A 57,671-nucleotide genomic window follows, 5' to 3' on the forward strand; every position below is an offset into this window, starting at 1 on the left:
TAAATTTAACAAAAAAAATGCCGGTAGCGTGGCAAGCCAGCTACAAAAAGGGCTGCCTATTGGCGGCGTGAAGAACGATAACGATGCACTGCAGCACTAATCACGACTAGCACCTCATCGTTTTGACTTTTTGCAGCCGTCGCTTTTTTACCGTTCCCACTGCTAGGCACCGCCGCCGGAGTCGGCTGAAAGCGGCCAATCAGCTTTGACATTAGCGTAACGCTAATTACCAAAACAGTAAGAAAAACAAAAACAAAGCCCATACCAAGCCCCATTAGGGTCAGTCCCTCGTGGAGTAGCTCTGTATCTTGCATACCGCATTCTCCTTATTTCAAATGCTTATCGGTACCTCAAAAGCCTCTAAAGGCACTTGGCGCAGTGAGGTCTATGCACTAACCTGCCACATCCAGAATAGATTGCAATGGCGCCATAGTGGAAGTCATGGTTGTTAATTTACTACAAAACGGCGAAATAGGCCTTGCGCCTATGGAGGGCGTTATCGACGCTCTCACCCGCGACTTACTCACCCGGCAAGCAGGTTTTGACTGGTCGGTAACCGAGTTTGTACGGGTAGTTGATGCACGCCTACCGCCACGTGTGTTTTACAGGCACTGCCCCGAACTTACCCAACGCCCCGTCGCCACCCCAAGTGGCGTACCGGTGCATCTTCAGTTACTCGGCTCCGACCCCACCGCTCTGGCGGAAAATGCGCGCCAAGCGCTTGCCCTTGGCGCGCTGAGCATCGACCTAAACTTTGGCTGCCCGGCAAAGCTGGTTAACCGCCACGATGGCGGTGCATCACTACTTCGCCGCCCAGAACGTGTCTACCAAGCGGTAAAGGCAGTTGCCGAGGCTCTGGAGGGTCAAATACCGGTGACGGCCAAGATTCGCCTTGGCTTCTCTGATCGACGCCTAGCCATCGCCTGCGCCCAAGCCACCCAAGCCGGCGGAGCAGCCCGACTAGTCGTGCATGGCCGAACACGGGATGAGGGCTACCGCCCACCTGCGCACTGGGAGTGGATCAGCAAAATTCGCCATCAGGTGTCTATTCCCGTAGTGGCCAATGGCGATATATGGACGCTTGAAGACTACTGGAAAGCGCGCACGCTCTCTGGCTGTCGCGATGTCATGCTGGGGCGTAGCGCGTTAGCAGACCCCTGGCTTGCACCGCGCATTCGCCACTGGCAGCGAACCGGCGAGCGACTTCCTGAAACCACCTGGGAAATGCGTGTCAGCGTACTTAAGCAATACGCCGCCATACAACGGCAGCAACTACCTGATCGCGTGGTGGTGTCGCTTGTGAAACAGTGGCTGGCTCAAATGCGCCAAGGCAATGCAGAAGCCGACCAGCACTTTCAGCGCTTAAAGCGCCTCACAGACCTCGATACGCTATTAACCAACTTGGTACCTAGCGACACCCCTCTTCCTGCCTGTGAAGCGACTTAGACAGTGCTTAGCCGTCGCTCATACAACCTTACTGCGCAGTGCTTAATCTCACCAGACCCAACTAAACGAATTGATCAAAAAAAAGCGCCCTACCGCAAATGCGGGGGCGCTTGACACGATCGCAAGATCAGCGTGCGAGCCACGCTGACCAGGCTAGAAAACAGAAAACCCGCTCTCTGTGAGAGCGGGTTTTTAAATTCTGGCGCGCCCGGGAGGATTCGAACCTCCGACCCCCTGATTCGTAGTCAGGTACTCTATCCAGCTGAGCTACGGGCGCTTAACATTCATGCTTAACGTATCAAACAATGAATTTATTGTAACATCAGGTACTTACGCTTTCAACAACGTTTGTTTTCAACTGCCTGTTCTTTTAAAACTTTTATTTCAAAGAACTTAGCTTTGACAACACCCGCTTGTAAGATGGCGCGCCCGGGAGGATTCGAACCTCCGACCCCCTGATTCGTAGTCAGGTACTCTATCCAGCTGAGCTACGGGCGCTAATCTTCTTACACATGAAGGTAATACGATATTACGTTTTCAAGCGATACTGCTACTTGATATGCAGTTGGCGGAGAGAGAGGGATTCGAACCCTCGATAGGGCTATAAACCCTATACTCCCTTAGCAGGGGAGCGCCTTCAGCCACTCGGCCACCTCTCCTCAACGGCACGGCGCGAATATTACCGATTATGACGACTGCTGTCTAGTCCTCTACAGATTTTTTTTCGCACCGACCGGATGTTACCGCTTAAACGCCCTACGGGGGGCGTGACAATCACGGACATTTACTCAGCTTCGCTTTCACTATTACGTTCACGCTGAATGCGCTGATAGATCTCTTCGCGGTGAACCGCTACATCTTTGGGTGCATTCACACCGATGCGCACTTGGTTGCCTTTCACACCGAGTACAGTGACAGTAACTTCATCACCGATCATCAGTGTTTCGCCAACACGGCGGGTTAGGATGAGCATGGCTGATCTCCTTCTCAGACGTTTTAATACAACGGGATGTGTCCGCCAGAAGCGACGCCACCCTATTATGCTGCATGGCGTCGCTCGTCACCAATGGCTCTCTGGCTCCATGACACCTTAACCTCCCGTTGAAAGAAAGCTCACCACCACTCGGCAGCGAGTCACCCCTTCAGCGTAGAAGGTTTAAGGCATTATTGTTATTCAGATTCTATATCTGTCTTATCTAAGCCGAAAGCTTTGTGTAATGCATTAACCGCAAGCTCCATATGTTTTTCGTCAATCACCACGGAAATTTTAATTTCAGAGGTAGATACCATACGAATATTGACGTTTTCATCGGCCAATACGCGGAACATTTTAGAAGCAACGCCTGCATGCGAGCGCATGCCAACGCCTACTAGCGACACCTTGGCGATATTATCATCACCGCGCAGCTCGCCACCGCCTAAATCAGGAATAACGGTTTCTTCCAGAATCTTCTTAGTGGCTTTATAGTCACCCTTGGCAACCGTAAAGGTGAAGTCAGTGTAATCACCTGCTGGCGCCACGTTCTGGACGATCATATCTACTTCGATATTGGCGTCGGCAATTGGGCCAAGAATACGTGACGCCACGCCGGGCACATCAGGCGTGTTCAACAGGGTGAGTTTGGCTTCGTTTTTGGTAAAAGCGATACCGGAGATCAGCGGTTCTTCCATAGAGTCCTCGTCTTGGTCTGCGTCTGCAACAATCAGGGTGCCAGGGCCGTTTTCAAAGCTCGACAGCACCCGCAGCGGTACGTTGTACTTACCTGCAAACTCCACAGCACGGATTTGCAGCACTTTGGAGCCTAAGCTCGCCAGTTCAAGCATTTCTTCCACTGTTATGCTCTCAAGGCGTTGCGCCTTGGAACATACGCGGGGGTCGGTGGTATAAACACCGTCGACATCGGTGTAGATTTGGCACTCATCGGCGCCCAGCGCTGCGGCCAGTGCAACACCCGTGGTATCGGAACCACCACGTCCCAGCGTCGTGATATTGCCGTTCTCATCAACGCCCTGGAAGCCAGCCACCACCACCACTTTGCCTGAATCCAGGTCAGCTTTCAGATCGTCGGTTTCAATACGCTGAATGCGCGCTTTGGTGTAGGCGCTATCGGTGTGAATACCTACCTGGGCACCCGTGTGAGAAGTGGCAGAAACGCCAATTTGCTGGAGCGCCATGGCCAGCAACGAAATGGTGACCTGCTCACCGGTCGACAGCAGCATATCCATTTCGCGCGGTGCCGGCTCTTCATTGAGGGCCTGCGCCATTTCGGTCAAGCGATTGGTCTCGCCGCTCATCGCAGAGACGACGACCACGACTTGGTGGCCTTGATCACGAAAGCCTTTGACCTTTTCCGCCACGGCCTTGATACGGTCGACAGAGCCCACCGAAGTGCCGCCGAACTTCTGTACGTATAATGCCATATGCCGTTTTCCTATGGGTTCGGGAATGGAGGGTGAATGTTGTTATTGCTAATTTTCTTCACTAACAAAAAGGCCGGTAGCAGATAATGCCACCGGCCTTCGTTATTAGCGAAGCGTGTTTTCCAACCAAGCCGGAACGCTGTTCAACGCTCCTGGCAAGGCATCAGGCTGGCTACCACCTGCTTGCGCCATATCCGGGCGGCCACCACCTTTACCGCCCACCTGGGAAGCAACGTGGTTAACCAGCTCACCCGCTTTGACGCGGCTGGTCAAATCCTGGGTTACGCCAGCAATCAAGCTAACTTTACCCGCTGCGGCGTCTGCTGTACCGAGCATGACAACCCCTGAACCAAGCTTGTTTTTCAACTGATCCAGTACGCCGCGCAGGTCTTTGCCCGATACGCCTTCAAGCTGAGTCACCAGCAGCTTAACGCCGTTAACTTCTTGCACCTGGCTAAGCATGTCGCTGCCTGCAGCGCTAGCCAGCTTGGCTTTCAACTGCTCAAGCTCTTTCTCAAGCGCGCGGTTACGATCAACTAGCGACTCAACCCTGGCCTCTACTTGCTCAGGCTTGGTTTTCAGACGCTCGCCAAGACGCTGCACACGGGCTTCTTGCTCGCGGAAGTACGCCAGTGCATTTTCGCCGGTAATCGCTTCTATACGACGTACACCTGACGCGATACCCACTTCGCTAATCACATGACAGCAGCCAATATCACCACTGCGGGCCACATGGGTACCACCACACAGTTCGATAGAGAAGTCATCGGCGCCAATGGTCAGCACGCGCACGTTGTCAGCATATTTTGCTTCAAACAGCGCGGCTGCGCCTTTCTCCTTGGCATCAGCCAAACTCATTTGCTCAATTTTGGTCGGCGCGTTCGCCAGTATTTGCTCATTGACCAAGCGCTCTACTTCAGCCAATTGATCCGCCGTCATTGGCTCAAAATGGCTAAAGTCAAAGCGTAACCGTTCGGCATTGACCAGCGAGCCTTTCTGCTGAACGTGATCGCCCAGCACCAACCGTAGCGCTTTATGCAGCAGGTGGGTTGCCGAGTGGTTACGAATAGTGGCGCTGCGCAGGCTGGCATCCACTTCACCACGCACGTGGGCACCTACGTTAAGCGCGCCCTCCACCATGATCCCTTGGTGCAGATGGTGACCGCTCTGCTTCTGGGTATCCGTTACCTGGAAACGCCCACCGTCTACATACAGGTAGCCGGTGTCGCCTACCTGACCACCTGACTCGCCATAAAATGGCGTGCGATCAAGTACGACAGTGCCTTTTTGGCCCGCTTCCAAGGCAGCAAGCGCGCCGCCTTCCGTATCAACGATAGCGGTGACCGTTGCCTGGTCTTCTAGCTGTTCATAACCGGTAAAGCGAGTTTCACCTTCAAGCTCAATAGAGGCGCTATAGTCTGCGCCAAACTGGCTGGCAGCACGGGCGCGCTCACGCTGAGCCTCAAGCTCACGCTGGAAACCGGCTTCATCCAGCGATACTTCCCGCTCCCGGCAAACATCGGCAGTTAAATCAAAGGGGAAGCCGTAGGTGTCGTAGAGTTTGAACACGGTTTCACCGGGCAGCACATCGCCTTGAAGCTCCTCAAGCGCCGCGTTCAGCAGCCCCATACCGTGATCCAGCGTACGGGCAAACTGCTCCTCTTCTTTGAGCAGGACACGGGCTATCTGCCCACTGGCTTCATGTAGCTCAGGGTACGCCTCGCCCATTTCAGCATCTAGCGCGCTCACGAGCTTGTGGAAGAACGGTTCAGAGGCGCCTAACTTGTGCCCATGACGAATCGCCCGACGAATAATACGCCGCAGCACATAGCCGCGCCCTTCATTGGACGGCAACACGCCATCGGCAATCAAAAAGGCACAGGAGCGAATATGGTCGGCAATAACCCGCAGCGAAGGCGTCGCAGTGTCAAGGTGGCCGGTGGCATCAGCCGCTGCTTTTAACAGATTCTGGAACAGGTCGATTTCATAGTTGGAGTGCACACCCTGCATCACCGCGGCAACACGCTCCAAGCCCATACCGGTATCAATAGACGGCTTGGGCAGCGGATTTAGTGTGCCTGAGGCATCGCGGTCGAACTGCATGAACACCAAGTTCCATATCTCGATATAGCGGTCGCCGTCTTCTTCTGGACTTCCCGGCGGGCCGCCCCACACGTCAGGGCCGTGATCAAAGAAAATTTCCGAACTTGGGCCACAGGGGCCGGTATCGCCCATCTGCCAGAAGTTATCTTCATCCAGCTTAGAGAAGCGCTCTGGGTCAATGCCGATTTCATCTTTCCAGATACGCTCAGCTTCATCGTCACTAATGTGAACGGTTACCCAAAGTTTCTCTTTCGGCAGCCCCAGAGTTTCCGTTAGAAAAACCCAAGCAAAACGAATGGCGTCGCGCTTAAAGTAATCGCCAAAGCTAAAGTTACCCAGCATTTCAAAGAAGGTATGGTGGCGTGCGGTGTAGCCGACGTTATCTAAATCGTTATGCTTACCACCTGCGCGAACACAACGCTGGGAAGACGTGGCCCGCACATAAGGGCGCGGGTCACGACCCAGGAACACATCTTTAAACGGCACCATGCCTGCATTGGTGAATAGCAGCGTTGGGTCGTTGCCCGGCACTAGAGAGCTGGTAGGAACAATCGTATGCCCCTGCTCTTCAAAGAACGATAAAAAAGCCTGCCTGATTTCTGCGCTTTTCATAGGGTATCCGTGACAAGAAAGCGTGATGCCCCAGGGCGCTGTCGCCGCTACCCACTGGGGTCGCAAAAGGAGCATTATAACGCAGTTGTCAAACGACTAAAGCCGCAGTTAGTGGCAAAGTTCCAAACTGAGGGGGTATTTAGAGGGAAAAAGACTCAGATAAACAGCTGAGGGCATAGCGAATTTGCTCAAAATCGAACCCACGGGAAGCCAAAAAACGTTCGCGCTTGGCGCGCTCTTTAGGCGTCTCACCGGGAGATGTGTATCGCCTTGCTAAGGTTTCTCGGGCTAACTCAAACCAATCTACCGCTTCACGCTCTTCTACCGTCGCCAGTGCAGCGGCTAACGTTTCTTGATCAACACCCCGCTGCCGCAACTCACCTTTGATGCGGATAACGCCCTGCCCGCGTGCAATGCGCGAGCGAATAAAGCTTTCCGCAAACCGCGCATCTGACTGCAGCGATTGCTCGACCAAGGCATCCAGACAGCTCTGTATAGCCTCTGGCTCAAAGGCTTTTTGGCGCAACTTACGCGCTAGCTCGGCGCGCGAGTACTCCCGCCGAGCTAGCAGTTGAATGGCAACGTCGCGTGGAGAGGCATCACCGCCAGAAGCAAACATAGCGCTCCCCCACCCTTTTAAAGACGCGCATCACAAAGGACTTATAGCAAGTCGTCGTCGCTGTCAGCGGCAACGTCTGCCACAGGCGCCGTTTCTTCATTTTTAGGGTCAGGCTTGGCTAACAGCTGCTCACGAATCTGCGTTTCGATCTCCAGCATAATTTCCGGATGCTCTTCCAGATACAGGGCTGAGTTCGCTTTACCTTGGCCGATTTTCTTACCTTTATAGCTGTACCAAGCACCCGCTTTATCCACTAGGCTGCACTGCACACCCAGATCAATCACTTCACCGGCGTGGTAGATACCTTTGCCATAAAGAATCTGGAACTCAGCTTGGCGGAACGGCGGTGCCACTTTGTTTTTAACCACTTTTACGCGGGTTTCATTACCAGTAACTTCATCGCCAACCTTCACCGAGCCGGTGCGGCGGATATCCAAACGCACGCTAGCGTAGAACTTCAGTGCGTTGCCACCGGTGGTGGTTTCGGGGCTACCAAACATCACGCCAATTTTCATGCGGATCTGGTTAATAAAGATGACTAAGCAGTTAGCGTTTTTGATGTTACCGGTGATTTTACGCAGTGCCTGGGACATCAAGCGCGCCTGCAGGCCAACGTGGGAGTCGCCCATTTCACCTTCGATTTCAGCACGCGGCGTTAAGGCGGCAACAGAGTCGATGACAATGACGTCTACACCGCCTGAGCGCACCAGCATGTCGGTAATTTCTAACGCCTGCTCGCCGGTATCCGGCTGGGAAACCAGCAGGTCATCTAAATTTACACCCAGCTTTTCAGCGTAGCTTGGGTCAAGGGCGTGCTCGGCATCCACAAAGGCACAAACCTTGCCCTGCTTCTGCGCTTGGGCAATCACTGAAAGCGTCAGTGTGGTTTTACCTGATGACTCTGGGCCAAAGATTTCACACACCCGGCCGAACGGCAGCCCGCCAATACCGAGTGCGATATCCAGCCCCAGCGAACCGGTTGAAACCGACGGCATCACGACGCGAGGCGCATCGCCTAAGCGCATGACGGTTCCTTTGCCAAACTGACGGTCGATTTGGCTAAGCGCTGCATTGAGTGCTTTTGTGCGGTTGTCGTCCTGAGCCATTCAGAGATTCCTCATAACAAGCTGTATAATTAGCCAGTAGTATGCCAAAGATTAGCGGCTAAACAAATCCTCACCGCTATATTTAACGATTATTTCTTTTTGCTGCCTTTTGCCTGCTCGGTGAGACGCGCCACCAAACCCGCCAGCGCTTCGCGAACCGCCTGCTCTCTCACCGCCTGACGGTCACCAGGAAAGTGAAAACACTCGGCTTGCTGATGCTCAGCATCACCCCACGCCAGCCATACAGTACCCACAGGCTTTTCTTCGCTGCCGCCGTCAGGGCCTGCCACACCGCTCACCGCCACGGCTAAACCTGCGCCACTTTCCCGGCAAGCGCCTGCTGCCATTGCTTTTACTACCTGCTCACTTACTGCCCCAACGCTTTCCAGGGTAGCTGCTGGCACCTTCAATAGGCGGCTCTTCGCAGCGTTCGAATACGTCACATAGCCGGCGGTAAAGTAAGCCGAGCTGCCCGCTACCGACGTGATGGCGCTAGCGATTCCACCACCAGTACACGACTCCGCGGTGGTCACTTCCACACCAAGCTGCTGGCACAACCGCCCCATGCGCTGAGCAAGCAGCGATAAATCAAGATTTTTCAGGCTAGAAACGCTGGGTGCCATAGTGACTCCTTCATGTAAGACCTCAGTTCAGCGTAGAATACAGCGTTTATCTTGCCCAAAGAACTCACTCTAAGAACTCACGCTAAGAGCTAGCTCTAAGAACTTACTCATAGCGCTGACTTTAAGCAGTTGCTTATATAATTTACTCGCAGAACTTGCCCAACGAACATGCCGTAAGCCGTGATGACTTACGCCACGCTCAACCAGGACACCCATGTCACAGGCCAGCCCCTCTCATACGCCCATGATGGCGCAATACCTTAAGATTAAACGCGAACACCCCGAGGTACTGCTGTTTTACCGCATGGGGGATTTTTACGAACTCTTTTTCGACGACGCCAAGCGGGCCGCCGCGCTACTGGATATTACCCTTACACAACGCGGCCAATCAGGTGGCAAACCGATCCCAATGGCGGGGGTGCCTTACCACAGCGCGGAAGGCTATTTGGCACGCCTGGTCGCCGGCGGCGAATCAGTGGCGATTTGTGAACAGATTGGCGATCCCGCCACCAGCAAAGGGCCCGTTGATCGCCAGGTCGTGCGTATTGTGACCCCCGGCACGCTCCACGATGAAGCGCTGCTGGACGCACGTCGCGATAACGTACTGGTATCTGTTGCCCCTGGAAAAGAGGGCTTTGGCCTTGCTTGGCTTGAGCTCTCCAGCGGACGCTTCAACGTACTGGAAGTAGAGAGTGAAGCTGAGATGCTCGCCGAGCTTACTCGCCTCTCCCCCGCTGAACTGCTAGTACCAGAAAGCCTGACGCTGCCTGATGCCTGGTCACAAAAACGTAGCCTGCGCCGCCAAGGCGAGTGGCTGTTTGACCTGGATAGCGCCACCCGCAGCCTATGCGACCAGTTTGAAGTACAGGATTTACGCGGCTTTGGCTGCGCGCACTTAACAACTGCACTCATTGCCGCCGGGGTGCTAGTCGATTACGCTCGAGACACTCAGCGCTCACGCCTGCCCCACGTCACGGCGATTAGCGTGGAAAACCGCGACGATGCGGTGGTCATTGACGCCGCCAGCCGGCGCAATTTAGAAATCGACATTAATCTTGGCGGTAACAGCGACAACACCCTAGCCAGTGTTTTAGACACCTGTGCCACCGCGATGGGCTCTCGGCTACTAAAGCGCTGGCTGAATCGCCCGCTACGCCAGCGGGATATTGTTGAGGGTCGCCAAGCAGGCGTGGCATTGCTGTCCATTGACGCTGCCTACATGGCACTGCGGGACACCCTAAGCGACGTGGGTGATGTAGAGCGTATTCTTGGCCGTGTTGCTCTGTATAGCGCCCGCCCACGTGACTTAGCGCGCCTGCGTGATGCACTTGTTACGCTGCCTGAGCTTGAGCAGTTGCTGGCCGAAGTGGATACCGGCAGCGCCTTAGATAGCCTTAAACCGCATATTCGCCCCTACCCAGAAATGGCCGACACACTTACGCGCGCGCTGGTCGAAAACCCGCCCGTGGTGATCCGCGACGGGGGCGTGATTGCCAATGGCTTTGACGCTGAGTTGGATGAACATCGCGGCATGGCCGAAAATGCCGGCGAATACCTAGTTCAATTAGAGCTACGCGAACGCGAGCGTACGGGCCTTGCCAACTTAAAGGTGGGCTATAACCGCGTGCACGGCTATTTTATTGAACTGCCCCGCTCCCAGGCACAGCAGGCACCCGCCGACTATATTCGTCGCCAAACGCTAAAAAACGCCGAGCGCTTTATTATTCCAGAACTTAAAGAGTTTGAAGATAAAGCGCTTTCGGCTAAATCGCGGGCGCTGACCCGGGAAAAATGGCTCTACGAGCGGCTAATGGGCGAGCTTAATGCGCTACTCCACGCGCTACAAAGCACCTCTCGGGCACTGGCGGAGCTGGATGTATTGTGCGCCTTTGCCGAGCGCGCCGAAGCGCTCAACTGGGTGCGCCCGCAATTAGTCGAAGCCACTGGCATAAGCATTAGCGCAGGCCGCCACCCGGTCGTTGAGCAGGTGAGCGATAAGCCGTTTGTGCCCAACGATGTCACGCTATCGCCCGACCAGCACATGCTGATCATCACCGGCCCCAACATGGGCGGTAAATCGACCTATATGCGCCAAACCGCGCTAATTGCCCTGCTAGCTCACAGCGGCAGCTTCGTGCCCGCTGACGCCGCTGAAATTGGCCCTATCGACCGTATCTTTACCCGCATTGGCTCATCGGACGACTTAGCGGGGGGGCGCTCCACCTTTATGGTCGAGATGACCGAAACCGCCAACATTCTGCATAACGCAACGGAACACAGCTTAGTGCTTATGGACGAGATTGGCCGCGGGACCAGTACGTTTGACGGCCTCTCTCTTGCGTGGGCAAGCGCCGAGCACTTAGCGACTGCCCGTGCATTAACACTGTTTGCCACCCACTATTTTGAAATGACCTCCCTGCCTGAACAGGCAAACGGCGTGGCCAACATTCATTTAACCGCCACCGAGCACGGCGATAGCATCGTGTTTATGCACCGTATTGAGGCTGGCCCTGCAAGCCAAAGCTACGGCTTACAGGTCGCGCAGCTCGCTGGCGTGCCCACCCCTGTGATCTCCCGCGCACGGGAAAAACTGATTGCCTTGGAGCAACGTGACGTTGACCAACAGCAGCGCCGTGCTGTCTCGGCAGGTTCAGAACAAGGCGTGCCACTGCAGAACGACCTGTTTGCCAGCGCCCCTCACCCCGTTGTAGAGGCGCTTAAAAAAGCGGACGTAGATGATTTATCGCCTAGGGAGGCGTTGGCACTGCTGTATCAATGGCGCGAACTCCTGTGATCGTCTTAATAGAAGGTCATGTGGCGCTTGCCCACGGGTAAGGGCACCTCTAGAATGTCGCCCATACTTTTTAGCTTATAAAAAACAGCTGATTTATAACCATTCACGATTGACCATGACCGGAAGCGTTTCTGGTCCTGCAAGAGGGATAGCAAGATGACGTTTGTCGTTACCGAGAACTGCATCCAGTGCAAGTACACTGACTGCGTGGAAGTCTGCCCGGTCGATTGCTTCTACGAAGGCCCTAACTTCTTGGTTATTCACCCAGATGAGTGTATCGATTGCGCCCTGTGTGAGCCGGAGTGCCCCGCTGAAGCGATCTTCTCCGAGGATGAGCTGCCCGATAACCAAACGCAGTTCATCGAAATCAATGCAGAACTGGCCGAGGTGTGGCCAAACATTGCCGAGAAGAAAGACCCACTACCCGACGCAGAAGAGTGGGATGGTAAAACAGGTAAGCTTGAGAAACTGGAGCGCTAAACTGCAACATCGCTTAACGCTCTATAAAAACCAGCGTTCGCGCTGGTTTTTTTATGCACCTTTTTGTACTTCGGTAGCACACGCGCAAAAAAAGGCGGCCCGTAGGCCGCCCGCTCCAAGCACTTCCTCTGACCACTCCCTGTGTCAACTTCCTTAGGTGACGTCCTTGCCGGGGCTCATGTCACTATGTCACCCGGCGCACCTACCTGCATCCCGTTGCATCCTGCCTGAAGCATCCTTGCCTCCCCTAGTCCTGAACATATTGTGGCAGATAATTTGGGCATCACAAGCAGGCCAAAATCGCAAAAGGCGAGCCTAGCCGGCTCGCCTTATTTTTTAAAAAACTTTTAAATCAATCAGTTAAATTAAGATTAGTGGAAAATTTCATTTTAACCTACCCATACCAAGCGAATGTCGTCGGCATTTGTAAGAGATCTCTTACAAAATCTTGAGACATCTCTTACAAGCCCGCGCAACGTTTCGCCTTTACTGGCTTTTAATAGCCTTCAACCCCGGGTAAGTCACCTCGCCCAGTTCAGCTTCAATCACCAGCAAACGGTTGTACTTGGCTACTCGGTCAGAGCGGCACAGCGAGCCAGTTTTAATCTGCCCTGCACAGGTGCCCACGGCCAAATCAGCAATGGTAGTATCTTCCGTTTCACCGCTGCGATGGGAGATAACCGCAGTAAATCCAGCGTCCTGGGCCATCTTGATGGCATCTAGGGTTTCAGACAGCGAGCCAATCTGGTTGAACTTAATCAGAATGGAGTTACCAATCTGCTCATCGATACCGCGCTTGAGAATTTTGGTATTGGTAACGAACAAATCGTCACCCACCAGCTGCACTTTATCACCCAGCTTATCGGTCAGCGCTTTCCAGCCCGCCCAGTCAGATTCATCCATACCGTCTTCGATAGACACAATCGGATAATCGGCGCATAGCCCAGCTAGGTAGTCAGCAAAGCCTTCAGCGTCATAGATTTTGCCTTCGCCGGAGAGGTTGTACTGGCCATCTCTGTAGAACTCAGAGGAGGCGCAGTCGAGTGCCAGTGTTACATCTTTACCAAGGGAGTAACCGGCGTCGGCAACAGCCTGCTTAATTACGGCCAGCGCATCAGCGTTAGATGCCAAGTTAGGGGCAAAGCCGCCCTCATCACCCACCGAGGTAGACAGACCTTTCGCCGACAGTACTTTTTTCAGCGCGTGAAAAATCTCTGCGCCCATACGAAGGCCTTCACGGAAGTTGGCTGCACCCACCGGCTGCACCATGAACTCTTGGATATCAACGTTGTTATCCGCGTGTTCACCACCGTTGAGAATATTCATCATCGGCACCGGCATGCTGTACTGGCCCGGCTGACCGTATAGCTCAGCGATGTGAGCATACAGCGGTACACCCTTGGCATTAGCGGCGGCTTTAGCGGCGGCCAGCGATACGGCCAAAATCGCATTGGCACCTAGCGTAGCCTTATTTTCGGTGCCATCGAGCGCCAGCATGGCATCGTCCAGGCCGCGCTGATCGCGCGCATCCATACCTAACAATGCATTACGAATACTGCCATTCACGGCTTCAACGGCTTTTAAAACGCCTTTACCGAGGTAGCGTGTCTTGTCGCCATCGCGCAGCTCAAGCGCCTCGCGGGAGCCTGTGGACGCACCACTTGGCGCACAGGCTTCACCTATCGCACCGCTTTCAAGGCGAACAGTAGCTTGAACAGTTGGGTTGCCACGAGAATCGAGCACTTCCAGCGCACTGATTTCAACAATTTTGGTCATGACAGTATCCTTAGGTTGTCAGTCTGATAGAGAGTGGTGGGTCAAATATATACCACGTTTATTATCACGATCAGCGAATGGCTAGCGGATCGAAGCCTTTGACCAGCGTGTCTAGCTGGGCAAGCTGCGACAAAAACGGCGCCAGCTGATCCAGCGGCAACGCACAGGGGCCATCACACTTGGCGTTGTCAGGGTCTGGGTGCGCTTCTAAAAACAGCCCCGCCAAACCAACAGCGACGCCCGCGCGAGCCAGCTCCGCCACTTGGGCACGGCGCCCGTCAGCGCTGTCAGCACGGCCACCAGGACGCTGTAGTGCGTGGGTAACATCAAAAAACACCGGGTAACCCGTTTGTTTCAAATCGCCAAAGCCCAGCATATCGACGATCAGATTGTTATAACCAAAGCTTGTGCCCCGCTCGCACAGCATCAGGCGGTCATTGCCCGCTTCCTGAAACTTGGTGAGAATATGGCGCATTTCGTGGGGAGCTAAAAACTGCGGTTTTTTAATGTTAATAACCGCCCCCGTTTTTGCCATTGCCACCACTAGATCGGTTTGGCGCGCTAAAAACGCCGGTAGCTGGATGATATCAGCGACCTCAGCGGCGGGCGCCGCCTGCCATGGCTCGTGTACGTCGGTGATAATCGGCACGCCATAGCGGGCTTTGATGTCAGCTAAGATTTGTAACCCTTTATCCAGCCCAGGCCCACGGTAGGAGTGGATCGAGCTGCGGTTGGCTTTATCAAAACTCGCCTTAAAGACATAAGGCATACCCAGTGTTTGCGTCGCTTCAACATAGGCTTGGGCGATCTCATCGGCCAACTCTGCCGACTCCAGCACATTCATGCCGCCTAATAACATGAGCGGCAAAGAATTGCCGGCGGTTAGGCCGGCAACGTTGATATGACGCTCTGGGGTTAGTGCGTGAGAAGCCATGTTTCCCCCTTTACTCTTGAGGCGCCGCGTGGGCACGGGTACGTGCTGCTTTGTGCTCAACGGCGGCGTTAACAAAGCCTGAGAACAGCGGGTGCCCATCGCGCGGTGTCGATGTGAACTCTGGGTGGAACTGACACGCCACGTACCAGGGGTGGTCGGCAAGCTCCACTACCTCGACCAGCGATTGGTCGACGCTCTTCCCTGAAATCACCAAGCCAGCCTTCTCCAGCTCATCAATAAACTGGTTGTTGACTTCAAAACGGTGGCGGTGGCGCTCAACAATCTCATCAGAACCATAGGCCGCGCGAGCTTTACTGCCTGAGGCCAGATGACAAACCTGCCCGCCTAAACGCATGGTGCCGCCAAGGTCAGAGGCCGCATCGCGTAGCTCAATTTTGCCTTCGGCGTTAATCCACTCAGTAATCAGCCCCACCACCGGGTGCTTGGTGTCGTGAGTAAACTCGGTGGAGTTGGCGTCTTCCCAGCCGGCCACGTTGCGAGCAAACTCAATAACGGCCACCTGCATGCCTAGACAGATACCCAGGTAGGGGATCTTGTTTTCACGGGCAAACTGGGCAGCAAGAATCTTGCCTTCCACGCCGCGCTCGCCAAAACCACCCGGCACCAGAATGGCATCTTTACCCGCTAAGCGCTCGGTACCGTGGCGCTCAATATCTTCCGAATCAATATAGTCGACATTGACCTTAATACGTCCCTGAATGCCCGCATGGATCAGCGCTTCATTGAGCGATTTGTAGGCATCCAGTAACTCCATGTACTTACCGACCATGGCAATGCTTACCGACTTCAGCGGGTTCAGCTTAGAATCCAACACCTTCACCCATTCGGACAGGTCAGCTTCGGGGGCTTCTAAACGCAGCTTGTCACAAACAATGTCGTCCAGGCCGTGCTCATGGAGCATCAGCGGAATACGATAAATAGTGTCGGCATCCTGCAGCGGCACCACCGCACGCTCTTCCACGTTGGTGAACAGGGCGATTTTACGACGTTCGCTCTCTTCAAGCTCTACTTCACTGCGGCAAATCAAAATATCCGGCTGGATACCGATAGAGCGCAGCTCTTTAACGCTGTGCTGGGTCGGCTTAGTTTTAGTTTCGCCTGCGGTCTTAATGTACGGCACCAGGGTCAGGTGCATGTAAATCGCTCGGCTTGCACCCAGCTCGCTGCGAATCTGACGAATCGACTCAAGGAACGGCAGCGACTCGATATCGCCAACCGTACCGCCGATTTCCACCAGCGCTACGTCAAAACCCTCGCCACCCGCGTAAACGCGCTGCTTGATTTCATCGGTAATGTGGGGAATAACCTGAACGGTGCCACCCAGGTAGTCGCCACGGCGCTCTTTGCGTAGCACGTTCTCGTACACGCGGCCCGTGGTGAAGTTGTTGCCTTGGGTCATTTTGGTACGAATAAAGCGCTCGTAGTGACCAAGGTCCAGATCCGTCTCGGCGCCATCCTCGGTGACGAACACCTCGCCGTGCTGGAAAGGACTCATGGTGCCCGGGTCCACATTGATGTAGGGGTCGAGCTTGAGCATGGTGACCTTAAGGCCGCGGGCCTCGAGAATCGCCGCCAGCGAGGCAGACGCGATGCCCTTGCCAAGAGAGGACACAACGCCGCCGGTCACGAAGATATATCGTGTCATGGAAAACCTGTCGAAACGTGATCAAAAGGCGTAACAGAAAGCCACACCAGGATGGGACGACAGAATAGCAGAGTAAGCCTTAAGGCTCAATTTGAACTGCTCTAGTTGAGGGGCGACATCGCCCCTCACTATCCAATATCACACGCCCAGGTAGTCCAAAATCCCTTCTGCTGCTTGGCGCCCCTCATAAATCGCGGTGACCACTAAGTCAGAGCCGCGCACCATATCGCCACCGGCAAAGATTTTCTCATTGCTGGTTTGGAAAGCGTATTGGCCATGTTCAGGGGCTTTAACCAGATCTCTCTCGTTAACGTCGATCTTGGCGCTATCGAACCACGGTGCCGGGCTTGCCTGAAAACCAAACGCCACCACGACCGCGTCGGCGGCGATGATCTCTTCAGACCCTGGCACGACTTCTGGACGACGACGGCCATTCTCGTCCGGCTCACCCAGGCGAGTCCGCACTACTTTAACGCCTTCGACTTTTTCTTCTCCCACAACCGCCACTGGCTGGCGGTTAAACAGGAATTCGACGCCCTCTTCACGTGCATTAGCCACTTCACGGCGGGAGCCGGGCATGTTCTCTTCATCGCGGCGGTAGGCGCAGCTGACGCTCGCGGCCCGCTGGCGAATCGATGTGCGGTTACAGTCCATCGCCGTATCACCACCGCCAAGCACCACCACGCGCTTGCCTTCCATGGAGATGAAATCGTTAGGGTCTTTTTCGAACCCTAATCGGCGGTTGACGTTGGCAATCAAGAAATCCAGCGCCTTGTAGACCCCAGGCAGGTCTTCGCCAGGGAAGCCACCCGCCATATATTTATAAGTACCCATGCCCAGGAATACGGCGTCGTACTCCTGAAGCAGCGTTTCGAACTCGACATCAGTACCGATCTCGGTATTCAAACGGAACTCGACGCCCATCTCTTCAAAGACGGCACGGCGACGCTCCATCACATTTTTTTCAAGCTTGAACTCTGGAATACCAAAGGTCAGCAGTCCGCCAATTTCCGGGTACTTATCAAATACGACGGGCTTAACGCCGTTGCGCGCCAGAATATCGGCGCAGCCAAGACCCGCAGGCCCTGCGCCCACAATGGCGACTTTCTTGTCCGTCCACACCACTTTTGACATATCCGGGCGCCAGCCCATGGCAAAGGCAGTGTCAGTGATGTATTTCTCAATCGAGCCAATGGTCACCGCACCAAAACCATCATTCAGCGTGCAGTCGCCTTCGCACAGACGGTCTTGCGGGCACACCCGACCACACACTTCCGGCAGCGAGTTGGTTTTGTGGGAAAGCTCGGCGGCTTCGATAATATTGCCTTCCACCACCAACTGCAGCCAGTTAGGAATGTAGTTGTGTACCGGGCACTTCCACTCGCAGTATGGGTTACCGCAATGCAGGCAGCGGTGTGCCTGGCTGGCTGCATCGGTGGGTTTAAACGGCTCATAAATTTCCGCAAACTCTTTTGCGCGAGTGTGTGCGGCTTTTTTCTGTGGGTCCTTACGACCCACATCAACAAACTGGAAATCGTTATTTAAACGGCTAGCCATGATCTCTCTCCTCGAAGCGTAGGCTCTGGCGGGTTATTCCGGCTGACGCCGAGATTGATTCAGCAAACTACCCAGGCTTGCCGCTTTTGGCTTCACCAGCCAGAAGTGGCGCGCGTAGTCGCCGAAGTCTTCCAGAATCGCCGCGCCACGATCAGAGCCTGTTGCCGCAACATAGGCTTCAATCATTTCACGCAAGTGGCGGCGATACGCTTCCATTGCTTCTGTGTTGACCCGGTGGATCTCAACCAGCTCATGGTTGTACTTGTCCACGAAGCTGCGGTCTTCATCTAACACATAGGCAAAACCACCGGTCATACCCGCACCGAAGTTAACGCCAGTTTCTCCCAATACGCAGACCAAACCGCCGGTCATGTATTCACAGCAGTGATCACCTGCGCCTTCAACCACGGCGGTAGCACCGGAGTTACGCACCGCAAAACGCTCACCGGCGGTACCTGCAGCGAACAGCGTGCCGCCTGTCGCGCCATACAGGCAGGTGTTACCGATAATGGCGGTTTTGTGACTTTCGAACTGGCTATCCTTAGGCGGCACAATCACAATACTGCCGCCATTCATGCCCTTGCCCACGTAGTCGTTGGCGTCACCTTCGAGGTAAAGGTTTAAACCACGGGCGTTCCACACCCCAAAACTCTGCCCAGCCACCCCGGTAAAACGTGCGGTCATTGGCGCCGCTTCAAGGCCATCTTCACCGTAACGTTTGGCAATCGCCCCGGAGGTCAACGCCCCTACGCTGCGGTCGCAGTTGGTAATGGTAAAATCAAAGGTACCGCCCGACTGGTTTTCAATCGCCTCTTTTAGCGCGGCCAGTACTTCCTGGTTTTTGGCACCTGGGTCGTGGGGCACATTGCGGCTCACCTCGCAAAACTGCGGCGCATCTTTGGGGACAAAGTCGTTGGCCAGCAGCGGCGTTAAGTCGAGCTTGCGCTGAGACGCCGTGTTGCCTTCCAACACTTCAAGCAGATCAGTACGGCCGATCAGATCGGTCAACTTGCGAACGCCCAGCATCGCCATCAGTTCGCGCACTTCTTCAGCAATAAAGCGGAAGTAGTTTTTGACCATGTCCACGGTGCCGCGGAAGTGTTCGCCACGCAGGAAGTCATCTTGCGTCGCCACGCCCGTGGCACAGTTATTCAGGTGGCAAATACGCAAGTATTTACAGCCCAGCGCGACCATCGGCGCCGTACCAAAGCCAAAGCTCTCAGCGCCGAGAATCGCTGCCTTAACAACGTCGAGGCCAGTTTTTAAGCCGCCATCCGTTTGCAGGCGAATTTTGTCGCGCAGGCCGTTAATGCGCAGCGCCTGATGCACCTCAGGAAGGCCAAGCTCCCAAGGGGAACCCGCATGTTTAATAGAGGTTAACGGGCTAGCCGCCGTGCCGCCGTCGTAGCCAGAAACCGTGATCAGGTCTGCATAGGCCTTCGCTACGCCAGTGGCGATAGTGCCGATACCCGGCTCGGACACAAGCTTCACTGAAACCTGTGCCTCAGGGTTGACCTGCTTAAGGTCAAAAATCAGCTGGGACAAGTCTTCAATGGAGTAAATATCGTGGTGTGGCGGCGGTGAAATCAGCGTCACGCCGGGCACCGAGTAGCGCAGGCGAGCAATGAGCTGGTTGACCTTACCGCCGGGCAGCTGGCCGCCCTCGCCTGGCTTGGCGCCCTGGGCTACCTTGATCTGCAGCACTTCGGCATTAACCAGATATGCCGGGGTCACGCCAAAGCGGCCGGAGGCGATCTGTTTGATTTTCGAACTGCGGATAGTGCCATAGCGAGCAGGATCTTCGCCGCCTTCGCCAGAGTTGGAGCGCCCCCCCGCCTCGTTCATGGCCTGGGCCAGCGCTTCGTGTGCCTCAGGGGAGAGCGCACCCAGCGACATACCGGCGCTATCAAAACGCGGTAGCAGCGCCTCAACGGGTTCTACTTCATCTAGCGCGATGGGAGTTTCTGCGGGCTTAAGAACCAGCAGGTCACGAATGGTCGCTACCGGGCGCTCATTCACCAACTGGGCAAACTTTTTCCACTTGGTGTAGCTACCCTCTTGTACCGCCGCCTGCAGCGATGTCACGACATCCGGGTTGTAAGCGTGGTACTCGTGGCCGTGGACGTATTTCAGCATACCGCCCTGAGAAATGCCTTTGCGCGCAATCCAGGCATCTTTCGCCAACAGCTCCTGCTGCAGCTGCAGCTCGGCAAAACCGGTGCCTTGAATACGCGACGCCATGCCCACAAAGCAGGTGTCCATAATCTCATCAGACAAGCCCACGGCTTCAAACAGCATCGAACCGCGGTAGGACGCCAGCGTCGAGATGCCCATTTTCGAGAGAATCTTAAACAACCCTTTCTGCATGCCTTTGCGGTAATTCTCCCGCGCATCGGCAGGGTTGCCATTTAGCTCGCCGGTGCGGTGCATATCCGCCATGACCTGATACGCCAGCCACGGATAAACCGCCGTGGCGCCTACGCCAAACAGCACAGCCATTTGGTGAGCATCACGGGCGTAGCCTGTTTCCACCACAATGTTGGCATTAGGACGTAACGTTAAACGGCCAAGGTGTGAGTGAACCGCACCTACCGCCAACGCGGCTTGAATCGGCAACTGCCCCTTGGGCAGTTCAGCATCGGTCAGTACAAGAATGACCTTACCCGCCTTGACCTGTGCTTCGGCTTCTTTGCACAGCGCAGTAATAGCCTGATGCAAACTCGTCTGCTCTGGGTCGTAGCCCAGCGTCAGCGTGTGGCTAGCAAACGCAGGGTCGTCTTGGCTCACTAGCGCAGTAAACTTGCGCGGTGACAGAACAGGCGTGGTCAAAATTAAGCGGTGAGCATGCTCAGGCGTTGCCTTAAAGACGTTTAGCTCAGCGCCACAGCAGGTTTCCAGTGACATCACGATCGCCTCGCGAAGCGGATCGATCGGCGGGTTAGTCACCTGAGCAAATTTCTGGCGGAAGAAATCGGTCAGCAGGCGCGGACGGCTAGACAGTACCGCCATGGGGGTATCATCACCCATGGAGCCCACCGCTTCCTGGCCGCTTTCTGCCAGCGGGCGCAGTACCTGGTCGCGCTCTTCGAACGTTACCTGGAACATCTTCTGCTGAACGTTAAGCGCGTCGGTATCCATCGACTGGAAACGCGCAAGCTCGGCCAGCGCAGACTCTAAATAGCTGGCTTCCTGCTTTAGCCAACGCTTATAGGGGTACGCAGACTTTAAGCGGTCATCGATATCATGGGTATGCAGCACTTCACCGGTTTGGGTGTCCACGGCCAGTATTTGACCCGGGCCAACGCGGCCTTTGGCGACGACATCTTCTGGCTTGTAACCGTAGGTGCCAATTTCAGACGCCAGCGTGATATAGCCGTTTTTAGTAATCACCCAACGCGCTGGGCGCAGGCCGTTACGGTCCAACATACACACCGCTTGGCGGCCGTCGGTCATTACCACACCCGCTGGGCCATCCCAGGGCTCCATGTGCATGGAGTTGTACTCATAGAACGCACGCAGTTCAGCGCCCATGGTCTCCACGTTTTGCCAGGCAGGTGGCACCATCATGCGCACCGCGCGGTGCAGTTCCATGCCGCCGGTGAGCAGCACTTCCAGCATGTTATCCATACTGGAGGAGTCAGAGCCTGTGGTGTTGACGATTTCATCCAGTTCGGCGATATCCGGCAGGCGCTCGTTAACAAAGTTCGCTTTACGGGAGTTTGCCCAGCCACGGTTAGCTTCGATGGTATTAATTTCGCCGTTGTGGGCAAGTAAGCGGAATGGCTGCGCCAAGGGCCAGCGGGGTGCGGTATTGGTCGAGAAGCGCTGGTGGAAAACGCAGATCGCGGTTTCCAGGCGCGGGTCGTTAAGGTCTTTATAGAACGCCGGCAAATCTTCCGGCATGACTAAGCCTTTGTACGACACCACTTCTGAAGAGAGCGACGCGACATAAAATTCTTCTTCTTTGCGCAGCGCCTGTTCTGCGAGACGGCGGGCCATAAACAGATCGACAGCAAAACTGTTGCCACTACCGGGCTGCACAAAGAGCTGTTCAATACGTGGCAGGCACTCAAGCGCCATGGGGCCGCAGACGCTGGAGTCCGTAGGCACCTCACGCCAGCCCAACACCTCTAAACCACGGGCACTTAGCTTTTGGGTCAAGGTCTCTTTGGCGGCATTTGCCCGGGCGTCGTCATTGGGCAGGAAAACCACGCCTACAGCGAACTGCTCGCCTAGCTCTGCGTCCAGCGCCTCTTTTGCCGCTTCGCGCATGAACTGAACAGGCATTTTAAGCAGCAGCCCACAGCCGTCGCCGGTTTTGCCGTCGGCCGCAATACCCCCACGGTGGGTCATGCAGGTAAGTGATTCAATAGCCGTCTTCAGCAAGTCGTGGCTGGCCTGCCCTTCCATGTGGGCAATTAAGCCAAAGCCACAGTTGTCGCGAAACTCGCCGGGCTGGTGGAGACCTCTATTCATGGGCGTGCCTCTATTAAGCGTATTTTATTAGCAGCGTTTTCATGGTATATTTTCGGGTTTTTATTTTTTTATGATGCTTTATCACCCGCCCAGACAGGGGGGTTCCCCTAACCGCTGCTGCAAGAAATGGTCGCTCAGCATAGCTATTTGCCCCTAGAGCGCGCAATCTCTCGCGCCCACCAGATTCTCTAAAACCCTCGCCAAATCCTGTAGTTACACTAACTTAATTATAAAAAACACATACACTTCAACCACTTGCAAACCAATAAAACGATTTTTAAACGGTAAAAAATACTTTGTATACTTTAGTCTAGATTTAGCCTAAGAACCCATGCCGATAGCGCATAAGGCATGCGGATTACACGCAGAGTGATTATTTAGCCTAACGCTCAGATAATAAAAAACCCGCACAAAGGCGGGTTCATCCATACAGGCAAATAGTGTGTTTTCAGCGTTAGCGGCTAAGAGCTATTAATGAAGCGTTGGTAATGAAGAGCTAGAGTCGAGGATAGCGCTGAAGCAGGCTCGAAAGGGTATCAACGGGCGCTGCATCGCTAACACAGGCATCACCTAAGGCCTTGAGCAGCACTAAGCGTAGCTTCTCGTCGATATTTTTCTTATCCAACCGCATACGCACCAAGAAGTCATCTGCTGACATATTTGCCGGGGCAGCCAACGGCAACCCAGCGCTTTGAATAACCGCCTGCGCTCTTGTCAGTGCCGCCTCCTCAATCCAGCCTAATTGATGTGACAGCGTTGCTGCCATCGCCATCCCCGCCCCCACGGCTTCACCATGCAGCCAATGACCGTAACCTTGATGCGCTTCAATGGCGTGCCCAAAGGTGTGACCAAGGTTCAGCAGCGCGCGAACCCCCTGCTCGGTCTCATCTTCAGCGACGATATCCGCCTTGATCTGGCAGCTTTTGGCGATGGCTTCCGCAATCACATCAGGCTCAACGCTGCGCAACGCCTGCATGTTCTCTTCTAACCAACTTAAAAACGCCTCATCACGGATAAGTCCGTACTTAATCACCTCGGCAAGTCCGGCGGAAAGCTCGCGACTAGGCAGCGTGGTTAACGTATCGGTATCCACCAACACCGCTTTAGGCTGCCAAAAAGCGCCAATCATGTTTTTGCCTAGCGGGTGGTTAACGCCGGTTTTCCCTCCGACAGACGAGTCCACCTGGGAAAGCAGCGTCGTCGGCACCTGAACAAAAGCCACACCGCGCTGATAAGACGCCGCGGCATAACCCACCATGTCGCCAATCACGCCGCCGCCAAGTGCGATCAACGTACAGCGGCGGTTAAATCCTGCCTCCAGCAGGGCATCCCAAATGCGCCCCACCTGCTCAATGGTCTTATGCTGTTCGCCGTCAGGGAGCACAACGCTTCGCACGTCGAGGTGGCCAGGAAGCGTGGCACAAAGCGCCTCTAAATAAAGTGGCGCAATAGTGTCATTGGTCACCACCATCACCTGCTGACCCGCTAAGTAGGGCGTCAGCACATTGGCATGCTGCAGTAGCCCTGCACCAATGTGAATAGGGTAGCTACGGTCACCGAGTGACACCGTTAACGTACGCGGAGCATTGAGCGTTTCTGTCATTGCGATACCTTTTTATTCTGCACTTTATTTGGTACTCCAGCGGTTTCCAACGGGTCTACCAAGCGATACACACGACGCAGTATTTCATTGACCACGGCTCGCGGGCTGCGCCGATCAGTGCGCACGGTAATATCCGACGTGGCGCGATAAAGCGGGTCTCGGGTGGCAAACATGTCGTTCAGCACCTGCTCACGATTGGCACACTGCAGCAGAGGGCGGTTACGGTCTTTGGCGGTGCGCTTCAGCTGCTGGTCAACGGTGGTCATTAGATACACTACGGTACCGCGCTCGCGCAGGGCCCGACGGTTCTCTTCGCGCAGAACCGCGCCGCCACCCGTAGCCACCACCACGTCTGATAGCCGGGTAAGCTCATCAATCATTTGAATTTCACGCTGGCGGAAGCCTGGCTCACCCTCGACATCAAATATCCAGGGTATATCGGCTCCACAGCGGTCCTGTATGGCATGATCGCTGTCGTAAAACGGGCGCGACAGTTCTCCCGCCAATAGACGGCCTATCGTGCTTTTACCAGCCCCCATAGGGCCAATTAAAAAAAGATTGGGTAAATCCTGCATCAGCGAGTCATCAAACCATCATCAAGGAGTCGTGGAGTAATAAAGACCAATAACTCTACCTTTTCATTACTCTCTTGGGTATAGCGAAACAGCCGACCAATCAGTGGCAGGTCACCCAGCAGAGGCGTTTTAGCAATTTGGCTCAACTGCTCTGTGGTTAAAATACCGCCTAGCACCACTGTTTGGCCATTGTCCACCAGCACTTGGGTCTCAATCTGGTTGGTATCAATAGGTGGCTCGCCGCCAAACTCGCTCTCACGGAAGCTGTCGTTTTTAATCACCAAATCCATAATGATGCGATTATCTGGCGTGATTTGCGGCGTTACCTCTAGGGAGAGCTCAGCCTCTTTGAATTCGGTATCTGGATTGCCCTGGGCATCCACGCTTTGGAAGGCGCGCTCTTCACCCTGGCGAATAATGGCCGTGCGCTGATTGGCAGTAATAACCCGAGGCTGGGAAATCGTCTGGCTTTTACCTTCGCTCTCTAGTGCCCGCAGTTCAAGATCCAGCAATATATCGCCGGATAAGTAGCCAAAGCTAAAGCCAGTCCCAGCCGCCCCTGTGGAGCCTAGATCTACCGCTAGCCCACCTTGGGCGCGGTTAATACTGTTAGGGTTAATATTTCGTCTTTCAAAAACGCCATCCCCTCGATCTAAAAAGCCTCGGGTGCTGTCGAGCCCCCAATTAATCCCTAGCTCCCGTGAGGCTGTATCTCGGGCGATAACAATGCGCGCCTCTATTTGCACTTGGCGCACGGCTACGTCAAGGCGGTCTAGGGTGCGGATAATATCGCGCACCTGCTCGGCGGTATCCTGAATCAATAGTGTATTGGTGCGCTGATCAACACTGACGCGGCCGCGCTCGGTCAATAAGCCAAACCCATCACCGCCGCGCAGCAACTGGGCGAGGTCTTCTGCCCGGGCATACTTTACTTCAATGAACTCGGTAACCAGCGGGGCGAGCGTTTCACGCTGATTGCGCGCTTCAATTTCTTGGCGCTCAATGGCCGCCAGCTCGCTGGCGGGGGCAACGACAATCACATTGCCCTGCTCCCGGCTGGATAACCCCTGGCTCTGCAGAATCAGCGCTAGCGCCTGGTCCCAAGGTACATCGTTTAAGTTGAGTGTCACGCGCCCCGTGACGCTGTCGCTTGCCACCAGGTTAAGCCCGGTAAACTCGGCAAGCGTTGCCAGCACCGCGCGAACTTCGATGTCCTGAAAGTTGAGACTTAACCTATCGCCGGTGAAGCTATCGCCTTGCCGCTCACGAACGGGCTGGGTCTCTTGGCTAACGGGCTGCACTTCGATAGTGAGTGTTCGCCCGCTTTGGGAGGAAATCATCGCGTAGGGGCCGTTAGTTTGCAGCTCCAGCAATGTATCGCGCTGACCAGGGCGCGGCGTGATACGGGTAATGGGCGTGGCAAAATCAGTCACGTCGTATATCTGATTAAGCGCATCGGGAAGGTCAACATCGCGCAGCTCGGCAATCACTCGGCCTTCGCTACCTTCACGTACTTGGCTCACCACACCTTCTCGATCAAAGGTGATTAGCAGCCGCCCTGCACCATCGGGGCCGCGGCGAAAGTCAATATCTTCAACGCTGGGGCCTTCAAAGGTTTCGAGCGCAGGCGCTGCTGCATTGCTGCTGGGCGTCCCTAGGGTGATTTTCAACTGATCACCCTCCACCTTGGGGCGATAATCAAGAGGCTCTGATAAGTCGACCACCAGCCGGGTTCGGCCGTTACCTTCAATGGCGGTGACACGCTCGACACCGCCACTGCCCACATTCAACCGACGCTGAGCCAGGCCGCTTTGGGTATCAGCTAAATCTAGCGCTAGGCGCGGCGGCGCATCTAGCCGGTAGCCAGTTAACTCGGCTACACCGCCGCTAAATCGCAGCACCAACTCCATCTCCCCGCTGTCGGCTGGGCGTACATCCATCTGGGTAAGCACTGAAGCCAAGCTTAACGTAGGGGTAAAGGCTAGCAATAACAACGTAATTCGACGAAGCGCGGCGACCATGGCGTGACATCCAGTAACAAGTAAAAAGGCTATTCATCAATGGCTAGCGCTGCTTGGCGCTCTTGCCATCCCTGCTGTTGGCTAAACACTCGCTCTACAAGTGTGATTTCTTGGGAGCTAATAAGAGTAATTCGCCCGTGGTTACTACCTAAATAATTTCCCACCCGAACGCTGGTTACCTTACCATCCGGTGAGGCAATCAGCGCGACCCGCTGCCCTCCCATACCCAGCGTGCCTACCAACCGTAACGACTGAAGCTGAAACTGCTCCAACGGTTCAGTGGCGCGCTGTTGGTCGGGGGCAAACTCGCTCGCTTCCGGCAGTAATAATGCGGCGTCTTGGCTGTGCACGCTTTCCGGGGCAAGAAAAGGGCTGCGCACCTCAGCATATCGGTAATCAAGCGGTCGTGGCTCAGGCAGTGGCGAGATAATGTCGGGAGCCTGCCCACCGGGGGCGCGGCGTATCTCAGCTAGCGTTGTATCTAGCTGGTCAAGATTTGCATCACTGCATCCCGCTACCACAATGCTACAGCACACCCACATCAAGCGCTTCATGGTGTGCTCCCTTCATCTGCTGCTTCTATATAGCTGTAGGTACGGGCAAGCAGTGAGAGCCGTAGAACATCGCCCTGCTGGTCTACAGGCACCAAGGTGAGGTCATGCTGGGTAACGATACGTGCCATTTGGCTTATATCCGCAGCAAATTGCGCCAGTTGGTGGTAGCCACCACGCACCTGAATGTCCAGCGGATGCTCAATATAGTGTGTCTTACTTACCGTAGGCCTTAAGCGAATTGTCTCGATCGTCAGCCGATTATCCACGGCGGCGTCACTAATACTGTCCAGTAGTGACGGTATTTCGGCACTGGTAGGCAACATTGCTCGCATTTGCACCATCTGCTCTTCCAATGTGGCAAGCTGGCTTTGTATTTCGGGCAAATAAGCCACTTCCGATGCTTTACTGCGATACTCACTCAGCAAGCGCACTTCTTGACGCTGCTCAATCGCTAGCTGCGCACGTTTTTCGCCCACTAACCACCAGCTGATGCCACCAAACATCATCAAGAAAGCGAGCACACCACATAGCCCTTTAAGCAGCGAGGGCCACTCACCCGCCTCTTTGATGTCCAGCGCTTGCCAATCAAGAGTTTGAAAGCGTTGCCACTCTGAGCGCCAGCGTTCTCGATTCCAACTCATGGCCCAGCCTCCTCGGCAGCCGCTGTGTCAGCAGATTGGATAACCTCAAATTGAAAAGCACGCTCGCTTCCATTCTGCCCGCTAGCCACTTCCGAAAGCACCGGCACCCCAAGCCCAGGCATGCTGGCTATTTGGCGCAGCTGCTCGGACACTTGGCGCTCGTTACCGGCTACGGCTGAAAGGCTAATGCGCTCACCGCTTCGGCTAAGTCGCTGATAAACCACGCCCTGGGCCACGCTGGCCGCCAAATCATTAAATAGCTGAACCGTATGGATGCGCTCACCATGTAGCGTTTGGAACAGCCGCAGCTGTTCGCCAAGCTGTTCAGCATCGGACTGGTAGCGTTTTACGTCGGCAATTTCTCTATTCAGCCGCTCTATATAGGTAGTGATATAAGCATTGCGCTGCTGCTGGGCAACAAGCTGTTGCTGATACACATACGAGACCGCATAGGCCAGCGCACCGCCCGTTAACAGCATCAGTAACACCACACCATAAAAGGCGCGGGTCTGCTTCTCCCGGCGCGCTTCACGCCAGGGCAGCAAGTTGATGTTAATACTCACTGGCCGACCCTCATTGCCAAGCCACCGGCCGTTAACATGGCGGGGGCATCGTTGGTGAGTGCTTCAATATTTAAGCGTTTATTCACCCGCATGCGTTGGAACGGGTTAGCAATGGTCACCGACATTCCGCTATCTTCTGCGATACGTTCGGCAAGGCCAGGAATAACGCTTGAGCCTCCCGCCAGCACAATGTGCTGCACCTCATGCTGGCGAGCCGCCGTATAATACAGCTGCAGCGAGCGCCCCACTTGCTGTACCACGGTTTCTAAAAACGGATTAAGCACCATATCCTGGTAATCGTCGGGTAATCCGCCGCGTTTTTTGGCAAACCCAGCCTCTTCATTGCTCATCGAATAGCGGTCGCGGATAGCATCGGTAAGCTGGCGCCCGCCATACACCGTGTCTCGGCTGTATACGATTTGCCCTCCGCGCACCACGTGAAACGCGTTCATATTAGCGCCAATATCTACCAGCCCAACACACGCCGTTGGGTCGTTTTCAACATTTAACTGACGGCGCAGCTCGGCCAGCGAGCGCTCCATAGCAAAGGTTTCAACATCGACAGCTGCCGGTTCAAGTCCAGCGCGCTCCAAGGTTTCTGTTAGCTGACTAACATCCTGCTGACGACACGCAACTAATACAACCTGCTGCTGGTCTTCATCAAACGGAGCAGGCCCCAAACACTGAAAATCGAATGCCACTTCACTGAACGGAAACGGTATATGACGGTCAGATTCGGCGGTAATTCGCTCTTCGATTTCATCTTCGCTAAGCGCTGCTGGAAACGTGAGCGTTTTAGTAATAGCAGCACTTGCCGGCACGGCCACCGCCGCCTTACGCGTAGAGGGTTTTGCGTGTTCCACCGCACGGCTTAGCACGTTGGCTACATCGTTAATATCGCGTATGCGACGTTCTACCACGGCACCTTCGCGCAGCGGCCGCACAGCGTAGCTTTCTACTTGGTAATTATCGTTGCACTGCTTGAGCTCTAACAGCTTGACAGTTGCCGATGTAATATCGACACCAATCAACCCTTTAGTGGGTTTAAGTAAACGCATGTGGGGTTCGGCTCCGCCTGCCAATCTTACGAGTTCTGAGGTTACATGATTTTTAGTTAAGTCACACGCAGATGGCCTTACGGCACATCAACACTGGTGGCCGCTGCTTCACCTTCCTATAATGGCAGCCAATTACGTGTTACGGCCCTTTTAGCGCCGTACCTATTACTTCTTTCCACGGGTGCCTTCTGTTCATGACGTTTTTTCGAACCCTCATCCTGTCGCTGTTTTCGCTAATTGTGGCGTTGTTTGGAGCCACTGCGCTGGCAGTAGTAGGCGCGGCTATTTATTTTTCGCCGGGGCTGCCCGATGTGCGTCAGCTGCAGAACTTCGAGCTACATACACCGCTGCGTATCTTCACCAACGACGGCAAGCTGATCGGTGAGTTTGGTGAAGAGCGCCGTATGGCGATTGACTTTGACGAGATTCCTCAGGATATGATTAATGCCCTGGTTGCAGCCGAGGATGCCAACTATTTCGACCACTCAGGCGTTGACCCTCGGGGCTTAGCAAGGGCCTCCGTGGAACTGGTCCAGAGCGGCGGCACGATTCAATCCGGTGGCTCCACCATCACCATGCAGGTGGCACGTAACTACATGCTGACGCTGGATCAAACCTTCACTCGGAAGATCCGTGAAATTCTGCTTGCCCTGCAAATGGAGCAGCTACTCAGCAAAGAAGAGATATTTGAGCTTTACGTTAACAAAATTTTCTTAGGTAATCGCGCCTATGGCATTGCGGCGGCCTCAGAAACCTATTACGACAAGCCCCTGGCTGAACTTACCCTAGCAGAAACCGCCATGATTGCCGGGCTGCCCAAGGCCCCTTCTGCCTTTAACCCACTGGCTAACTCTGAGCGCTCGTTGATCCGCCGTAACTGGATTCTGTTCCGTATGCGCGGGCTGGGCTACATCGATGACGAAGCGTATCAGGAAGCGGTTCAGTCGCCGGTAACTGCCCGCCGCTACTTTACTCAAACAGAAGTTGATGCCGCTTATGTGTCTGAAATGGCGCGCCAGTACGCAGTTGAACGCTTTGGCGATACCGCGTACACCGGTGGCTATCGCATCTACACCACCATCGACAGCGAAATGCAGCCCTATGCACGCCAAGCACTGGCCAATGGCCTAGTGGCTTACGATCTTCGCCATGGCTGGCGCGGGCCGGAACAGCGTGATATCGCATCAAGCCTGGTAGAAGCCCAAGAACAGACCGCTACCCAAGGGCTGGAAGAAGAGCTTGCGGAGTCTCCCGAAATTCGTCAAACGGCGCGCCAGGCAGCCCAGCGCAGCCAAACGGAGGTCGAAGGCATTGATGGCGATGTCAGTAACTGGTTACAAGTATTAGACCGAACGCCCAACTTTGGCCTACTGCGCCCCGCCATTGTAGTAGAAAGCAGTGGCCGCGAGATGCAGGTGCTTGTACGTGGTGGCGAACTGCACACCATCCCGTGGAGCGGCCTAAGCTGGGCGCGCCAATACCTAAGCCCGCGCAGCCGGGGGGCCGAGCCTAGCTCAGCCGACCAAATTGCCGTTCGTGGTGACTTGGTGCGCGTGTTTGAAAATGAAGACGGCACTTTACGCTTGTCTCAACGGCCTGATGCAGAAGGCTCGCTGGTTGCTCAAGATCCGCGCACCGGCGCGATTTTAGCCTTGCAAGGCGGCTTTGATTTTAACGCCAGCAAGTTCAACCGTGCTGTTCAAGCGCAGCGCCAGTCGGGCTCTATTTTCAAGCCGTTCATTTACCTAGCAGCGCTGGAGGATGGTGAGATGAATGCCGCCAGCGTCGTGAATGATGCGCCCGTAGTGCTAGATGACGGCAGTAACTCTTTATGGCGCCCAGTGAACGCCAGCCGCGATTTCGAGGGCCCCACGCGCCTTCGACCTGCTCTGGCCCGCTCACGTAACCTTGTGACCATTCGCGTCCTGCAAACCATGGGGTTGGATCATACGATCAACTATCTGGAGGGCTTTGGGTTTGCCTCCAGCCGCCTACCCCGTGGTTTATCGTTAGCGCTGGGGAGCGCCGACTTAACGCCGATGGAGATGACCAATGCGTACGCTGTGATCGCTAACGGTGGATTCCAGGTGACACCGTGGTTTATCCAGCGCGTTACCCGCAACGATGACAACGAACTGATTGACGAAGCAACGCCCCAGGTCGCCTGCCCAAGCTGTGCAGAAGGACAAGAAACCGTTGAGATCGACGGTAAAGAGTATCCCGTTGCGCCCCGCGTGGCTGACGCCGCAGCGGTGTATATTTTGCGCGACATGCTACGCGACGTTATTACCTCAGGAACAGGCCGCGCGGCACTAAGTCTGAACCGTGATGACATCGTGGGTAAAACCGGCACCACCAACAATCAGCGTGATGCTTGGTTCGCCGGTTTCAACAGCGATTTAGTGACCACTGTGTGGGTAGGTAAAGACAGCAACGAAACCCTTGCTGAGTATGGCGCTAACGCTGCCCTACCTATTTGGATCGAGTTTATGGGCGGCGCTTTAGCAGGTTCTCCTTCTGCGATCCCCAATCGTCCAGACAATGTTGTTTCTGCCCGGGTAGACGCAGACACAGGTCGTCGCTTGCAAGATAACCAGTCAGGCGGCATCTCCGAACTGTTCCATCGCGATCACCTGCCGGAGTATCAGACTGGCCGCATTAGTCGTGAACTAGAAGAGGTAGGCGGTTCGCAAGGCTCTGGCACTGCAGAATCGATCTTCTAAATAGCATCGTTAAAACTAACCCCAAGCAAAAGCCCGGAAACCTAATGGTTCCCGGGCTTTTTTAGGTCAGCCAATTTTGTACATCAACATTACTGGCTGTCTTCACTGGCCTCGCAGCAGTTTAAGGCTTTAACCCGCCATTGGCGTTGCCTGAGGTTCACGCTTACTGGCCAGCCAATTGGCACCTATCGCCAAGCTCATAACAACGACGCCCGCTACTTCGGTGATTAAGCTTGGGTAGAACACACCGACGATAGCAGCAGCAATCGCTAAGCGTGGTAACAGCGACATTTTGGTGAAGAGATAGCCTTCCAGCGCAGCCGCAAAGGCACCAAGGGCAAGAATCGCGATGACCGCATTCCAGATCACGATAGGCACCGGGCCACCGACAATGATTTCCGGGTTAAACACCATAAACAGCGGAATCAAATAGAGACCTTTGGCAAACTTCCACGCTTGAAAGCCGGTTTCCATTGGCTTGCTGCCCGCAATCGCCGCCCCAGCAAAGCCTGCCAAGGCAATGGGCGGCGTCACGTTGGAGTCCTGGGAGTACCAGAACACCACCAAGTGGGCAATTAATAGCGGCACGCCAAACTCAGCGGTCAGCGCAGGCCCCACCAGTACGATCAACACGATATAGCTCGCGGTGACCGGCAGGCCCATGCCAAGGATTAAGCTTGCCAGCAGCACCATTACTAGCGCCAGCACCAAATTACCGCCCGAGAAAGCCAGCATCATGGAGGAGAATTTAAGACCCAACCCCGTAAGGCCAACTACCCCAACGATAATACCCGCCACTGCACAGGCCATAGAAACCGCCACCGCATTGCGCGCCCCCAGCTCTAACCCCTGTACCAGTTTAACAAGACCTTTCCATAGCACCCCTTGAGTGCGCGCAAGCGTTACTGGCTGTCCTTGAGAAGGAGCCACAAAGAAGTACCATAAGGCGTAGCGCAGCACGGCAACGGTGATCATCGTCACGACCGCATAATAGCCCACCCGCATCGGCGACATGTTCATGACCAACAGCCAAACAAGCACCGCGAGTGGCAGTAAAAAGTGCCAGCCATCTTTCATTACCTGGCGCATTTGCGGCAGCTCGCTTTTAGGCAAGCCTTGCATACCCTGCTTTAAAGCGATGATATGAACAAAAAGGTACACCGTCGCAAAGTACATAATCGCCGGCAGGATACTGATTTTGACGATCTCTAAGTAAGGCGTATTAGTGTACTCGGCAATCAAAAACGCCCCAGCGCCCATCAAAGGTGGCATGATTTGCCCCCCGGTAGACGCGGCCGCTTCGATGCCACCCGCCTGCTTCGGCTTATAACCGAGCTTTTTCATTAGCGGAATAGTAAACGCGCCGGTGGTCACTACGTTGGCTATGGCACTGCCAGAAATAGACCCCATCCCCGCCGAGGCAAGCACCGCTGCTTTGGCAGGCCCGCCGCGCTGGCGACCCGTGGCGGCATAAGCCATATCAATAAAGAATTTACCTGCACCGGTGCTTTCCAAAAAAGCGCCAAACAGTACAAAGATAAAGATATAGGTCGCCGCCACCCCCAAGGGCAGGCCAAAGATACCCTCCTGACCGAGATAGAGCTGCCCCGCTACGCGGTCAAGGGAGTAACCACGATGCGAGAGAATGCCGGGCATCCACTCACCGAGCCAAGGCAATTCGCCCCGTGGCCCCGCAAACGCATAAATAATGGCCAGCAGACCAATCAGCGTCATGCCAAAGCCCACTGCGCGGCGGCTGGCTTCCAACACGGTCACGGTGGCAATGCAGGCCACTAGGATATCGGTTTCGCTCCAAAACCCTGCGCGACTGAAGATAGCATCCAGATTAAGTACTAAATAGCCGCCGGTAAGCAGCGCGCCTGCTAAAAACAGGCAGTCGATCCCCCAGCCAAGCACGCCGCGTTTGCGCTTGGGGCCGAAGGCGGGAAACATAAGAAACGCCAGCAGCATGATCAGCGCTAAGTGGATGCTACGCTGGTAAAATAGCCCCAGTGGCTGAATGCCAGCGGAGTAAAGTTGGAACAGGGAAAGACCCACCGCCACAATGGTGATACACCACAGCACCATGCGGGGTTGAATCGCATTACCGCCAGGCATGACAACCGGCGGTGGAGTGGATTCGCTCATGAAGTCCTCGGAAGCGTTGTATTGCTTATTTTTTATTCGCGCGGAATCGCGTGAGGCTCTGCCAGTAGTATAGTCACGCGCTGTCCTGCCGCGCTGTCACTTAAACTGATTGCGGGATGCTCGCCATCCGGCCACACCACTTGATGATTAACCGCAGGCGAACCGACTCTTAATACATAGCGATTGTTGGGTACGGGCTCATGAATTGCATTGATCCAGTATCCCCCGTGACCATCGGAGACTTGCTCACCCCGGCCTTCTACATGCCCAAGGCCTGCGGCAAAGTCAGGTTGGTGGCTACGCTCTAACTGCATCACGCCTGCTACGTTGCGGTAGCAGTCCAGCACCGTAAACTTGGCTACTGAGTGATTCCATTGGATACACCATCGCGTACCCACGGGCGCAGTGAAGGCTACTAGCGTTTCACCTTGCTCCAAGATCACCATTAACCGCGCAGACGCAGGCGCCGAAGCGGGGAATTCCCCCGCTTCGGCGAACGGCAAACATATTAAGAAGAGCGCTACAAGCCGGAGTGCCTGGCGGTGCATAGCAAAAAGCCCTTCACGCGCTGTCTACTAGCGATTACTGACGAAGGCGGTCCGGAATGTCGGCACCCACTTCTTCAAAGTAACGAATCGCGCCCGGGTGCAGCGGCACCGGCGTAGAGTTCATAGTGAACTCTACGGTGGTGTCGTTAGCGGCCGGATGAACGGCAATCAGCTCATCGGTGTTTTCAAACAGCAGCTGGGTTAGCTGGTAGGCGAGTTCTTCATCCATATCCGCATTAACGACCAGCACGTTGGGAATCCCGATGGTTTGCACTGCTTCGTCCATACCGTCGTACATGTCCGCGGCTAGCTCGTATGGGGCGAATACTGCTTCAGCTTCCTGGGCGTTAGCAATTTCTTCATCCGATAAACCAATTAAACGAATATCTCGCGTAGCGGCTAGGTTGAGAATAGAGCTCGTGGGCGGCCCAACACTCCAGAAACCGGCGTCAATATCACCATCTCGGATGGCATCGGCGGTTTCGTTAAAGTTAAGACGCTGAGGGGTAAAGTCACTGTAGCTGACGCCGTTAGCTTCCAACACAGCACGGGCATTTAGCTCGGTGCCACTGCCTGGCGCACCTACAGAAACGCGCTTCCCGGCAAGGTCAGCAATACTATGGATGTCCGAATCGGCTAGAGTAACTAACTGCACCGCATTGGGATAAACGGAGGCCAGCGCACGGGTGTTTTCAATCTGGCGGCTCTCAAAGTCACCGGTGCCGGTATAGGCTTGGTAGGCGGTATCCGCCAGCACCAGGGCAAGATCCGCGTCGCCGCGCATAATCAGCCCCATGTTTTCAACCGAGGCCCCGGTGACCTCTGCTGTCGCCTGGGCACCTTCAATATGATTGTTGATCATCTCGGCAAAACCACCGCCGATCGGATAATAAACGCCACCGGTGCCACCGGTGGCAATGGAAAGCTGTTGCGCGCTGGCAGGCAGTGCTACGGCCAACATGGATGCTGCCGCTGCGTATTTTAGCGTTTTCATGAGCGTTTCCTCCGTCCTTACTTGGACTTATAGGTATGGTAGAAAAATTAGGGAGGTGTGAAGCCCCAGCTTCTCGCTGCCGTAAACGGCAAGCAGAAGCGGTGGGGAGAAGTTAGCACGGCTTGCGCGTTTGATGCCAATGGCAACATTACTCGCCAAGCTGAGCCTTCACTTGCTCCACGATATGAGCACCAATGGGCAGTGCCGAGGTCGCCGCAGGCGAAGGCGCGTTGCCCACATTCACCGTGCGCTTAGTATTTACAAACAGAAAATCATCCACCAACTTGCCGTCGTTGGATACCGCTTGGGCGCGCACTCCCGCAGGGTACGGGGTCAAATCTTCTGCCGTTAAGCTAGGGCAATACTTGCGCACCAGTTCCAAATAGCCGCGCTTGTAGAGCGAGTTTTTCATCTCCAACAGGCCTGGCTTCAAATGCTTACCGAGCACTTTTAAAATACCGGGATGGGTAAACATCTGCCCCATATCCCGCAGCGACATATCCTGCTTGCGGTAACCTTCGCGCTTAAGCGCCAGCACTGCGTTGGGTCCAACGGTCACCGTACCATCAATCATCCGGGTCAGATGCACCCCCAAAAAAGGCATATCGGGATCGGGAATCGGGTATATCAGATGGTTGACGATATGGTTGTGGCGCTCAGGCAACAGATAGTATTCACCGCGAAAGGGGCAGATCGTAAAGCCTGGGTCTTGGCCCAGCATGCGGATCACCCTATCCGCCATCAGGCCAGAGCACGACACTAAGTAGCGGCTGGCAAAAGACTCATTATGGGTCGTTACCACTACCTCTTCGGCGCGCTCTTCAAGCCCGGTGACACAGCAACCATAGCGGATCTCGCCGCCTAAACGCTCAAACTCAGCGGCCATCGCGCGGGTCACTTCAGCATAATTAACGATGCCGCTGGAAGGCACAAAAATACCCGCCACCCCAGTAATATTTGGCTCGCGCTCTTTAAGCGCGTCGGCCTCCAGCCACTCTCGCTCCAAGCCATTGGCTGCCGTTCGTTCCCAAAGCGCCTCCATGCGCTGCTTTTCAAGGGCGTTCGTTGCCACCAGCAGCTTGCCGCAGATGTTGTAGCTCACGCCATGCTGATCGCAAAATTTGCGGGTAGCGCGGTTGCCTTCAAGGCAAAACTTCGCTTTTAGGCTCCCCGGCGTGTAGTACACCCCGGCATGAATAACCCCACTGTTATGGCCGGTTTGGTGCTGAGCCGGGCCGGTCTCTTTTTCAATCACCAGCATGCGTTTATCGGGGTAAGTCTGTTTCAGCTGCATAGCGGTGGACATACCCAAAATACCGCCACCGATAATGATGAAATCCCACATAAATGTCGTTTCCTGTGCCAAATTTTCAAAATTTATTGATAATAGCCGTTAATTAACGTTGATCGCCACGTTCCGACGTTGGTCTAAGGAGACACCATGGAGCACGATGCGCCGCGCCAAAATCTCGCTATCAGCGCCTATCGCGAGTTAAAGCACGACATTATTCGCGGCCGCTATGCGCCTGAAGAGAAGTTATTAATGAGCCGCCTCAAGGAGCGCTACGGCGTTAGTACCGGCCCGCTGCGAGAAGCACTTTCTCAGTTAGTCGCTGACCGGCTAGTGGTCGCCATTAGCCAGCGCGGCTACCGCGTAGCGCCGATGTCGCTGGCTGAGCTCAACGATATTTACGATGCCCGCGCCCAGCTGGAAGGGCTGATTCTACGCCTGGCTATCGAGCGAGGCGACGACGATTGGGAAGCCAACGTACTGGCCACCGCTCATCGCCTTGCCAAAGTGACCGACATTAGCTCCCCCGATGAACTGCTGGATGGCTGGGACCTGCGTCATAAGGCGTTTCATACCGCCATTGCCAGCGGCTGCAATTCGCCGCACTTACTGCAAACGCGCAATACGTTGTTCGATCAGGTTGAGCGCTACCGCCATCTGTGGTTGCAAGAAACAGTCATGTCTCCCCAAGCGCTAGACATTAAACGCCAAGAACATGCCGCGCTGGTGGACGTTATTTTGGCAAGAGACACCGATCAGGCGGCTAATATGATGCGCGATCATCTAATAACGCCTGTGCCGATTATTACCCGGGTTTTAACCGCGCGAGGAATTAACTAAATTCTGCGTTTTAAAAAAATGTAGATATTTTATCAAAACGGCGATACCTTGGAGCCAAGCCATTTTATTGTTCAATTTCGCTATGGGCGCTGTGGGCGTCTTTAAACGCGAATCAAGGAGTGCACGCCATGACACGCTTTAACTGGGACGACCCGCTGCTACTGGAAAATCAGCTTACTGATGAAGAGCGCCAAATCCGCGATGCCGCCCACGACTACTGTCAGGAAAACTTACAGCCGCGAGTGCTGACGGCTTTTCGTGAAGAGCGCTTTGATCGCGAGATCATGAGTGAGATGGGTGAGCTAGGCCTGCTTGGCGCCACCGTTTCCCCCGAGTATGGCGGCGCGGGTGTTAACCACGTGGCCTACGGTTTGATTGCCCGTGAAGTAGAGCGCGTAGATTCCGGCTACCGCTCGGCCATGAGCGTGCAGTCATCGCTGGTGATGTACCCCATCGAAGCCTTCGGCTCTGAAGAGCAAAAGCATAAGTACCTGCCCAAGCTTGCCAGTGGCGAAATGGTTGGCTGCTTTGGCCTTACCGAACCTGATCACGGCTCCGACCCCGGCTCGATGATTACCCGCGCTGAAAAAGTCGACGGCGGCTACCGCTTAACCGGCGCTAAAATGTGGATCACCAACAGCCCCATTGCCGATATCGCCGTGGTATGGGCCAAGTCGGCCGCCCACGATAACCAAATTAAAGGCTTTATTGTTGAGCGCGGCACCGAAGGCTTCACCACGCCGAAAATTGAGGGCAAAGTTTCGCTACGCGCCTCCATTACCGGTGAAATCGTGCTGGATAACGCTTTTGTACCCGAAGAGAACCTGCTACCCAACGTGAGCGGTTTGAAAGGCCCCTTCGGCTGCTTGAACAAAGCACGCTACGGCATCGCTTGGGGCGTGATGGGCACCGCCGAATTCTGCTGGCATGCCGCCCGCCAGTACACTCTGGATCGCAAGCAGTTTGGCCGCCCCTTGGCCGCTAACCAGCTGATCCAGAAAAAGCTCGCCGATATGCAGACCGAGATCACTCTGGGCCTACAAGCCGCCCTGCAAGTGGGTCGTTTGATGGATAGTGGCAACTGGGCACCGGAAATGATCTCGCTGATCAAACGCAATAACTGTGGCAAAGCGCTGGATATCGCTCGCGTTGCCCGGGACATGCACGGCGGCAACGGCGTTTCTGATGAGTACGGTGTGATTCGCCATATGGTGAACCTAGAGTCGGTAAATACCTACGAAGGCACCCACGACGTGCATGCGCTGATTCTTGGCCGCGCCCAAACCGGCATCCAGTCGTTCTTTTAAACGGCCAGCCGACACCCAGCCCATGCGATGAACATACCAAGCGAGGCCGTTGATGAGCACAGCAACCAAACCACTGGCAGGCATTAAAGTACTCGATATTTCCCGTGTACTGGCTGGCCCGTGGTGCGGGCAAATGCTCGCGGACATGGGGGCCGAGGTAATTAAAGTTGAGCGCCCGGTCAGTGGCGACGATACCCGCCACTGGGGGCCTCCGTGGCTTTCTGGCAGCGCTGAGTCCGCCTATTACCTATGCGCTAATCGCGGCAAGCGCTCGGTTACGGTAGACATGGCTAAGCCCGAAGGCCAAGCGCTTATTAAGCAGCTTGCCGCCCAGTCGGACGTACTGCTTGAGAACTTCAAAGTGGGCGGGCTAAAAAAGTATGGCCTGGATTACACCAGCCTCAAGGCGATTAACCCAGAGCTGATCTACTGCTCAATTACCGGTTTTGGCCAGGAAAGCCCCTACGCCCATCGGGCGGGCTACGACTTTATGATTCAGGCCATGGGCGGGATTATGAGTCTAACAGGCAGGCCGGATGGGGAGCCGGGGGGTGGCCCGGTGAAAAGCGGCGTCGCCTTCACCGATATTTTCACCGGGCTGTATGCTGCCAATGCGGTACTGGCAGCGCTTTATCAGCGTCGTGATACCGGCGTTGGTTGCCATATCGATATGGCCCTGATGGATGTGCAAGTGGGCGTGCTGGCCAACCAAGCGCTTAACTACCTCACCTCAGGCCAGGTGCCCCAACGGTTAGGCAACTCGCACCCTAATATTGTGCCTTACCAAGCGTTTGCCACGGCGGATGGCCACATGATTGTGGCGGTCGGCAACGATGAGCAGTTCAAACGCTTCTGCCAAGTGCTTTCCCTGCCTGAGCTAGCTCAAGACAAACGCTTTGCGAGCAACGGCGAGCGGGTCGCTCATCGCGAACAGCTCGTACCGCTGCTTGAAGCTGCGCTTGCCCAGCGCAGCACCGATGAGTGGCTGGCAGCGTTTGAAGCCGTCGGCGTTCCCAGCGGCCCTATTAACACCCTTGACCGGGTATTTGATGACCCCCATGTGCAAGCACGCGGCCTTAAACAGACCCTGCCGCACAGCCAAGCGGGCCAGGTAGACCTGGTGGCTAACCCGATCCGTATCAACGGCCAGTCGATGAGCGCTACCACTGCCCCGCCCTCCTTGGGCGAGCATACGGAACGCGTGCTGGAAGAGATCGGCATTACCGTCGAGCAGCGCCAAGCACTGCGAACGGCAGGTGTTATTTAACATCCCCGTCCTGGTAATCTCCTTTATAAGCGCCCTTTCGGCGCTTTTTTTGGTTGCAATATCAACTCATTCGAAATTTATACAACAAATGTACAAAAAGTTAACAAACGGCTAAAATAAAGGTATTAAGGTATTTTCTAAACTCACGCTAATTGACCAGTGTCAGTAGTAAGAGCCTGCACCCCTAGATTAATAGTCGTCATCAAAAAGGAGACACCATGGCTAACTGCGCACGGGTCAACGGAACGTGTAAGCGCTGCGAAGGCGAGCTGCCTTTTGAGTTCACTATGGCGTTTCAGCCCATTGTGGACGTCTCGCTTGCGAAAGTAGTCACCTACGAAGCCCTCGTGCGCGGTATCAACGGAGAATCCGCCTGGAGCGTTATCTCCCAAGTAACCGACGAAATGCTCTACCGTTTTGATCAAGCCTGCCGTGTCAAAGCGATTGAAATGGCGAGTGCGTTAAATATGCAGACGGATCTATCGATCAATTTTCTGCCTAATGCTGTTTATGAGCCAGAAGCCTGTATCCAGGCAACGCTGGAAGTTTCAGAGCGCGTTGGTTGGCCCACACATCGGCTCATTTTTGAAATTACTGAAACCGAGAAAGTGCGCGACCGCCAACACTTACGCAACATCATTGATGCGTATCGCTCAATGGGGTTTAAAACCGCGCTAGACGACTTTGGCAACGGCTATGCCAACCTGGATCTTCTCACCGACCTCACCCCCGACAAACTGAAAATCGACCGTGAGTTAGTGATGAACTGCGATCAAGACCCGCGGCGCCAAGCACTGCTCAATGCGATTATTTTGCTCGCCAAAGAGCTAGATACCACCTTGATTGCAGAAGGTGTAGAAACCCGCGCAGAGGCGCTATGGTTAGCAAAAGCAGGAATTACGCGTCAGCAAGGCTTCTTTTTTGCCAAACCGGCTATAAATTCCTTGGGACACCACCTTACCCCGCTACTGCTGGCGTTAAGAGCAGAAGTACAGGCCTGAAGGGAGCAATGGATGACTGCCATTAGCGCTGACCACCTCTATGAGCTTTTTAATCGCTCTAAGCAAAATACTGAAAACGTTATTAAAACGGCTCCCCTGGGTATTTGCATTACCGACCCAAACGGGCATTTTGAAATGGTCAATCCTGCCTACTGCCAGTTTTATGGCTATCGTGAAGAGGAGCTTATTGGTCAGCACTTTACGCTGGTGGTGCCCGCCGCCTACCGCCAGCAGATGGCAGAACTTCACGATGTATTTATTCAAGGCAATGAAACCCATGAGCTTCGCCAGGAGTGGGAAGTACGCTGTAAAAACGGCGAAACACGCACCATTATTGCCGAGGCCGCCCGCACTATTGGCGATGATGGCAAACCAAGAAAAGTCACTTTTGTTGTTGATATTACCCAGCGCAAACGGCTCGAAGAGCGTTTAACACAGGCCAATGAGCGCTTAGAATATATGGCCAGTCACGATGAACTTACTGGGCTTGTTAACCGTCGGCAAGGGCTTAAACGCCTAGATGAAGAGCTTGAGCGCTGCGAACGTTACGGCGGTGAGCTTAGCATTGCCATGTTTGATCTAGATGATTTTAAAGCCGTCAACGATACCTACGGCCACGCTACCGGTGACAACGTACTTCAAGAAGTGACCGCCAAAGTGAATGGCGAGCTTCGCTCGACTGACGTGCAAGTGCGGTTGGGGGGCGAAGAATTCCTAATTATCATGCCTGAAATCAATGCCCAAGCCGCACATACGGCAATGGAGCGTATTCGCCAATGTGTCGCTGAATCACCGTGTACTGAACATAGGCTATCGGTCACGCTCTCAGCGGGCATTGCATGTTATGTTGAAGCCTCCAGCACTCGAATGCTTGATCGTGCTGACAAAGCGATGTACCAGGCGAAGCAAAACGGGCGCAACTGCGTCGTTATCGCACCGTCAGCCATGTAACAACGCTTATTGCACACTATGCTAAAACGACAACCTGTCCACACTCCCTATACCAATAGGAGCGAGCCATGAGCAATGCCGAGCTAAACGAACTAAAGCAGAAATACGTCGCAGCGGGCGCTGCAAGCCCCGCCACCGCCTTTGCGGATCGCGCCGAAAACGCTGAGATCTGGGACGCCGACGGTAACCGCTTCATCGACTTCGCAGGCGGTATCGGTGTACTAAACGTTGGCCATCGACACCCTAAGGTAGTCGCAGCAGTCAAAGCCCAGCTCGATAAGCTGATGCACACCTGCCAAACAGTGATGCCCTATGAAGGCTACGTAAAAGTCGCTGAGAAGCTGAGCCACATCGTCCCGGTGCGTGGTCATGCCAAAGTGATGCTGGCTAACTCAGGCGCAGAAGCGCTGGAAAACGCAGTGAAGATCGCCCGCGCTGCGACAGGCCGTTCTAACGTGATTTGTTTTGACGGCGGCTACCACGGCCGTACTTTTTACACCATGGCCATGAACGGCAAAGTGGCCCCGTATCAAAGCGATTTCGGCCCGATGCCAGGCACGGTATTCCGCGCCCCTTACCCGGTGCCCTACCACGGCGTTAGCGAAGACGAAGCCATTCGCGGCCTGAAAATGACGCTGAAAACCGACGCCAACCCGAAAGACACCGCAGCAATCATCCTTGAGCCGGTACTGGGTGAAGGCGGTTTCTACCCGGCCCCCACCAGCTTCCTGAAGAAGATCCGCGAAATTTGCGATGAGCACGGCATGCTGATGATCATCGACGAAGTGCAGTCTGGCTTTGGCCGCACCGGCAAAATGTTCGCCATTGAGCACAGCGGCGTTGAGCCCGACATGATGACCATGGCGAAGAGTATGGCAGACGGTATGCCCATCTCAGCGATTGTGGGTACCGACAAGGTGATGGATGCCTCTGGCCCCAACTCCCTGGGCGGCACCTATACCGGCAGCCCCACCGCCTGTGCCGCAGCCCTGGCCGTGATGGAAGTGTTCGAAGAAGAGAACATTCTTGAGAAAAGTCAGGCCCTGGGTGACAAGCTAGCCAAACGCTTCAACCAGTGGCAGAGCAAGTTTGACTGCATCGATCACGTGCGCAACATGGGCGCCATGGCAGCATTTGAGCTGGTCTCAAATAAAACCGACCGTACGCCCAACGCTGAGCTGGCAGCTGCGCTGTGTAAGAAAGCCCGTGAAGAGGGTCTGATCCTGCTCTCCTGCGGCATGTACGGCAACACGATTCGTTTCCTGATGCCGGTCACGATTGAAGATGACGTGCTGAACGAGGGCCTCAATATTATCGAATCCTGCCTGGAATCGCTGATTTAAGCATTAGGAGTACCAAAGCAAACGCCGCCCAAAGTTAGGCGGCGTTTTAGTTACTAAGCAGCAGACCAGGGCAATCTCTTACCGCGGCCGCCGGTCGCCTTCGAGGAAATTAACTGTAAAGACGGCTTTTCCGTGAGTCTCAAACGACCATTTCATCACATCGCTTAAAGCTGCCATCACCTCGTCGAACTCTCCAAACACCTGGGTACTCATCCGGTTAGGGTGCACTTCAAGCCCGGTTGCTTCCAAACGCTTTACCACGTCTTTAACCACCGGCTTAAAATCATCAGTCAACGGGTAATAGCTTAGCTGTACAGAAAGATACATCCTGCCTCCTTATATTTATTTATGCGCGCTTGCTGGCCCCATGCTCAAACCGCTGCCAAGCCGCCACAATGGCTGCCCGCGTTTCATCTGGGTGTTCCATAGGGAACATGTGGGTACCAGGCACTTCGCTAATGGCTAGCCCATGACGCTTAAGCCGTTTAACCCGCGAAGGTGTCAGCAGATGTGACTCCTGCCCGGCCACCAGTTGAATAGGCACACCCACTCGGCGCGGCAGCCCGGAGAGGTGATCCGGCAAATGGCGGAAAATTTCCACCTCAACACGCGGGTCGAAGGTTAACTCAGCGCTGCCATCGTCTAACAGGCGCGTGCCTGCCTCAATGTAGTCGTTTAGCGCCTCTGGGGTAAAGCGACAAAACAGCCCACGGCGGCGCAGCGAGTTCGCCATGGCTTCGCGGCTCGGCCACACGCTGCGCCGCCCCTGGGTTTTACCGGCAGGCGTGATGCGATCAATAAAACCAAACCGTTTTGCCGCCTTCATCGCCCAGGCATCCGGCCCCAGCATCAAGGGCGGGTCGAGCATAATCACCCCGCAAAAACGCTCGGGCTGTTTATCGGCCGCCATGGCCATCAATGTGCCACCTAACGAGTGGCCAACGCCCAGCAACGGCGCGTCACTTTTAGGCAGGTAGCTGATCAGCTCATCAACCAAATTGCTCCAGTTATGGTTCACCGGGTAATCAGGATGATGGCCCAGCCGATCCAGCGGATGGAGATCAAACGACTCTGCCAATGGTTCTAGCAGCGTGCGATAACTTAAGCCAGGAAAGCCATTCGCATGGGCAAACACTAAACGGGGGCGTTGGGCAGACATGGGGGGCTCGCAGGGTAATAAGGCCGGGAAGCGGTAAGTGAGCATTACGCCTGCTCACGATATCTATTGTTCAGACAAACTATCATACGTCTGTTTTAACGCTTACCAAGAAGAGCGTCAATCGACATACGTATTAACCCGCTAATTAAAACAGCGACAGTTGCTGAACGGTGGTTTCTTCTGCCAAGCGGTACCCCACGCCCAATAGCCGAACCGGCCTTTCACCCCGCGACCACCCCACCTTTAACAGCGTTTCAAATTGCTCCAGGTTAGGTGCTGGGTCGGCGTGCTCCACGGTGGTTTGGGTAAAGTCGTTAAACTTCACTTTTACCATTAGCCCACGCACGGCGGGCGCGGGCTCTAGCCTGGCATAGCGACGCTCTAAGTCGCTAAGCAGCTCGGGAAGCGCTTGGCGGCAGGCTTCCAGGGTCGGCAGGTCTTTAGAGTAGGTTTGCTCGGTGCTTATCGATTTGCGTTCTCGGTGGGTTTTTACTGGCCGTTCGTCGCGCCCATAGCTAAGTTCGAACAGCCGATGCCCGAAGCGGCCAAACTGTTCGACCAGCTCGGTCAGCGGGCGAGCACGCAAATCTCCGCCGGTATGAATACCCAGCCCTGCCAGTTTTTCAGCGGTGCGTGGCCCAACCCCGTGAATCTTTTTTACCGGCAGCTGCTGCACAAAGCTATCAATCTGGTCTGGAGTGATGACAAACAGGCCATCGGGTTTGCGCCAGTCGCTGGCGATCTTGGCCAGAAACTTATTCGGCGCTACACCCGCTGAAACGGTAATACCCACGTCGCGGCTCACCCGCTGGCGAATCGCTTCGGCCATTAGCGTGGCGCTGCCGTGGTGCAGTGTAACGTCGGAAACGTCTAAAAAGGCTTCATCTAGTGAAAGCGGCTCAATCAGTTCGGTTACATCGCGATAGATCGCAAATACTTGGCGCGCCACCGCTTTGTATTTGGCCATATCGCCACGAATGACCGTTAGATGCGGGCAGCGCTTAAGCGCCTGAGCCATGGGCATGGCGGAGTGGATGCCAAACTTACGGGCAGGATAATTGCAGGTGGCGACCACCCCGCGCTGCTCAACGCTGCCGCCTATCGCAATAGGCACATCGCTAAGCGCCGGGTTATCGCGCATTTCTACCGCTGCGTAGAAGCAGTCACAGTCGCAATGGATAATTTTGCGCACAGGCTAGCCTTGCCTCCGCCTGTAAAAAATCACAGTTTATCACAAGGCATGCTATAGCGATGATGAGCGGCAAACCCCGCTGATTTAAATCACGTGCCGCAGAACGTGCGCAGTACCTGCTCGTTTTCTGTTGCCGGCGCGGCTAAGCGGCGCGCGTCTTCGGATTCATCATAAGGGTGGGTGACCACCGCCAGTAGGGTGTGAAACGGCGCAAAATCGCCCTCATACGCCGCATCAATAACTTCCTGGATACAGTGGTTGCGGGGAATGATCACCGGATTGGCGCCCCGCATAATGGCTAAGCGCTCGCTGTTTTGGCTGGCCGCCTGCTCTGCTTGCCAGGTAGCTAACCATACTGCTAGCTCACTGGGCTGGGTGGTTAGCGCCAGCAGCGCCTCTTTGTGCTGCTCACTTGAGGTTTCTGCGTAATGCGTAAGTGCGTCAAACGTGGCGGTCATATCCATACGCCCTTGATGCATGCGGCTTTCCAGCCCTTTCATTAGCGGCTCGGCTTGGTCACTGTCCGCCGTAAGGCCGAGCTTATCCGCATGCAGGCGGCGCTGTTCGGCATCAAATAGCGGCTCAAAGCGACGTATAATATCGGTGGCCTGCGCCACCACCGCATCGCCCTCTTCACGCATCAGCGGCAGCAGGGTTTCGGCAAAGCGGGCAAGATTCCACTGGGCGATAGCGGGCTGGTTGTCAAACGCATAACGGCGCCCCTGATCAATCGAGCTAAACACCTTTTGCGGGTCAAACTGCTCCATAAACGCGCAGGGGCCATAATCAATTGTTTCCCCGGCAATGCTGCAGTTGTCGGTGTTCATCACGCCATGAATAAAGCCAAAGCTCATCCATCGTGCCACCAGTGTGGCTTGCCGAGCGACAACCGCTTCTAATAGGGCGAGGTAGGGGTCTTCGGCACTGGCTGCTTCGGGATAGTGGCGCGCAATAACGTGATCTGCCAGCGCTTTAAGTGCCTGTTCGTCCCGTCGCACGGCGGCAAACTGGAAGGTGCCTACGCGAATATGACTGCTGGCCACACGGGTAAATACTGCGCCGGGTTCGGGTAATTGGCGAACCACTCGCTCACCGGTCGCCACTGCCGCCAAGGCGCGGGTGGTTGGTACACCGACCGCGGCCATAAACTCACTGACGAGATACTCCCGCAGCACCGGGCCCAGCGGCGAACGGCCATCACCGCCACGGGAAAACGGCGTGCGGCCGCTGCCTTTTAGCTGCACATCACGACGTCCCCCCTTCTGGTCGACCACTTCCCCCAACAGCAGGGCGCGGCCATCGCCCAACTGCGGTACAAAGTTGCCAAACTGGTGTCCTGCGTAGCCCAGCGCCCGAGGCTCAGCGCCTGGCGGTAGCTGATTACCGCTAAACCATTGGGTAAGGGTGGCATCATCAGGTTTGTCCTTCATACCTAGCGTTTCCGCCAAGGGCTCATTAAACGCAATCAACGTGGGGTGGCTCACTGGCATAGGCTGACAAGCAGACCACAGTGGCTCGGGAAGCGTTGCAAACTGGTGTTCAAATGGCAGCACAGGGGCCTCCGCTTTTAAAATAGTCGCCTAGAGAATACCCTAGCAGCTTACTCAAGTAATTGGCGATAACATGCCGCAGACGAAATCACTAACCAATGGTATGGCCCCGGTTGAGGGCGACGATTTAACACCGCTTATACGGGATTTTTATTGCAGGGATACGCTTAAGGTTGCCCACGACTTACTGGGCTGCCATTTAGTACGCCAATATGAAGGCGAACTCATGGTAGCGAAGATTGTGGAAACTGAAGCGTACCGTGGGTCTGAAGATTCCGCCTGCCACGCACACCGGCGGAAAACACCAAGAACCGAGGCCATGTTCGGGCCACCGGGGCACGCCTATGTATATCTGGTGTATGGCATGCACTGGCTGCTGAACGTGGTCACCCAGCCAGAAGGCAACCCCTGCGCAGTGCTTATCCGCGCGGTAGAGCCGGTTACCGGTGAAGCCGCTATGCGTGCGCTGCGTGATGTGCGGGGGCATAACCTGAGCAATGGCCCCGGCAAGCTCTCCCGAGCGCTACGTATTGATAAAGCGCTGTATGGCCATGATATGACTCAACCTAACGCGCTATGGATAACGGCAGGCGAGCCGCCCCACGCCGTTGCCTCTGGCCCCCGCGTGGGTATCGACTATGCCCAGCCCGCCGACCGCGATGCCCCTTGGCGGCTATGGATAGACAACAATCCTTGGGTATCAAAAGCACGTTAACCTCGCGTCAGGCAGGCCACCGCATGTTCTAAAACAGGCGTTAACGGCGCCCGCCACTGATGGGTTAACAGTGCATCCGCCCGGGTGACGCCCAATGAGAGCGAGGCCACCGGCATGCCCCTGGCGTGGGCTTCGCGGCAGAAACGGTAGCCGGAATAAACCATCAACGAGGTACCCACTGCGAGCACCGCGTTCGCATTTTCAAGCCCCGCCTGAGCAGCTAGCCGCCGAGCAGGGGGCACCACATCGCCATAATAGACCACCTGGGGCTTTAATATCCCCTGGCAGCGCGGGCAGTTAAGTACCTTAAAGCTAGAGAAATCAGTCTCTAAGTCCGCATCGCCATCGGGGGCATGGCGGGCGTCCAGCGCCGCAAAATAGGGATTCATCCTAGCCATTTCACTGTGCATGGCGTGGCGCATCATTTGATACTCACACGCCATACACGCCACTACGTCTGCCCTACCGTGCAGGTCGATTACCTTTTTAGAGCCCGCTCGCTGGTGTAGACGATCCACATTTTGCGTTACCAGTAGCTCCACATGTCCCATCGCCTCAAGCGCTGCCAACGCACGATGCGCCCCGCTCACTTGGGCTTCGCGCATGGCTTTAAAGCCCACCAGCGCGCGCGCCCAGTAGCGCTGGCGCACGGCGAGTGATGCCATAAAATCGCCGTGCTGCACCGGCGGCGGCCGCTTCCACTGCCCATCAGCATCCCGATAATCAGGAATGCCGCTGTCAGTACTTACCCCTGCCCCGGTAATCACCCACAATTTAGAATAGCGTTTGATAAAATCCGCCAACGCTTCCCCCGCTTTCGCGGTGCTAGTTGTCATTTCCACGGCCTGCGTCAATGGATCACCCTAGGCAATATTGCTACAAGTAAACGATACTGTATGACAATCAAAGCACATGCAATGTGCCCTCGTTTTCAACGTAAGGAGTGTCTCATGCAGTGGGATCACGAGATTATTATTGTTGGCGGCGGTATGGTGGGCGCCGCCTTGGCGGCTCGGCTTGGCCATGCGGGTATGTCGGTTGGCTTAGTAGAACGTGGCAGCGCCCCAGCTCCGCTCAGTGGCGACTATGACCTGCGTATCTCTTCGCTTAATGCCCGCTCACTGGCGTTTGTGAAAGCGAGCGGTACCGAACTTCCTGAGGAGCGCTGCTGCCCGTTTCGCCATATTGATGTGTCCAACCAGGACGGCACCGGCCACTCGCTATTTTCCGCCGAAGAGAGCGGCATGGACGACTTCGGCCTCTTTATCGAAAACCGCACGCTGCAGTACGCGCTGTGGCAACGCCTGGCGAACCTTCCCAGCGTTACCTGTTACACCGAATGCGCACCGCTAAGCACCATGGCAGCCACTACTGGCCGCATGCTGGAGCTGGATAACGGTAAAACCCTAAGCGCCCGCTTGATTGTGGGTGCAGATGGCGCCCGCTCAACGCTTAGAGAGCTTTCGGGCATTAGCATCAGTAGCTACGACTACCATCAGCGGGCGATGATTATTAACGTTGAGACTGAGCTGCCCCAGCAGGATATCAGCTGGCAGGTGTTCACCCCCACTGGCCCCATCGCGATGCTACCCTTACCCGGCCAGCGCGCATCGCTCGTTTGGTACGACAGCGATGAAGCCACCAAAGCCCGCGAGCAGCTATCTGATGAGGCGCTTCAGCACGCCATTGAAACCACCTTCCCCAAACGTCTCGGTAAGCTCACCCGTATCGTTGCACATGCCAGCTTTCCGATTAAACGCCAACACGCCAAGCGCTATATCGGCAAGCGCTTAGCACTGATTGGCGACGCGGCCCATGTTGTGCACCCGCTGGCTGGCCAAGGGTTAAATATTGGCCTGCACGACGCCGACACACTGGCCGAAATTATCATGCAAGGCCGCGACCCCGGCGACTACCTCAACCTACTCCGCTTTGAATGTCAGCGCCGAGCGGCTAACCAAGCGATGATCGCCGCCACCGACAGCTTCCACCATTTATTTACGGGTTCCAGACCACTACGCCAGCTGGGCGACCTTAGCCTTCACCTTGCCGAACGCGTACCGCTCGCCAAACGCATGATGATGCAGCAGGCCAATGGGCTAAATCCGTTCAAAAACATCTAACGCTGACTATGCTGAGGGGGGAGGCTGCCATCAGTAGCCCCAAAACAATCACAACAACCCCTCAAAAAAGGAAAGCGCATGCAACGCAAGCAACCCTATGCACTGGTCACATTTGCCTCGTTAACCGGTCTTGGCCTGCTGCTAGCCACGTCCTTATGGGCTTGGGATGGCGTCGTCGAAAAGCAAACCTTCGAGATGGAGAGCTTCACCACGCAAGGCGGCGAGACAATCCCCAACGTGACGATAGGCTGGGAAGCTTATGGCGAGCTTAATGAGGCGCGCGATAACGCTATTCTGATTACCCACTTTTTTCCGGCACCAGCCATGCTGCAGGCCGCTATGACGCCGATGGCGAGCCGACCGGCTACTGGGATGCGATCATTGGCCCCGGCAAACCTTTGGATACCGATGAGTACTACATTATCTCCTCGGATACGCTGGTAAACCTGAATACCAATGACCCCAATGTCACCACCACAGGCCCCGCTTCAATTAACCCAGACACCGACGAGCCCTGGGGAATGGACTTTCCCGTGGTGACGATTCGCGACTTTGTAGAAGTGCAGCGCGAGCTCTTAGAAAGCCAAGGCATTGAATCGCTGCATGCCGTGATGGGCGCTTCCATGGGCGCTCTTCAAGCAATAGAGTGGGCCAGTGCTTACCCTGACAAGGTCGATAGGCTAATACCTGTTATCGGTGGCGGCGTTGCCGACCCATGGCTACTGGCAACGCTTAGCGCTTGGGCCGCGCCGATTCGACTGGATGCCAACTGGAACGAGGGTAACTACTACGACGGTGAACCACCCACCGATGGGCTGAAAGAAGCGCTTAAGCTCGTCACGCTCAACGCCAACCACTGGCAGTGGGCCAATGAAACCTTCAACCGCGACTGGGCCGACGAAGAGCGCGACCCCGCCCAGGATATCAACGCCCGCTACGCGATTGAGAAAACCCTGGATGACGTTGCTGCCGCCCGCGCAGAGCTTTCCGATGCCAATCACCTGCTGTATCTGGTGCGCGCCAACCAAACCTTTGTGGCGGGCTACGGTGACTCGTTAGAGGAAGGGCTTGCCGCCATCAACGCCCCCACGCTAATGCTCTACAGTGAAAACGACCTTGTATTCGCCCCCGAAGGCGTGCGCCATACCGCAGAGTTAATTGAGGCAGGCGGCAACGAGGTGGCGCTTGAAACCCTGGAAGGCAACAGAGGCCACTTGGATGGTGTTCTATCCATCGACCAGGCTAGCGAAACACTGCGAGAGTTTTTGAGGTAAAGGCGTGAGCGCTGGCTCTTTGGGGCCAGCGCTTACATCGTGGCTCTGTAAACCAGGCTCAGGCTCTATAAACCAACCTCACGCCCCGACAACCGCTGACTGATTTAGTAGACCAATCTCGGTATAGCCTAGTCTTTCTCTAATCACCATCCAGCACGTCGCAAGCCCAACAACAACGCCCACAGTCGGCCAATTCCCGCCGAGCCAACAAATAGAAGGACGCCTATTAAGACAGAGGCACCACCCCGCCATCGTAAATAGGGAGTAGCGCTTGGTCGCGATTGTGCAAAACTCTCGCCAATAGACACCGCGCCCATCGCCACAAAATAAATACCCATTAGTGCTGCACCTACTGCCAGCCATGCAGGTGTACTCACTAACACGCCTACAGTTTGCGGTACCAACCTCCTGCCCAGCTTCTCGCGCAATAAAATAAGGCAGAGACCTATCAGCGTATTACTGAAAAAGTGCACAGCATGAACCGTTAACACACTAGCGGGTATATCCTCCTGGCCAAACAACACCATTGTCAGCGATACCGCAAAGTCCGGTAAATGCCGTAAAACCATCCATAGCCCCAGCAGTGCAATGATACTGGTCACCAGCGGGGTTGCTTGCATCCTTGCCATACGGGCTCCTTAGTCATGTCTGTTACACGGCGTACACCTCAATCGGCCCATTCCAGGTCCCCGGTAAACACGACCGTTAGCCAGCGGTGCGGCCCTTCATCGCCCACCAAGTCGCTCACTTCGTTACGCAGAGCATCCCACTCGCCAATGGTCCGCGCCGGTGCATCGCTGGGAACAATAAAATAAAGTTCAATCTCCCTGGATCGGCCCACACGCGCAATGTAAGCACGATAGGTAGTGAAGCCATGTTTTTGGACAAATGCTTGCGCCACTTGGTCGACATGCTGCTTAAGTGCTGACGGAGTGACAAGGAAGATATCTGCCAAGGCTCGCCTGACAGTTGAGACAGGTAGCGGAATAATAATGAGGCACACAACCGCAAGCACCGCCGGGTCGATATAGGGTGATATCCACTCCCATGGGGTTCCCTGCACGATATAGCCAAGGGAGAACGCCACCAGCAGCGCAGCAGTAATGCCCGCGGACATCACCCACCCTCTTACATCAAGGCGCACAAAATCTGAGCCTATCCGGCGGTTGGCTCGGGCTTCAACGGTGGCGATCACTACACATGCAATGAGCGTAATCACTGCGTAGACAATCGCCCACCCAAACTCAAGCTCGCGCCCGCCCTCCAGCAAGCTGCTGATAGCGTTAAACAATGCATAAATCGCAACGCCAATCAGCAGCGTACCGTTCACCCCCAACACCATGGGCTCAAGATGCCAAAAGCCCACTGAAAATCGCTCTCTAAGCTTGCGGGAAAGCCCTTTCGAGGCTGCGAAGGAGGTAATAAGGTTCACTACCAGTAACGAAAGCAGGCTCATGCTGGCATCCACCATCGCATAGATGCCATCGAACATAATCGAAAACGACCCCGATATCAGGCCAAAGCCAATTCCCAGGCCAGCAATCACCAGTGTCACCGCGATAGAGGTTCTAAGAACGCCACTCTCGTCGCTTAAATCAAAGAGACGTTTACTGCCCATAACTATTTTCATTCCTTTGCTTGGTTCTTTGACTCCACCCCATAACCTAAACGACCAGGCTAGCACTACATTGCAGGAGTTCTTGCGTTAGAGTGTTTAAGCATTGCGGTTATTTTATGAAATAAGAATAACTGATAGTCGAGTGCCCGCCCTCATCTGTGGCTGCAGATAAACGGAGATTTTGCACCCATTGCTGGAGGATGAGCCACTAGCCCCCCTTTTAGATCGAAGCCTACAGGGCGTTAGCGGCTGGCGTTTTCTTCGGCCACTTGGCGCAGCGCATCCACCAGCACGTCGGCGGGCTGGGCTCCGGAGATTAGGTAGCGGCCATCGAGAATAAATGCGGGCACGGCATTTACTCCCGCGTCCATAAAACGCTGCTCGGCTTCACGCACTTCATCCGTGTACTGATCAGAGCGGGCAATGGCTTCGGCGGTGTCGCCGTCTAGCCCAACCTCAATAGCCTTTTCGCGCAGCACCGCTGGGTCGGCGGGGTTTTTCGCTTCACCGAAGTAGGCCTCAAATAGGGCCAGCTGAAGCGCCGTCTCTTGGTGTTGCGTTCCGGCCCATGCCAGCACGCGGTGGGCGGCGAAGGTATTGTTCGCCCGGCGCTCCAGGGCACCACGGAAATTCAGCCCAAGCTCTTCGGCAGCGGCCATAATCTCGCGTTGGGACTGCTCCATGTTGGCCGCGTCTTTGCCGTACTTGCGGCACAAGTGCTCCAAAATCGGCTCGCCCTCAGGCGGCATATCGCGATTCAGCTCAAAAGGCTGCCAGACCAGCTCAATATCGATCTCGCCACCCAGTGTCTCTAACGCTTGCTCCAAGCGCCGGTAGCCAATGGCGCACCACGGGCAGGCCACATCGGATACTAGGTCGATTCTTACCTTTTGCATTTTGTTAACCCCTACGGCATATCCCAACATTCAATCAGACGAAAGAAAACATGGTACGTGGATATAGTGAGTAACGGCAGTGCTGATTAAGGAGGCCACCATGGAAAAGCCGCGGTGTTTAAAAGCCAACAAAGTGAAGCGTGGGACCGCTGGTTTGATGGCCAAAGTGCTACTCCAGACTTTATGAGTGAACGCGAGGCGTTTTGATACTGAAGTCACTGCTTTCGAGCAGCAGTGCTACGTCGATAGATAGGACATATGCGAGAACGCTACTCGCCCACGAGTTCAGAAAAGCGGCCCGCCTTATCCAAGCTGTATTCGCCAAAATCCTGCGCCATGTAGAGCGTGCCTGAATAAGCGCTGTGCGCCTCTTTACGGATATCCTCAATGGAGGGAGAGGCATGAGAGATAAGCGGATAACGGGGGCTAAAGTGGGTGAGCACCAAGTTGGGCAGCGTGACCCGCTCGGCAAATGCCGCCACCTGCTTGCCGTAGCTATGCCCTACCTCACCGGCCTTCTGGGCCATTTCTTCGGTGTAGGTGGCCTCGTGAACCAACACCTGCGCTCCAGCACACGCTTGCGCCAACAGCTCGGGCTGGTCGTTGTCTCCGGCAATCACCACTTTTCTAGGGGCGTGTTTGAACAGCAAATAATCCTGGCTGCGCAGTTGCTTGCCTTCAAACGCTACATCCATTCCTTGCTTCAACTGCCCCCACAAAGGCCCTCTGGGAATCCCTTGCTGATCTAATTTATCTACGTCCAGGGCAGCATCCACATTGCGCTCGGTGAACGCATAGGCATAGCACGGCACGCGGTGGGAAAGCACAAACGTCGTTACCGCCATGCTCTCAAACTCAACGCAGGGCAGTTCATCGGAGCAGATAAATTCCAGAGCAAAGGGCAAGCTGAGCTGGGTGACCGCACATGTCGCTTCCAGCCAAGTTTGGATACCCGCCGGGGCCACAATAGTCAGCGGTGCTGTGCGCCCACCCATGGTCGCACTGGCCAGAATGCCCGGCAGCCCATAGCAGTGGTCGCCGTGTACGTGAGTAATCAAGATGGCTTTCAAGGAATGGAAAGACAGCTTCGTATGCAAAACCTGATGCTGGGTGCCCTCACCACAATCGATCAGGTACCAGCCCTTCCCCTTGCTCTCTCGCAGAGCGACGCCGGAGACGCTTCTTGTTTTAGTCGGGACACCGGCGGAGGTGCCTAGGAAGAGTAGATTCATATCTTTTACTTGCTCTCACTTTAAGACCAAGGCGGCAAATTGCCAGTCAGCTAAATTTAAAGGCCACCTTAGCTTTGAAATCACTGATCTAACGCCCTCTGAAACATTTCTCTATAGGCTGTCGGGGTCGTTAATAGTTGCTGACGAAAGTGATGCCGCAAATTCGCAGTCGACCCAAACCCAGAAGCTGTGGCTATCTGCTCGATAGTCATCGTGGAACTTTCAAGAAAACATCGAGCCTTTTCCAGGCGCTCTATAAGAAGCCATTTCGCTGGAGTCGTGCCTGTCGCAGCCTCGAAGCGCCGTAGAAAGGTTCGAGAACTCATTCCGACAATGCTAGCCATACTTGCTACAGTGTAATTGCCATCAATCTCCTCTCGTATATGGTCAAGGAGTGGCCCAATCCGAGAACTTTCATATAAAGAAGGTACTGCGCGCTCAATGAACTGAGCCTGTCCGCCATCTCTGTGCGGAGGGACGACCAAACGCCTAGCGACCATATTGGCTGCCTGCATACCATGATCACGACGCACTAAATGTAGGCAGAGATCAATACCAGCGGCACTACCAGCCGACGTCATTACATCGCCTTCATCGATATAAAGAACATCAGGCTCGACCGCAATCTCAGGGTAACGCTGACTTAAAGTATCTGTGTAGCGCCAGTGCGTCGTGCCTCGCCGACCTTTGAGCAATCCCGCTTCGGCCAGGACAAAGACTCCCGAGCATATCGATAGCACACGAGCACCATTAGCATGTGCCTTGCATATCGTCTTGATTAGAGTCGCTGGAACAGGCTCCGTAGCACCACGCCAGCCGGGTATAATAATAGTGCCAGCCTGATCGATGATTTCTATTCCAGCATCGACGACAACACGCATTCCACCTATTGCTCGCATCTCGCCTGGGTCAATACCAGCTATTTTAAATTGGTACCAGTTTTCCCCCATCTCAGGCCGTGGCAAGCCGAATACTTCTACTGCCACACCAAGCTCAAACGTACATAGACCGTCGTAGGCGATGGCGACGACAAGAGGGTTGGCAAGCTTTCGTGCATGATCTGATTTTGGCATGATTTTGAGCATACATGGCAAAACTGCCATCTACCAGGCTCAAAACTGAATCGCCCCAGGTTTCGTAGACACCTCCAGGCCTTATACTAAAGGTATCTAGGAGGAACCATGAGCTATCCCCGCTACACTGAAGAATTCAAAATCGAAGCCGTCAAGCAGGTGGTAGAGCGCGGCCATCGCGTGGCCGAGGTCGCTGAGCGGCTAGGCGTGTCAGGTCACAGCCTGTACATCTGGATCAAGCGCTACGATAAGCCGGTAGAACAACGGCAAGAAGATGATGATCTCCAAGCTGAAAACCGTCGTTTGAAGGCCGAGCTCAAACGCGTATCAGAAGAGCGAGACATATTAAAAAAGGCCACCGCGTACTTCGCCAGGGAGTCCGACTGAGGTACGCGTTTATTCAAAATTATGCGAGCCAATATTCGGTACGTCGCTTGTGTCAGATGATGGCAGTGCACCCCAGCGGTTACTACGCATGGTGTAAAAAAGCGCTCTCTAATCGAGCGCGAGAAGATGAGCGCTTGCTGGGATTGATCAAGCACTCCTGGCTTGAAAGCGGCGGTGTATATGGCTATCGCAAGGTCTACCAGGACTTGCGTGAAGCTGGCGAAGCTTGCGGGAAGCACCGTGTGGCGCGTCTTATGAGTAGGGAAGGTTTACGTTCTCAGACAGGCTATCGACGACGCCCTGGCGGCTATGGCGGTGGAAAACCGGCTGTTGTATCCCCTAACCATTTAGACCGTCAGTTTGAAGTAACAGCGCCAAATGTTACTTGGGTGACGGACATCACGTACATCC

47 protein-coding genes, 3 tRNA genes and 1 pseudogene (1 of these 51 only partly in view) are annotated in these 57,671 nt (G+C 55.0%); 15 read left to right on the forward strand and 36 right to left on the reverse strand.

The genetic code is table 11. The annotated features are described in order from the left end of the window. Nucleotides 1-56 precede the first annotated feature (56 nt). Nucleotides 57-314 (reverse strand): sodium pump decarboxylase subunit gamma, encoded by a 258-nt coding sequence (locus BB497_00240; GenBank protein AVI61244.1) that lies wholly within the window; start codon nt 312-314, stop codon nt 57-59. A 172-nt stretch (nt 315-486) separates the two neighbouring features. Here BB497_00240 and BB497_00245 point away from each other — a divergent pair, with 172 nt between their 5' ends. Beyond that, nucleotides 487-1,446 carry a dihydrouridine synthase gene (locus BB497_00245; GenBank protein AVI64212.1) on the forward strand — a complete coding sequence of 320 codons (960 nt, stop codon included), beginning with the start codon at nt 487-489 and terminating at the stop codon, nt 1,444-1,446. A 200-nt stretch (nt 1,447-1,646) separates the two neighbouring features. Here the strand turns inward: BB497_00245 and BB497_00250 are convergent. The 9 genes from BB497_00250 to BB497_00290 form a co-directional block, all read right to left on the reverse strand. Then, nucleotides 1,647-1,723 (reverse strand) — tRNA-Arg (locus BB497_00250). 144 nt (nt 1,724-1,867) lie between these two features. Further along, nucleotides 1,868-1,944: transfer RNA gene (locus BB497_00255), tRNA-Arg, on the reverse strand. A 68-nt stretch (nt 1,945-2,012) separates the two neighbouring features. Then, nucleotides 2,013-2,105 (reverse strand) — tRNA-Ser (locus BB497_00260). 125 nt (nt 2,106-2,230) lie between these two features. Beyond that, nucleotides 2,231-2,419, reverse strand: a complete 189-nt coding sequence (locus tag BB497_00265; GenBank protein ID AVI61245.1) for a carbon storage regulator — start codon at nt 2,417-2,419, stop codon at nt 2,231-2,233. A 197-nt stretch (nt 2,420-2,616) separates the two neighbouring features. Beyond that, nucleotides 2,617-3,867 carry an aspartate kinase gene (locus tag BB497_00270; GenBank protein AVI61246.1) on the reverse strand — a complete coding sequence of 417 codons (1,251 nt, stop codon included), beginning with the start codon at nt 3,865-3,867 and terminating at the stop codon, nt 2,617-2,619. 105 nt (nt 3,868-3,972) lie between these two features. Next, nucleotides 3,973-6,582, reverse strand: coding sequence for an alanine--tRNA ligase (locus tag BB497_00275; GenBank protein ID AVI61247.1), 2,610 nt, complete (start codon nt 6,580-6,582; stop codon nt 3,973-3,975). 139 nt (nt 6,583-6,721) lie between these two features. Further along, the gene (locus tag BB497_00280; protein AVI61248.1) at nt 6,722-7,201 is read right to left on the reverse strand and encodes a recombinase RecX; all 480 of its coding nucleotides are present in this window, start codon (nt 7,199-7,201) and stop codon (nt 6,722-6,724) included. A gap of 41 nt (nt 7,202-7,242) precedes the next feature. Beyond that, nucleotides 7,243-8,307, reverse strand: coding sequence for a recombinase RecA (locus BB497_00285; GenBank protein AVI61249.1), 1,065 nt, complete (start codon nt 8,305-8,307; stop codon nt 7,243-7,245). An 89-nt stretch (nt 8,308-8,396) separates the two neighbouring features. Continuing rightward, a complete protein-coding gene (locus BB497_00290) occupies nt 8,397-8,930 on the reverse strand; it encodes a damage-inducible protein CinA (GenBank protein AVI61250.1) in 534 nt (177 codons plus the stop codon). Between the two features lie 214 nt (nt 8,931-9,144). On the opposite strand from BB497_00290, the gene BB497_00295 reads away from it, so the two are divergent. Next, nucleotides 9,145-11,724 (forward strand): DNA mismatch repair protein MutS, encoded by a 2,580-nt coding sequence (locus BB497_00295; GenBank protein AVI61251.1) that lies wholly within the window; start codon nt 9,145-9,147, stop codon nt 11,722-11,724. Between the two features lie 156 nt (nt 11,725-11,880). Next, nucleotides 11,881-12,204 carry a ferredoxin gene (locus BB497_00300; protein ID AVI61252.1) on the forward strand — a complete coding sequence of 108 codons (324 nt, stop codon included), beginning with the start codon at nt 11,881-11,883 and terminating at the stop codon, nt 12,202-12,204. A gap of 486 nt (nt 12,205-12,690) precedes the next feature. On the opposite strand, the gene BB497_00305 is transcribed toward BB497_00300, so the two are convergent. The 12 genes from BB497_00305 to BB497_00360 form a co-directional block, all read right to left on the reverse strand. After that, on the reverse strand, nt 12,691-13,980 hold the full coding sequence (locus tag BB497_00305; protein AVI61253.1) for a phosphopyruvate hydratase: 1,290 nt from the start codon (nt 13,978-13,980) through the stop codon (nt 12,691-12,693). 70 nt (nt 13,981-14,050) lie between these two features. Next, entirely contained in the window at nt 14,051-14,914 is an 864-nt protein-coding gene (locus tag BB497_00310) for a 3-deoxy-8-phosphooctulonate synthase (protein AVI61254.1), read from the reverse strand. A gap of 10 nt (nt 14,915-14,924) precedes the next feature. Further along, nucleotides 14,925-16,580 carry a CTP synthase gene (locus BB497_00315; protein AVI61255.1) on the reverse strand — a complete coding sequence of 552 codons (1,656 nt, stop codon included), beginning with the start codon at nt 16,578-16,580 and terminating at the stop codon, nt 14,925-14,927. 138 nt (nt 16,581-16,718) lie between these two features. Next, complete coding sequence (locus BB497_00320) at nt 16,719-18,137, reverse strand: glutamate synthase (protein ID AVI61256.1); 1,419 nt, start codon at nt 18,135-18,137, stop codon at nt 16,719-16,721. Nucleotides 18,138-18,170: 33 nt separating this feature from the next. Further along, nucleotides 18,171-22,613 (reverse strand): glutamate synthase large subunit, encoded by a 4,443-nt coding sequence (locus BB497_00325; protein AVI61257.1) that lies wholly within the window; start codon nt 22,611-22,613, stop codon nt 18,171-18,173. Nucleotides 22,614-23,109: 496 nt separating this feature from the next. Further along, nucleotides 23,110-24,216, reverse strand: coding sequence for a 3-dehydroquinate synthase (locus BB497_00330; protein ID AVI61258.1), 1,107 nt, complete (start codon nt 24,214-24,216; stop codon nt 23,110-23,112). Beyond that, on the reverse strand, nt 24,213-24,791 hold the full coding sequence (gene aroK, locus BB497_00335; GenBank protein AVI61259.1) for a shikimate kinase: 579 nt from the start codon (nt 24,789-24,791) through the stop codon (nt 24,213-24,215). Before aroK ends, BB497_00330 begins: the two co-directional genes overlap by 4 nt. Beyond that, nucleotides 24,791-26,812, reverse strand: coding sequence for a type II and III secretion system protein (locus tag BB497_00340; GenBank protein AVI61260.1), 2,022 nt, complete (start codon nt 26,810-26,812; stop codon nt 24,791-24,793). Before BB497_00340 ends, aroK begins: the two co-directional genes overlap by 1 nt. Nucleotides 26,813-26,841: 29 nt before the next feature. Continuing rightward, nucleotides 26,842-27,366 (reverse strand): pilus assembly protein PilP, encoded by a 525-nt coding sequence (locus tag BB497_00345; protein ID AVI61261.1) that lies wholly within the window; start codon nt 27,364-27,366, stop codon nt 26,842-26,844. Next, nucleotides 27,363-28,007, reverse strand: coding sequence for a pilus assembly protein PilO (locus tag BB497_00350; GenBank protein AVI61262.1), 645 nt, complete (start codon nt 28,005-28,007; stop codon nt 27,363-27,365). Before BB497_00350 ends, BB497_00345 begins: the two co-directional genes overlap by 4 nt. Further along, entirely contained in the window at nt 28,004-28,570 is a 567-nt protein-coding gene (locus BB497_00355; protein ID AVI61263.1) for a fimbrial assembly protein, read from the reverse strand. Before BB497_00355 ends, BB497_00350 begins: the two co-directional genes overlap by 4 nt. Continuing rightward, a complete protein-coding gene (locus tag BB497_00360; GenBank protein AVI61264.1) occupies nt 28,567-29,628 on the reverse strand; it encodes a pilus assembly protein PilM in 1,062 nt (353 codons plus the stop codon). Before BB497_00360 ends, BB497_00355 begins: the two co-directional genes overlap by 4 nt. Before the next feature lie 194 nt (nt 29,629-29,822). Between BB497_00360 and BB497_00365 the strand changes: the two genes are divergently transcribed. Beyond that, complete coding sequence (locus tag BB497_00365) at nt 29,823-32,351, forward strand: penicillin-binding protein (protein ID AVI61265.1); 2,529 nt, start codon at nt 29,823-29,825, stop codon at nt 32,349-32,351. 129 nt (nt 32,352-32,480) lie between these two features. On the opposite strand, the gene BB497_00370 is transcribed toward BB497_00365, so the two are convergent. The 4 genes from BB497_00370 to BB497_00385 form a co-directional block, all read right to left on the reverse strand. Then, nucleotides 32,481-34,499: a permease gene (locus tag BB497_00370; protein AVI61266.1), complete on the reverse strand. Its 2,019-nt coding sequence runs from the start codon at nt 34,497-34,499 to the stop codon at nt 32,481-32,483. 32 nt (nt 34,500-34,531) lie between these two features. Next, nucleotides 34,532-35,047, reverse strand: coding sequence for a hypothetical protein (locus BB497_00375; protein ID AVI61267.1), 516 nt, complete (start codon nt 35,045-35,047; stop codon nt 34,532-34,534). Between the two features lie 34 nt (nt 35,048-35,081). Further along, the gene (locus BB497_00380) at nt 35,082-36,041 is read right to left on the reverse strand and encodes a C4-dicarboxylate ABC transporter substrate-binding protein (protein ID AVI61268.1); all 960 of its coding nucleotides are present in this window, start codon (nt 36,039-36,041) and stop codon (nt 35,082-35,084) included. Between the two features lie 148 nt (nt 36,042-36,189). Further along, the gene (locus tag BB497_00385) at nt 36,190-37,386 is read right to left on the reverse strand and encodes a hydroxyglutarate oxidase (protein AVI61269.1); all 1,197 of its coding nucleotides are present in this window, start codon (nt 37,384-37,386) and stop codon (nt 36,190-36,192) included. A gap of 96 nt (nt 37,387-37,482) precedes the next feature. On the opposite strand from BB497_00385, the gene BB497_00390 reads away from it, so the two are divergent. The 6 genes from BB497_00390 to BB497_00415 all read left to right on the forward strand — a co-directional run bounded on the left by BB497_00390 (nt 37,483) and on the right by BB497_00415 (nt 44,041). Further along, complete coding sequence (locus tag BB497_00390; GenBank protein AVI61270.1) at nt 37,483-38,172, forward strand: transcriptional regulator; 690 nt, start codon at nt 37,483-37,485, stop codon at nt 38,170-38,172. 128 nt (nt 38,173-38,300) lie between these two features. Further along, nucleotides 38,301-39,479 (forward strand): acyl-CoA dehydrogenase, encoded by a 1,179-nt coding sequence (locus tag BB497_00395; GenBank protein AVI61271.1) that lies wholly within the window; start codon nt 38,301-38,303, stop codon nt 39,477-39,479. Between the two features lie 52 nt (nt 39,480-39,531). Continuing rightward, on the forward strand, nt 39,532-40,746 hold the full coding sequence (locus tag BB497_00400; protein ID AVI61272.1) for a CoA-transferase: 1,215 nt from the start codon (nt 39,532-39,534) through the stop codon (nt 40,744-40,746). A 218-nt stretch (nt 40,747-40,964) separates the two neighbouring features. Then, a complete protein-coding gene (locus tag BB497_00405; GenBank protein ID AVI61273.1) occupies nt 40,965-41,747 on the forward strand; it encodes a diguanylate phosphodiesterase in 783 nt (260 codons plus the stop codon). A gap of 12 nt (nt 41,748-41,759) precedes the next feature. Further along, nucleotides 41,760-42,698, forward strand: a complete 939-nt coding sequence (locus BB497_00410; GenBank protein ID AVI61274.1) for a response regulator PleD — start codon at nt 41,760-41,762, stop codon at nt 42,696-42,698. A 68-nt stretch (nt 42,699-42,766) separates the two neighbouring features. Then, a complete protein-coding gene (locus tag BB497_00415; GenBank protein ID AVI61275.1) occupies nt 42,767-44,041 on the forward strand; it encodes a 4-aminobutyrate transaminase in 1,275 nt (424 codons plus the stop codon). 78 nt (nt 44,042-44,119) lie between these two features. Here the strand turns inward: BB497_00415 and BB497_00420 are convergent, their stop codons facing one another. The 4 genes from BB497_00420 to BB497_00435 all read right to left on the reverse strand — a co-directional run bounded on the left by BB497_00420 (nt 44,120) and on the right by BB497_00435 (nt 47,966). Then, nucleotides 44,120-44,368 (reverse strand): hypothetical protein, encoded by a 249-nt coding sequence (locus BB497_00420; protein ID AVI61276.1) that lies wholly within the window; start codon nt 44,366-44,368, stop codon nt 44,120-44,122. Between the two features lie 19 nt (nt 44,369-44,387). Beyond that, nucleotides 44,388-45,200, reverse strand: coding sequence for a hypothetical protein (locus BB497_00425; GenBank protein ID AVI61277.1), 813 nt, complete (start codon nt 45,198-45,200; stop codon nt 44,388-44,390). Between the two features lie 145 nt (nt 45,201-45,345). Further along, a complete protein-coding gene (locus tag BB497_00430) occupies nt 45,346-46,392 on the reverse strand; it encodes a DNA polymerase IV (protein ID AVI61278.1) in 1,047 nt (348 codons plus the stop codon). Between the two features lie 89 nt (nt 46,393-46,481). Beyond that, on the reverse strand, nt 46,482-47,966 hold the full coding sequence (locus BB497_00435) for a hypothetical protein (protein AVI61279.1): 1,485 nt from the start codon (nt 47,964-47,966) through the stop codon (nt 46,482-46,484). A gap of 79 nt (nt 47,967-48,045) precedes the next feature. Here BB497_00435 and BB497_00440 point away from each other — a divergent pair, with 79 nt between their 5' ends. Continuing rightward, on the forward strand, nt 48,046-48,657 hold the full coding sequence (locus tag BB497_00440) for a 3-methyladenine DNA glycosylase (GenBank protein ID AVI64213.1): 612 nt from the start codon (nt 48,046-48,048) through the stop codon (nt 48,655-48,657). On the opposite strand, the gene BB497_00445 is transcribed toward BB497_00440, so the two are convergent. Beyond that, the gene (locus tag BB497_00445; GenBank protein AVI64214.1) at nt 48,654-49,493 is read right to left on the reverse strand and encodes an NAD-dependent deacetylase; all 840 of its coding nucleotides are present in this window, start codon (nt 49,491-49,493) and stop codon (nt 48,654-48,656) included. The two genes, BB497_00440 and BB497_00445, sit on opposite strands and share 4 nt — an antisense overlap. A 114-nt stretch (nt 49,494-49,607) precedes the next feature. On the opposite strand from BB497_00445, the gene BB497_00450 reads away from it, so the two are divergent. Both BB497_00450 and BB497_00455 read left to right on the forward strand, forming a co-directional pair. After that, nucleotides 49,608-50,780 carry a monooxygenase gene (locus BB497_00450; protein AVI61280.1) on the forward strand — a complete coding sequence of 391 codons (1,173 nt, stop codon included), beginning with the start codon at nt 49,608-49,610 and terminating at the stop codon, nt 50,778-50,780. A 78-nt stretch (nt 50,781-50,858) separates the two neighbouring features. Next, nucleotides 50,859-52,054 (forward strand): annotated as a pseudogene (locus BB497_00455) (homoserine acetyltransferase). Nucleotides 52,055-52,197: 143 nt separating this feature from the next. Here the strand turns inward: BB497_00455 and BB497_00460 are convergent. The 5 genes from BB497_00460 to BB497_00480 all read right to left on the reverse strand — a co-directional run bounded on the left by BB497_00460 (nt 52,198) and on the right by BB497_00480 (nt 56,873). Continuing rightward, nucleotides 52,198-52,674 (reverse strand): hypothetical protein, encoded by a 477-nt coding sequence (locus BB497_00460; protein ID AVI64215.1) that lies wholly within the window; start codon nt 52,672-52,674, stop codon nt 52,198-52,200. A 47-nt stretch (nt 52,675-52,721) separates the two neighbouring features. Continuing rightward, nucleotides 52,722-53,684, reverse strand: a complete 963-nt coding sequence (locus tag BB497_00465; protein ID AVI61281.1) for a cation diffusion facilitator family transporter — start codon at nt 53,682-53,684, stop codon at nt 52,722-52,724. Between the two features lie 230 nt (nt 53,685-53,914). Continuing rightward, entirely contained in the window at nt 53,915-54,568 is a 654-nt protein-coding gene (locus BB497_00470; protein AVI61282.1) for a hypothetical protein, read from the reverse strand. Nucleotides 54,569-54,837: 269 nt separating this feature from the next. Then, complete coding sequence (locus BB497_00475) at nt 54,838-55,800, reverse strand: MBL fold metallo-hydrolase (protein AVI61283.1); 963 nt, start codon at nt 55,798-55,800, stop codon at nt 54,838-54,840. Nucleotides 55,801-55,880: 80 nt separating this feature from the next. Next, nucleotides 55,881-56,873, reverse strand: coding sequence for a transcriptional regulator FtrA (locus tag BB497_00480; GenBank protein ID AVI64216.1), 993 nt, complete (start codon nt 56,871-56,873; stop codon nt 55,881-55,883). A 108-nt stretch (nt 56,874-56,981) separates the two neighbouring features. Between BB497_00480 and BB497_00485 the strand changes: the two genes are divergently transcribed. Further along, a complete protein-coding gene (locus BB497_00485) occupies nt 56,982-57,260 on the forward strand; it encodes a transposase (GenBank protein AVI61284.1) in 279 nt (92 codons plus the stop codon). Nucleotides 57,261-57,316: 56 nt separating this feature from the next. After that, nucleotides 57,317-57,671 carry the 5' portion of a transposase gene (locus BB497_00490; GenBank protein ID AVI61285.1) on the forward strand. Its footprint extends 464 nt past the window's final position, so 355 of the gene's 819 nt are visible here — the first part of the coding sequence; its start codon is at nt 57,317-57,319; its stop codon lies beyond the right edge, outside the window.

Origin of the sequence: Halomonas sp. GFAJ-1 (assembly GCA_002966495.1) — a bacterium.
Classification (GTDB): Bacteria; Pseudomonadota; Gammaproteobacteria; order Pseudomonadales; family Halomonadaceae; genus Vreelandella.

What these genes read in the sequence shown, in the direction of transcription:
- BB497_00240 (AVI61244.1), bottom strand. Translation starts at nt 314, where the DNA reads ATGCAAGATACAGAGCTACTCCACGAGGGACTGACCCTAATGGGGCTT.
- BB497_00245 (AVI64212.1), top strand. Translation starts at nt 487, where the DNA reads ATGGAGGGCGTTATCGACGCTCTCACCCGCGACTTACTCACCCGGCAA.
- BB497_00265 (AVI61245.1), bottom strand. Translation starts at nt 2,419, where the DNA reads ATGCTCATCCTAACCCGCCGTGTTGGCGAAACACTGATGATCGGTGAT.
- BB497_00270 (AVI61246.1), bottom strand. Translation starts at nt 3,867, where the DNA reads ATGGCATTATACGTACAGAAGTTCGGCGGCACTTCGGTGGGCTCTGTC.
- BB497_00275 (AVI61247.1), bottom strand. Translation starts at nt 6,582, where the DNA reads ATGAAAAGCGCAGAAATCAGGCAGGCTTTTTTATCGTTCTTTGAAGAG.
- BB497_00280 (AVI61248.1), bottom strand. Translation starts at nt 7,201, where the DNA reads ATGTTTGCTTCTGGCGGTGATGCCTCTCCACGCGACGTTGCCATTCAA.
- BB497_00285 (AVI61249.1), bottom strand. Translation starts at nt 8,307, where the DNA reads ATGGCTCAGGACGACAACCGCACAAAAGCACTCAATGCAGCGCTTAGC.
- BB497_00290 (AVI61250.1), bottom strand. Translation starts at nt 8,930, where the DNA reads ATGGCACCCAGCGTTTCTAGCCTGAAAAATCTTGATTTATCGCTGCTT.
- BB497_00295 (AVI61251.1), top strand. Translation starts at nt 9,145, where the DNA reads ATGTCACAGGCCAGCCCCTCTCATACGCCCATGATGGCGCAATACCTT.
- BB497_00300 (AVI61252.1), top strand. Translation starts at nt 11,881, where the DNA reads ATGACGTTTGTCGTTACCGAGAACTGCATCCAGTGCAAGTACACTGAC.
- BB497_00305 (AVI61253.1), bottom strand. Translation starts at nt 13,980, where the DNA reads ATGACCAAAATTGTTGAAATCAGTGCGCTGGAAGTGCTCGATTCTCGT.
- BB497_00310 (AVI61254.1), bottom strand. Translation starts at nt 14,914, where the DNA reads ATGGCTTCTCACGCACTAACCCCAGAGCGTCATATCAACGTTGCCGGC.
- BB497_00315 (AVI61255.1), bottom strand. Translation starts at nt 16,580, where the DNA reads ATGACACGATATATCTTCGTGACCGGCGGCGTTGTGTCCTCTCTTGGC.
- BB497_00320 (AVI61256.1), bottom strand. Translation starts at nt 18,137, where the DNA reads ATGGCTAGCCGTTTAAATAACGATTTCCAGTTTGTTGATGTGGGTCGT.
- BB497_00325 (AVI61257.1), bottom strand. Translation starts at nt 22,613, where the DNA reads ATGAATAGAGGTCTCCACCAGCCCGGCGAGTTTCGCGACAACTGTGGC.
- BB497_00330 (AVI61258.1), bottom strand. Translation starts at nt 24,216, where the DNA reads ATGACAGAAACGCTCAATGCTCCGCGTACGTTAACGGTGTCACTCGGT.
- aroK (AVI61259.1), bottom strand. Translation starts at nt 24,791, where the DNA reads ATGCAGGATTTACCCAATCTTTTTTTAATTGGCCCTATGGGGGCTGGT.
- BB497_00340 (AVI61260.1), bottom strand. Translation starts at nt 26,812, where the DNA reads ATGGTCGCCGCGCTTCGTCGAATTACGTTGTTATTGCTAGCCTTTACC.
- BB497_00345 (AVI61261.1), bottom strand. Translation starts at nt 27,366, where the DNA reads ATGAAGCGCTTGATGTGGGTGTGCTGTAGCATTGTGGTAGCGGGATGC.
- BB497_00350 (AVI61262.1), bottom strand. Translation starts at nt 28,007, where the DNA reads ATGAGTTGGAATCGAGAACGCTGGCGCTCAGAGTGGCAACGCTTTCAA.
- BB497_00360 (AVI61264.1), bottom strand. Translation starts at nt 29,628, where the DNA reads ATGCGTTTACTTAAACCCACTAAAGGGTTGATTGGTGTCGATATTACA.
- BB497_00365 (AVI61265.1), top strand. Translation starts at nt 29,823, where the DNA reads ATGACGTTTTTTCGAACCCTCATCCTGTCGCTGTTTTCGCTAATTGTG.
- BB497_00370 (AVI61266.1), bottom strand. Translation starts at nt 34,499, where the DNA reads ATGAGCGAATCCACTCCACCGCCGGTTGTCATGCCTGGCGGTAATGCG.
- BB497_00375 (AVI61267.1), bottom strand. Translation starts at nt 35,047, where the DNA reads ATGCACCGCCAGGCACTCCGGCTTGTAGCGCTCTTCTTAATATGTTTG.
- BB497_00380 (AVI61268.1), bottom strand. Translation starts at nt 36,041, where the DNA reads ATGAAAACGCTAAAATACGCAGCGGCAGCATCCATGTTGGCCGTAGCA.
- BB497_00385 (AVI61269.1), bottom strand. Translation starts at nt 37,386, where the DNA reads ATGTGGGATTTCATCATTATCGGTGGCGGTATTTTGGGTATGTCCACC.
- BB497_00390 (AVI61270.1), top strand. Translation starts at nt 37,483, where the DNA reads ATGGAGCACGATGCGCCGCGCCAAAATCTCGCTATCAGCGCCTATCGC.
- BB497_00395 (AVI61271.1), top strand. Translation starts at nt 38,301, where the DNA reads ATGACACGCTTTAACTGGGACGACCCGCTGCTACTGGAAAATCAGCTT.
- BB497_00400 (AVI61272.1), top strand. Translation starts at nt 39,532, where the DNA reads ATGAGCACAGCAACCAAACCACTGGCAGGCATTAAAGTACTCGATATT.
- BB497_00405 (AVI61273.1), top strand. Translation starts at nt 40,965, where the DNA reads ATGGCTAACTGCGCACGGGTCAACGGAACGTGTAAGCGCTGCGAAGGC.
- BB497_00410 (AVI61274.1), top strand. Translation starts at nt 41,760, where the DNA reads ATGACTGCCATTAGCGCTGACCACCTCTATGAGCTTTTTAATCGCTCT.
- BB497_00415 (AVI61275.1), top strand. Translation starts at nt 42,767, where the DNA reads ATGAGCAATGCCGAGCTAAACGAACTAAAGCAGAAATACGTCGCAGCG.
- BB497_00420 (AVI61276.1), bottom strand. Translation starts at nt 44,368, where the DNA reads ATGTATCTTTCTGTACAGCTAAGCTATTACCCGTTGACTGATGATTTT.
- BB497_00425 (AVI61277.1), bottom strand. Translation starts at nt 45,200, where the DNA reads ATGTCTGCCCAACGCCCCCGTTTAGTGTTTGCCCATGCGAATGGCTTT.
- BB497_00440 (AVI64213.1), top strand. Translation starts at nt 48,046, where the DNA reads ATGGCCCCGGTTGAGGGCGACGATTTAACACCGCTTATACGGGATTTT.
- BB497_00445 (AVI64214.1), bottom strand. Translation starts at nt 49,493, where the DNA reads ATGACAACTAGCACCGCGAAAGCGGGGGAAGCGTTGGCGGATTTTATC.
- BB497_00450 (AVI61280.1), top strand. Translation starts at nt 49,608, where the DNA reads ATGCAGTGGGATCACGAGATTATTATTGTTGGCGGCGGTATGGTGGGC.
- BB497_00460 (AVI64215.1), bottom strand. Translation starts at nt 52,674, where the DNA reads ATGCAAGCAACCCCGCTGGTGACCAGTATCATTGCACTGCTGGGGCTA.
- BB497_00465 (AVI61281.1), bottom strand. Translation starts at nt 53,684, where the DNA reads ATGAAAATAGTTATGGGCAGTAAACGTCTCTTTGATTTAAGCGACGAG.
- BB497_00470 (AVI61282.1), bottom strand. Translation starts at nt 54,568, where the DNA reads ATGCAAAAGGTAAGAATCGACCTAGTATCCGATGTGGCCTGCCCGTGG.
- BB497_00475 (AVI61283.1), bottom strand. Translation starts at nt 55,800, where the DNA reads ATGAATCTACTCTTCCTAGGCACCTCCGCCGGTGTCCCGACTAAAACA.
- BB497_00480 (AVI64216.1), bottom strand. Translation starts at nt 56,873, where the DNA reads ATGCCAAAATCAGATCATGCACGAAAGCTTGCCAACCCTCTTGTCGTC.
- BB497_00485 (AVI61284.1), top strand. Translation starts at nt 56,982, where the DNA reads ATGAGCTATCCCCGCTACACTGAAGAATTCAAAATCGAAGCCGTCAAG.